This is a genomic window from Campylobacter sp. RM12647, assembly GCF_020138135.1.
GTDB lineage: Bacteria > Campylobacterota > Campylobacteria > Campylobacterales > Campylobacteraceae > Campylobacter_E.
In genome coordinates this window covers 1-57671 of the sequence record NZ_JACGAS010000006.1, presented here as the reverse complement: position 1 = coordinate 57671, position 57671 = coordinate 1, and the positions used below count along the sequence as shown (strand labels likewise).

The following is a 57671-nucleotide window of genomic DNA, read 5'->3' as shown; positions in this document are numbered from 1 at the left end:
GGCAAATTAGCTAATAACACTAGCTCATCATTAAATCAAGTAGAAGCTAATGTAAAATTATTAGTCCAACAAATTCACGATATTGGTATGAGTATAGATGAGCAAACTCAAGCAATTAATCTAATCAATACAACCATAAACGAAATTGATGAGCTAAGTAAAGAAAATGACAATATTGCAAATGATACAAATAAAGCTGCAAATAGCGTAGATAGTCTAGCTAGCAATATTTTAGATGATTTAAACAAAAAAGAATTTTAATTATCCTAATTTTTAGGATAATTAAAATAAGAATTTAAATTATAAATTCTTAATAATTTTCGGAGCTTTAAAGCAGTCTTTCTCCCAGTTTTTAATGCCATTAAATTTTTCTATATCTACTTTACAAGTGTGAGCTGTGTTGCTATTTGATACCGCTGAACTTGGGCTTGAGCTTGTTAGCACATTTACATTTCCATTTAGGCACCTTTTACCATCAATTTGCCACCAAGCACCTTGAAAAATCAAAATATTATTAGGATTAATATCACAAATTATTCTAGCCCCCACTAAAATCTCGCCCCTATCATTAAAAACTCTTACAATATCTCCTTGCTTAATACCCTTTTTAATAGCTAAATCTTTATGCAAATAAACAGGCTCTAAATCATTTTCACTATCTCTTATATCGCTATTATGTAGTTGTGAATGAAGTCTATAAGGACTATGTGCAGAAGTTAAAAATAAAGGATATTCGCTTAAAAGCTCATCTTTTTGCTCGTATTTTGCGATATTGTTTTTTATACTTAAATTAATATTTTTTATGTTTTTAAATCTTGTAAAAGGCTCTAACTCGCTTAAGCCCTGCACTTTTTCATAAGATTTTTCTAAAAACTCATCAAACTCACTTAAAATTATTCCTTTTTTAAAATATCTTTCTTTAATATCTAAATAAGCCAATTTTACTAAGTCTAATTCATCTAAATCACGGCAAAATTCATAAGATTTATTAAATCTTTTTGCTATTTCTTTGCATATTTCAAAATCACTTTTTGCGTTATAAAAAGGCTCTTTTATAGGTTTTAGTGCAAAAATTATTTCTTTATTCGTGCTTTGCTCTATATCATAACGCTCCCCTTCAATAGCAATAGGCAAAACAATATCACTCATCTTAGCTTGAGCCGTCCAAAAAGGCTCAAGTGTGATAATGCACTCAAGATTATTTAAAGCCTTTAAACTCTCATTGCTATTTGGCTGATGGGTAAGATATGAGCCACAAGCATTTATCATTAATTTTATATCAGGATAGATGATTTCTTCATCTTTATAAGTGCTTTTTGTATTAGGCCTTAATAAGCACTCGCTAAGCCTTGAGCTTGGGATATAATGATTTTTGCCTTTTATTTCGCCTAAAAGTGTATTTATATCACTTAATTTTTCTGTATTTTTTGCACTCTCACCCTTGCAACCACTGCTTAAATTAAACTCAATCCCTAAACCATCTTTGCCTATATGTCCGCACATAGCAGCTAAGCAAATTATTGCTAAGTAGTTAAATTCTCCGTTTAATTGTCTTTGAATTGACCTACCTAATAAAATATTACTAGGATTATTTTTAAGCTTTAAGGCTAGATTTTCTAAATCATTTTTGCTAATACCACAAATCTTACTAGCCCATTCTAAGTCCTTATTTACCCCGTCGTTTATACCTAGAAAATAGTCTTTAAATGTATCAAATCCTGTGGTTTTACTCTCTATAAATTCTTTATCATAAAGCTTGTTAGTATAAAGATAATTGCACATTCCAATAGCCATTGCCATATCAGAATTTGAATTAGGAGTTAGAGTTGTTGCATTCATCATTTTTGCACTCTCATTAGCTCTAATATCTATAAAAATTACTTCAATATCTTTATTTTCAGCCATTTGTTTTAGATATTTTTCGTGTTCGTGCATAGGAATATCGTGAGCAATTTTACTTGTAATAATAGGATTAGCTCCCCAAAACACCACTACTTTAGCGTGTTTGATTATTTCTTTATAATCAGTTGCTCTTTCATAAACACAAGATGAGCCAAAAACATAAGGCATACTAGCTATTGCAGAGCCGGTTGAATAATCTCCTAACTCAAAGACCCCGCCACCAAGAGCATTGATAAGTCTATGAATTAGCATTCTACCCCAGCCGATTTTACCTACCCCACCCCATTCGTAACTTTCAGCGTAAATACTGCTAGAGCCGTATTCTTCATAATATTTTTTAAGATTATTTGCAATTAATTCAAAGGCTTTATCCCAAGAAATCTCTATAAACTCATCATCTAATCTATCCTTAGAACCATCTAAAAATCCACGCCTAACGCAAGGATTTTTAATTCTTGAACTATGATTTATTCTGCTTGTATAATGATTAATCAAATCAGTCGGGGCTTCATCGTAAATAAAAGGCGTAATTTTATCATCTTCTAAATAAAACGCCCCTACTCTAGTGGCTATTAAATGTTTTTTCATAATTCTTCCTTTATAAATATTATTTTTAGTATATAATCATTTTTTAATTTTACAAAGGAGGGATTATGTTAGCAGCTTTAAAAAGTTTTTGCTTAAAGAAAAATACCGCAAGCAATACAGCTAAAGTATTACTAGCAAGTATTTTAATAGCATTTGCTGCTAATTTAAAAATAAGCATAGACATCATACCCTTTACTATGCAAACTATGGTGGTTTTAACTATATCTTATGCTTTAGGCTCAAGACTAGCTTTATTTAGTTTGATTTTATGGTTTTTAGAAGGTTTGTGTGGCTTTCCTGTATTTGCTAGCGGTGGTGGTTTGCACGCAATTTTAAGCCCTAGTGGTGGGTATATTTTTGGTTTGATTGCTATGGGTTATATTATGGGAAAAGCTAAAGACCATGATATAAACAATGTCTTTGCGTTAAGTTTATATGCTCTAGTAGCTACTGCGGTGCTTTATATTTGTGGCTTATTTATTTTAAGCTTTTATGTTCCTAAGGATAAAATACTTAGTATAGGGTTATATCCTTTCATAGTAACTGATATTGCAAAAGCATTTTGTGCTGCATTGCTTATAAATCCTGCTTATAAACTATTTAAAAACTTATAATTTATAAGTGCTTTTAGGTCAATAAATCATTTTGACTAAAAGCATTTTTTATTAAATTTCACATTTTTTTATATTTTTTTCAAAAAACTCTTGACAAACAAAATTTTCTTGGCTATTATTACGCTTTTACTTAACGATTACTACTTATTCCGGATTAGCTCAGCGGTAGAGTAGGCGGCTGTTAACCGCTTGGTCGTAGGTTCGAATCCTACATCCGGAGCCACTTTTTTATTTCCCTTAATTTTATTTTTAGCTCGTATCTAAAATAAAACAAATATTTTAAATATTAAATTCGCAATATAATTATTTGCAAAAATAGAATTTAAAATTAATGGCACAATATAAAAAATCACAACAAAACTATATTAAATATTAAGTATAAAACTTAGTGAAACTTCTAAATATTTTAACAAAACAAACATATAAAGCAAATAGTTAGAATATAACAAGCAATATTTTCAACTCACGCTACTATTCATAAAAATATATTTAAGTTTTTAAAAATTCTTAAATTATGATTTTGATAAAAATTATGTTGCAATGAGTAAGATAAGAAGCGGTATTTGTAATTTTATCTATTTTATGAAAGTAATACAAAAATTATTGCTATTTTTCTTTAAATATCTAAAAAACAAGTATTTGTAACAATAATTTTAAATCAAGATTGTTCTAAAGTAACATAATAAAACTCTCTTTATTTTAACTTCACTTAAAATATATTAAATTACCTATCACAATTAGATTGGTATTTTATTTCGTTATTAAAATCAATGCAAATTGCTAAATACTCTTTAGGCAAACTAAATTCTTCAAAGCACAAAGCAGTGGAAAATACCCCGCAACTAAGCGTGTTTTCTCCTATTACACTAACTTGAGAGTATTTAAAATCTTTTGTATTTATTATGTGATTTGCTCTTTCATATTGTGCTGAAGTTGTTAGCGATTGATTTAAGATTTGCCATTTTTTAATAGCTTCTTGTGGATTTTTAGGATTTTTAATATTTACAAATATTTCTTTATTAGTCTTTAAATCCCCTCCAAAATTAATCACATATTTGTATTTTTCACAAATTTTAGCACATTCATCAACTGCAAATTCTTTAATCACGCCACCTAAGTCAATTTTTGTATTTATATCTTCAAATTCTATAAATTTTTTAGATAAAAAATATGAATTTTTACCATATTTTGCATTATTTTTTAATTTTTTATTGATTAGTGTAATATCAAAAGCATAATTAGTAATTTCACTAAGACTTGAGAGTTTTTGCAAAATCATCATAGTTTGCTGGTCTAATTTTATACGATTTTTGTTTTTATTATTAATTTTAGATACCAACGAAGAATTATCAAAATAATTATATTTTAAATGTAGATTTTTACAAAGCTCAAAACATTTAATAGCTAAATTAGAAGCTTCATATTCGCTAGCTTCTAATTTAACAACACATTTTGTGCTAAAGCAAGAAAAAACAAATTCTTTCACTTACTAACTTTTATATTAAATGGAGTTGTTAAGGCTTCTTCACGAATTATTTTGCCGTTTTCACATAGCTTTAATATAACGCTAAATTCCCCACTTAAATCATTTTTTGGTAAAGCAAAAATTTTACCTTTTTCATCAACAAAATCTGCAAACTCATCAGGTAAAAGATAAACAATATTTATCCCATCAATATGTTGTGGAAAAATAATATCTGATTTTATTTTTTCTTTTCCACCACTATTTTTCATCTTAATTTTAATGTTTTCCATATTTGGTGCAATAAAACTAAAAATATTTGCTTTTAAATTCTCAAATTTATCATCTATACTAATGCTTTTGCCTTTTGATAAATCATAAATATCAATATTTCTACGATTATTAGAAACAATTAATGTATTATTGTCTTTAAATGTAGCGGCATAACTTACATTCCCACCCTTAATACTTCCTGCTAAATACGGCTTATTTTCAATATTAAAAATGCTAGTTTGCCCTAATCTATCTCCAAAAGTATAAGCCAAAGTTTTACCATCTGGACTAATAGCATAAGAACCAGAATATAAAGCAAAACCTGTATTTGAACATTCTGTTGTATGATTTAATACACTTACTTTACATAGCTTAGAATTATAATTATGTGGTGTTGTATAATAAATATTTTTTGCATCAGGACTTACTAAAAAAGGGCTTGTAGTAGCTTTTATAGGACGACCAAAATATTGTGTGTTAAAATCTGCGATTTTATTTAGTTTAGATTTTTTAATATCGTATTCATAAATGCCTTTATTTTCGCCTTTTAAAAGCACAAATAATCTATCAAGCCTAACATCAGCCTTTACTACATCTTTAATCTTAAAGCTTTTTATCAATTTTAAATTCTTATCAAAAATACTAAAAGTTTCTTTATCATCTAAAGCAATTACACCATCTTTGTATTTTCTAAACAAAAAATATTCACCCTTTAAAAAGGCTAATTCCTTTAAATCACCACTATTATCTAATTTTATTTTATGTAGTCCTGAATGGTGCAAATATGGTCTAGCATTTTTATTATCTCTTCCTAAATATTTTGGCATAGTATTTACAAAAGCAGTTTTATCATCTATAAATTCTACTTGCTCTACGAAAAGCTCACTTGCCCCACTCCACTCATCATCATCGTTATTATTATCTGTTTTGCTATCTTCTTTAACTTTTTCTTGTTTTTTTGCATCGTCGGTAGCTTCTGGATATTTCTTACCTAATTCAGAATGATCAGCATCCTTTATCGCATAAAAATCATTATAAACAATATTATCATTTTTTAAATCAAATAACACTATTGATGAATGATAGCTCCCTGCTGCTAGTAATTTATCATCTCTTACACTAATATCTCTAAAATATAAATCAGTTTTTGATTTTCCTTCAAAGTATCTTGCATAATGCCATTTAAAACTATCATCTGGATTTAAAGACTTAATAAGATTTGCTTGAATGCTAGTTTTATTAATACTATCATCATAAATATCAATCATTTCATTTGGTTTTATTACATAACTAGCATTTAAAGAACTTGCTAAAACACAAGCTAAAGTTGAGCTTAAGAATATTCTCTTCATTTAAACTTCCTTTCATAATTATTGATAAGTATTATAATAATTATTATTTAATATAAGTTTAAATATCATTCATTTTTTAGAATTTAAAATAAGCAAAAGCCTATTTTAAATTCCTTTTTTTCTACAAGTTTAAATAATACTCTATTTGTTCTTTTCCAAGAACTCTGATTAAATTCGTGCTACCTGTTTCTCCTACAGGATAACCTGCTGTAATAACATAATTTTTACTCTTATCCATAATGCCTTTTTTTACCCCTACTCTTACACAATTTTGTAAAAGTTCGTGCAAACTACCTGCCTTATCAACCACATAAGCTTCACTAAGACCCCAACAAATACTAAGGCTTTTTAATGTTTTATCGCAATGGCTCATTGTTATTATCTTTGTATCAGGTCTATATCTTGCCATTTTTTTAACACTTGCACCACTACTTGTAAGACAAATCAATGCATCTGCATTAATATCTTTTGCAAGTTGCACAGCTGATGCTGCGATGGTATCAGTCATATCTCTTTTATCGTGATTAAAATTGCAATATGGATAGATTTTCTCTACTTCGCTAATCGTTGCAGCCATAATGCTAACGGCATTTACAGGGTCAATTCCAACTGCACTTTCTTCGCTAAGCATAACAGCATCAGTTCCATCTAACACAGCATTTGCAACATCGCTTATCTCTGCTCTAGTTGCACTTTTGTTATTTGCTAAAGAAAATAACATTTGAGTTGCAGTAATTACTGGCTTACCTATTTCGTTAGCTTTTTTGATTATTGATTTTTGTATGCTTGGAACCTTATAAAAAGGAACTTCTATTCCTAAATCCCCACGAGCAACCATTATCCCATCGCTTACATTAAGAATTTCATCTATATTCTCAACAGCATCAAATTTTTCAATCTTTGCAAAAACAGCAGTTTTATTTCCGTTTTCGGCTAATATTTGCTTAGCATTTTTGATATCATAAGCGTTTTGAACAAAAGATATTGCCATGTAATCAACATCATTTTTAACACCCCACAATAAATCATCTTTATCTTTTTTAGTAATTACTTCTATATTGATTTTTGTATTAGGAAAATTTATACCTTTATTTGACGCCAATTTTCCATCGTTTTGAACTTGGCATTTTAAATAATCTTGATTTATATCTTCAACTATTACTTTAATAGAACCATCGCATAAATATATAGCTTCGCTAACTCTTACTGCACCTAGAATTTCATTATAATTTGTGCTTACTTCATAGTGATTTTGTGCTTTTTGATTAGCCTTTATTGTATGTCTATAAATATCTAATCTATCGCCTTTTTTTAATAAAAATGGCTCAGGTAATTCTAATACCCTAATCTTTGGCCCTGAAATATCTTGTAATACTCCGATATTTTCGCCTAATTCTTCAGCTATTTTTCTTACCTTATCTAAATTCGCTTTATGATATTCGTGAGAGCCGTGAGAAAAATTTAAACGAAATACATTAACACCTGCTTTTATCATTTCTCTTATACATTCTTCGCTATCGCTTGCAGGCCCTAAAGTTGCTATTATTTTTGTTTTTTTCATTTTATCCCCTTAGTTCTTTATTGAATAATTCTTCGTTAAATTCAAGTTTTAAATAATCAACCACCATTCTTAAATCTCTTAAAGCATTTCCCATACAACTAGTCGCACCTGGACTTGGGGTCATATTAAAGATTATTCCTTGATTTTGTGGCACTATACTAGCTTCGCCTAGCATTAATTTCTTTTCAGTTTTGTTTAGCACTTGTGGGCGAACTCCACCAAAACCTTTTGCGTAAGTTATATCATCAGTTGTAAGACTTGGGACGATTTTTCTAGCGTCTTTTACAAAAAGATTTTTATTAAGGTATGGCACTTCAAATAAGAAATTTCTTAAAATATAATTTCTAATAGTGCTATCTTTCATTAAATCAAGTAAGATTTTAATAGTAGTTCCATCAAGGCGTAAAGTTGTAAAAAATTCAGGCAAACTCTTAAGCCCGTGATAACGCTCAAGCTTAGGTAATACTAAAGCAGTCGGACCAAAACGAGTATTCATATCACATAAAATATCAGGGTCGCCGTGTAATGCTGCAAAAGGTAATTTTGGATTTTGAACCATATAAACTTTACCATTTAATAAATGCTTTTTAGTTAGATAAAAACTACCTGCAACAGGCAAACAGGCATAATCAAGACCATAACCCATCTTATGTGCTAAAAATAATGAATGAGCACCTGCATTTACCACTACGAAATTCGCACTAAATTCAGTCTTGTTAGCACTAATTAGATAAAAAACATCGCCTTTTTTATAAATATTTACAATTTCTTCATTAAAAAACATTTGATTTTCTTGATTAGCTTTCATTGCTTCTTCAGCTAAACTCTCGCTCATTTTGCCAAAATCAACCGTTGTATAACAATCCCCTGCTAATGCACCCATTGCAAATATTTCTTCAGGTCTATCACCACCACCTAAAGCTTCTACTACTTTTGGCTCTATTCTTTTTATTTCTGCTTTGTCAAACTTTCTAATATAAGGATAAATATCTTTAAATTCTTCATATCTTTTTTGCATAAAAGCACATTCTTCTTCACCAACAGCTAAAGCCATTTTTTGATGAGAAAACATAAACTTCTCTTCTGCTTTTACTAATTTTGCGTAATTTACAATCATATCAGCGTTAGGTTTTACTTTTGAAGCTTTTTCATAAGTATAATTTGTCTCTATATCTCCGCTATGAATTGTTTGAGAATTGCTAGTGCCTTTAGAATTGAGAGTGCTTAATGCGTGATATTTTTCTATTAATGCCACTTTTTTTACATTTGTATATTTGCTAAGCTCATAAAACAAAGCCGCTCCACTAATTCCACCACCAACTACTATAACATCAAAATGTTGTGCCATACTCCATCCTTTTTGTAATTTTTTTAATGATAATTTTATTTATTTATAAATTCAAGTCTTTAATTAATTTTTGCATTCCTTGGAATACTAAATTTTTTTCATTTATTGCATTTTTAAAAAACTGACTTAAAAAGCTTGCATCTCCACCAGTTAGATAAATTATCTCATCATTAGCAAAATCATTAATACTATTTACAACACTTGAAATTATCCCGTAGCTAATAGCGTCTTTTGTGGAATTTGGTAACGAATTTAAATCAATAGATGTATTTAATTCATAATCTAATCTACAAGAAATATTCTTATAAGCATTAAGATATGATTGAATACCTGGCAAAATAAATCCGCCTAAATGTTTACCACCACTCATTTTATCAATTGTAATTGCACTACCAGCATCTACAATAATGCCAGAATCAATGCAATAACAAGAAGCAATTCTATCAACACCCAGACCAACATAAGAAGTGTTAAGACTAAAATAAGGTTCAAGATTAATATAGTTATTAGGTAGTGTAGAAAAATTAGAATTTACACTTATATAAAATACTTTTTCTTTAAAAGAGTTTGGGATAAAGTCTTTTAACTCTATCCTTTTTGCATGTTCTTCTTTATAAACACAAGCTGTTGTGTTTCCAATATCAATTAAAGTCATTTCAATTCATAGCTTTTGTTATTATAAAATAAAATATTATCCTTAAAATAAGCACCTGAATCTATTTTAGAATCTAAATTATAAACAGCTAATTCATTTAATTTATCATCTAATTTTATCAAGTATCCATTATGCTCTAAAGCATAAATAAAGTTATTATAAACATAAACATCACTATAGTTTGCATATTTAAATTTAATTTTTGTAATTTCATTTAATAAATAATCAAATTTATAAATTACGCCTTCGTTTGATAAAATATAAATATAATTATCTTTTTCTAAAGCCTTTTTAATATTGATTAGTTTAGTATATGTTTTATTATCAATTATTGTAAATACCTTACTAGAACTTGCTGCGATTAATTTTTCACTATCAGCTTTTAAAAATACAACATTATTAAAAAATTCTTGAGTTCCTACATTTATACTTCTTATAAAAGTATTGGTATTGTTATTGATAACGATTAATTTGCCATCTAAGCTAGGAATTATTATCACATTGTTATTAAAACTAGGATTTGCTAATTTTTTCACCACTCCATTTGCTTGTCCGTAGTTTTCACTAAATAAATATTTTTGTTCTAACAAATCAAATATTATTATATTATTCAAAGCATCAACCATTACAGCCTTATTGCCTTCTGTTGCGATACTTACAATTTTTGCATCAAATTTCTTATCAAAAATTACTTCTTTATCTTTTAAGATTTTTAAAAATCCTAAATCATTAGATAAATATAAGATATTATCTTGTTTGTTAATGATTTCATAGCCTTTAAAATTCTTCAAGATATTCTCATTTTTCGTTTTAATTGTTGTAAGCTTTTGAGTATTTTCTGGCTTATAGTATTGTTTTGAACCTGAACAAGCCGCTAAAAATACTAAAGATAAAGCTATTAAAGAATATTTTTTCATTGGTTACCTTGATAATGTTTTAAATTATTAGCAATTCTTAAAAATACAGAATTTGCACTTATTGAATTAAGTTTTACTTCAGCTTCTTTAATTTTATTATCTTTTAACAACGCATAAGCTTCTTGTATTGTTTTTAAATCTGTTAAGAAAAAATCTGATTTAAATTCTCTAGCTTTATAAATTTCTAACAATAATTTATCCTCATTGCTAGGATTAAATTGTAATAATTCATCTAAATATTTTTCATCTAAAAGCACTGCTAAATATAAGTTAGGATTTAAAGATTTTAATTGATTTAATTTATCATTATTTTTAGTAATTAATAGCTCATTATATAAAGCATTTGCTTCTTCTTTTGTTTTTTGTTTTATAGAATCATTAATAGATGTTATAACAAAATAAGCAACAATTACGATTATCAAAAATATAAAAAGAAATTTGTATTTTCTAATAAATCTTTCAACTTTAATGCCAAATTCTTCTACGCTATATGAATTTTCTTTCAAATTAAATTCCTTAAAAATTAATAAAATTAAAGCTGAAATTGTAACAATTTTTCGTAAATCTTGATAAATTTAGTGCTATATTAAATTTTTATTATATAATCAGATGAAATTTTATTAAAGCAAGGTGAACTTATGGTAGTCAATGAAAAGCTATTAGAAAGATTAGAAAAATTATCATCAATTAGGTTAAATGATAATGTAAGAAAAGAACTAATTGCTGATTTTGATGATATTTTAAAATTCGTAGATAATTTAAATGAAATTGATACTAATAATTTAAAAATCAATAATTTAAATTATACTCCACTAAGAGAAGATATACCACAAAAATCAGAAGTTATTGAAGATATTTTAAAAAATGCACCATCTACAAATGGACATTTTTTCTCTGTACCTAAAATCATAGAATAAGGAAAATAAATGGAAGAAAATATTCAAACTCAAGATAGCGTTAATACCATTCAAATGAATGGAATTTTAACATTTATGAAAGAAAATGATGCGAGTGATTTGCACTTTATTCCTGGTAGAAAACCGCTTTTAAGAATTCACGGAACTTTGAATGATTTGGAATTTGCTGTTTTAAATTCTGAAATTATTAAAGCTTCTTGTTATAGCATTTTATCAGACGCACAAAAAGCAACCTTAGAAGAAGAAAGAGAACTAGACTTCGCTTATGCAGTTGAAGGAGTAGGGCGTTTTAGGGCAAACTATTACTATGTTGAAGAAGGAAAACTTGCAGCTGCATTTCGTCTAATTCCTGAAAATATCCCTAGTTTAGATGATTTAAAAGCACCACCAATTTTTAAAGAATTAATCAAAAAAGAAAAAGGACTAATTCTTGTAACAGGTCCAACAGGTTCTGGTAAATCAACAACTCTAGCAGCAATGTTAAACGAAATCAACGCAACAGAAAGTAAGCATATTTTAACCATAGAACACCCAGTTGAATTTATGCATAAAAACAAAAAATCAGTATTTTCTTACAGAAACGTTGATATAGATACTAAAAGCTTTCAAACAGCTTTAAAATATGCTTTAAGACAAGACCCTGATATTATCTTAATCGGTGAGATGAGAGATAGAGAAACAATAGCAGCAGCAATTACAGCAGCTGAAACAGGTCACTTAGTATTTGGAACCTTACATACAAACTCAGCTATGCAAACAATCAACCGTATCGTAGATAGCTTTAGTGGTGGAGAGCAAGACCAAATTAGAAATATGTTATCGTTTTCATTACAAGCAGTTATAGCACAAAGCTTAATACCTAAAAAAGGTGGTGGTCGTTTAGCAATTCACGAAATTATGATTAATAATATGGCTATTGCAAACCTTATTCGTGAAAACAAAAACCATCAAATATATTCACAAATGCAGTTAAATCAACAAGGCACAGGTATGAAAACCCAAACACAAAGCTTAGTTGAAGCGGTTCGCTCTGGTTTAATCACTCGTGAGCTTGCTTTAAGATATAGCACTCAATATAATGAGCTAGTGAATTTGATATGAATAGCGGCTTAATACTAGATTGTGTAATAATTGGCGTAACGCTAATTTTAGGTATTGGTGGAATTATTTCAGGACTTATTAAAGAAGGTTTTGGATTAGCTGGTATTTTAGTAGGCGTATATGTAAGCACTAGCAATTCAGAAAAAGTAGGGGCATTAATTAATCAATATGTTTATAAAAGCGATAATGAGCTTTTATTAAACCTATGTGGTTTTGTTATAACTTTAGTTATAGTTTGGGGAATTTTTCTTATTTTAGGAAGAATAATATCAAAACTAGTAGCCTTAAGCGGACTTGGAATAATTGATAAAATTATGGGATTTATATTTTGCGCTGGAAAAATATTTATAATTTTTTCTATAATTGCATCTTGTATAAATGCCTTACCTATAATAAATAGTAAAGTAAACCAATTTTTTGCAAATAGTATGATGTATCCTGTCTTAATTCAAACAGGTGGAGCAATCGCTAATATACAAGCGATTCAAAATACTATAAATACAAAAAAAGAAAATTTATTAAATAATGAATTAAAAGAAGAAAATTCAAAATAAAAGGAGAAAACATGGAAAATATGGAATACGATGTATTATTAGAAGAATTTAAAAAAATTCTAAAAACAAGTGGATTAAAATACACAAAACAAAGAGAAAGTTTATTAAAATTACTTTATAACAATGACGAACACTGCACTCCAGATGAACTTTATGAAGCATTAAAAGAAATGGATCCTAATCAAAACATAGGTATCGCAACAATTTATAGAACTTTAAATCTTTTAGAAGAATCAGGAATGGTAACTTCAATTTCTTTTGGAACTGCAGGTAAAAAATTTGAGCTTGCAAACAAGCCACACCACGACCATATGATTTGTAAATCTTGTAATAAAATTATAGAATTTCAAGATGATATAGTAGAGCAAAGACAATTAAAAATTGCAAAAGAACATGGTTTTAAACTATCAAGCCATTTAATGCAATTATATGGAACTTGCAAAGAATGTCAAAAAAAATAATTTAATATAAAGAAAGGTAAAAATATGTTTGAAAACCCACTAGAACAGCAAAAAATTAGTAAAGCTAACGAACTAAGGTCTTTAGGTATTAATCCTTATTCTCATTTTGTAACAAAACCGATGAGTATAAAAGAATTTAAAGATAAATATGATTTCATAAATGAACTTGAAGAAAAAAAAGCAGAAGAAATCTGTGAATTAATCGGTAGAATTAAATTTATGCGTGATGGTGGGAAAGCCGTTTTTGCGAACATTGAAGACTTTAGTGGCTCAATTCAGATTTATTTTAATAAAAGCACAATTGATGAAACTTGGTTTGATAATATTAAAAAACTCATAGAAGTAGGCGATATTATCAAAGTTCATGGTTATGCTTTCGTAACAAAAAAAGGCGAATTTAGTATTCATGTAGATAAATTAGATTTAGTTACTAAAAGTATTTGCGTATTACCTGAAAAATTTCACGGCTTAGTGGATATGGAAAGCCGCTATAGACAAAGATATCTTGATATGATTATGAATGCTGAAATTAGACAAGATTTTGTTAATAGAAGTAAGATTGTTTCATTTGTTAGAAGATATTTTGAAAATCTAGGATTTTTAGAAGTTGAAACTCCTATGATGCACGAAATTGCAGGCGGAGCTAACGCAAGACCATTCATTACCCATCATAATACTTTAGGTGTTGATAGATTTTTAAGAATTGCACCTGAACTTTACTTAAAACGCTTAATAGTTGGTGGTTTTGAAGCTGTATTTGAATTAAATCGTTGCTTTAGAAACGAAGGAATGGACCTTACTCACAATCCTGAGTTTAGCACGATTGAGTTTTATTGGGCTTATCATAATTATAAGGATTTAATGAATTTAACTGAAGATTTATTAAGCAAATTAATAGCTCACTTAGGACTTAGCACTACTATTACATACGATGATAAGCAAATAGATTTTAGCACTCCATTTGCAAAAATTCCATATAAAGATGCCTTAGTTCAAATAGGTGGTATTGATGCTGCTATAGTAAATGATAAAGCTGCAATTTTAAAGAAATTAAAGGCTGATGGATTTGAAGCAAATGAAAAATTAGATTTAGGACATTTACAAGCAGAATTATTTGATAATTATGTAGAAGACAAGCTTATAAATCCTACATTTATTACGGATTTTCCAGTATCAATTAGTCCATTAAGTAGAAGAAGTGATGAAAATCCTGAAATAGCTGAGAGATTTGAATTATTTATAGCTGGAAAAGAACTTGCAAATGGATTTAACGAATTAAATGACCCACTTGATCAATACGAAAGATTTTTGGCTCAAGTAGAAGCTAAAAAAGCTGGAAATGATGAAGCATGCGAAATGGATGAAGATTTCGTAAATGCGTTAGGGTTTGGTATGGCACCAACTGCAGGTGAGGGCATAGGAATTGATAGACTTGTTATGATGTTAACTAACAAAAAATCAATCAAAGATGTAATATTATTCCCTGCTATGCGTCCTAAAAAGGATTGATAATTTCAATTTGTGAATGATTACTAGCGAGAATTTATATATAAAAAAAGGGGTTAAGATGATATTTGATACAGAAATTAATGAAATTATAAAAGAAGAATTTAAAAGACAAAATGAGAATTTAGAAATGATTGCTAGTGAGAATTTCACTTTTCCTGAAGTTATGGTGGCTACAGGTAGTATTCTTACAAATAAATACGCAGAAGGCTATCCATCAAAAAGATATTATGGTGGTTGTGAAATCGTTGATAAAGCAGAAGTTTTAGCAATTGAGCGTTGTAAAAAATTATTTAATTGTAATTACGCAAACGTTCAACCCCATTCAGGCTCACAAGCAAATCAAGGTGCATACGCAGCATTATTAAATCCAGGAGATATTATTTTAGGAATGGATTTAAGTGCAGGTGGGCATTTAACTCACGGCTCAAAGGTAAATGCAAGTGGCAAAGTATATACTAGCTATAGCTACGGAGTAGATGAAAATGGTTATTTAAATTATGATGAAATTGAAAAAATTGCCCTAGAAGTAAAACCAAAATTAATAGTTTGTGGTGCTAGTGCTTATGCTAGAATAATTGATTTTGAAAGATTTCGTAAAATTGCTGATAAAGTAGGAGCATTTTTATTAGCTGATATTGCACATATTGCCGGTCTTGTAGTAGCTAATCTTCACCCAAGTCCATTTCCACACGCTCACATAGTAACTTCAACAACTCATAAAACTCTAAGAGGGCCAAGAGGTGGGATAATAATGACTAATGATGAAGAACTTGCAAAAAAAATAAATTCAGCAATCTTTCCTAACCTTCAAGGTGGTCCATTAATGCATATTATTGCAGCAAAAGCAGTTGGATTTAAATATAATCTTGATGAAAGTTGGAAAACATACGCTAATCAAGTTATAAAAAATTGCAAGGTATTAGCCGATGAATTGCTAAAAGAAGGATTTAAATTAGTAAGTGGTGGAACTGACAATCACTTATTGTTAATGGATTTTAGTGATTGTAAATTTAGTGGAAAAGATGCTCAAATAGCATTAGAAAAAGCAGGTATTACAGCTAATAAAAATAGCGTTCCTAACGAAAAGCGTTCTCCTTTTATTACAAGTGGATTAAGACTTGGCACTGCTGCACTTAGTGCTCGTGGTATGAAAGAAGAAGAAATGAAAATAATAGCACAGACAATAAGCCTAGTGCTAAAGAATTTAAATAACGATGAAATTATAAAAAAAGCAAAAGAAACTACGCTAAAATTAAGCGAAAATTTCCCATTATATAAGGACTTAAAATGTTAACAAGCAATGAATTAGCCTTAATTAAAATGATTAATTCACATTATTTTATAAAAAGAGATACTATAGTAAGCAAAATTGAGCATAAAGGTAGAACTTTTTTTAATAAGTATGAAAGAGTTAATGAGTTTTTATCTCCAAGCTTAATAAGAGAACATTCAGAAGGTAAAATAACAATAGCTCACAATTTAATAAACGCACAAGATAAAGTAGAAAATATAGTATTTGACTACAATGGTTTTAATACTGAAAAATTTTGGCATAGAGCTCAATTATTATTAAGAGAAGAAGGTTTCATTAATTTCACAGCTTATAAAAGCAAAACGCCAGGTCATCTTCATTTATATATTCACAAAGGTCATACTGCATTTGCCGAAGGTTGTGGATTAGCTAATAAACTAAGTGCAATGTTGGCTCAAAAAATGCCCGTTGAATGGAGAGTATTTCCAACACTTGATATGCCTAAGGAATACAATATTTTAGCATTACCTTATGAAATTTATCAAAAAGAGCGTGGGGCATCTTGGTCAAAACATATGTAAAGGATTGAAAATGCAAGAACACAATAAATTTGAAGATTTAGTTTTAGAAAGTAACAACAAAAAGAATAAACAAAAACAAATGTTATTTAAGATAATTATAGGCATAATAGTTTTTCTAATTGCCTTGATTATATATAAATTAATAAGCAATGGAGATAGTCAAAAAAGCCCATTACCACCGATAGAACCTAATGCTACATTTGAACAAAAAGCTCAAGATAATGAAGTTTTTGAGAATTTAAAAAGTGAAAATGATGGTTTTAGTGATGATTTTACATCTTTAGAAGAAAGATTAAAAAAAGAAAATAATATAGTAGAACCAGAACCTAAAAAATCTCAAGAAGTTCAAAATGTTGTAAAAGAATTAGCAAAAGCAAATCAACAACCTACGCCAGCACTTGAAACTCCTAAAGAAGAAGTAAAACCTGCTGTAGTTGAAGAGAAAAAGCCTGTGGTTGTAGAAGAGAAAAAACAAGCTACTCAAACAACAAAACAAGAAAACTCAGTATTTGATACATTAAATATTAAAAAACCAGTTGCTCAACAAGAAAAACCAGTAAATAAAGCACCTACTACAAGTGATAATGGAAGCTATATTCAAGTATATGCAGGTAAAAATATTGACCTAAAATCACACGAAATTAAAAAACTAGATACGCTAGGATTACAATATAAAGTAGTTACTGATAATAAAGGTATGAGTAGAGTAATTGTAGGACCTTATTCAAATTCTGATAAAGCAAATGCCTTAAAATTTGTAAGAGATAATGTGAAAAAAGACGCATTTTATTATCATGCAAAATAATATTTACGGAGTGATAGGAAATCCTATCGCTCACTCAAAATCTCCTATAATTCATAACCTATGGTATGAAAGATTAAATATAAATGCTAATTATGAGAAAATTTTAGTAGAAAATCCAAATGATTTAAAAAACACAATTTTAAAATATAAAGGTGTTAATGTAACTTTACCTTATAAAGAAGAAGTTGCAATACTAGCAAATTATAAAGATGAAGGCGTTATAAACACAAAAGCAGCAAATACTATAATAAATGATAATGGAATTTTAAAAGCTTATAATACTGATATATTTGGATTTTATGAACCTATAAAAAATTACAAAATAAACAATGCCTTAATAATAGGAGCTGGTGGGGCTGCTAGGGCTGTTTATTATTCTTTAGCAAAAAATAATATAAAAACTAAAGTAATTAATAGAAGTAAAAAAGATGATTTTTTATGCGAAGTTCATACGACATTAGATGAATTTGAATTTGATTTAATTATAAACTCAACAAGCGCAAGTTTAAAAAATCTACTACCTTTAGAAGAAAATCTTTTAGAAAAACTAGCAAAAAATACAAAAATTGCTTATGATTTAGCATATAATCACGATATATTTTTAGATTTTTGTAAGTTAAAAAATCCAAATATTATTACTCAAGATGGACTTGATATGCTTATTTTTCAAGCAGCCCTTGCTTTTGAATACTTTTGTGGAATTTATCCTAACGAAGATTTAATAAATGAAGCAAGAGAACTTATTAAATAAGAGCATAAAAGGACTAAAGTCATATATTTTTGGCTATGAAAACGAACAAAAAGCTAAAAAATACTTAGAAAAAAATAATTTTAAAATAATTAAAACAAATTATAAAACCAAATTTGGAGAAATTGACATAATCGCTTTAAAAGATAAAACCTTGCATTTTATTGAAGTAAAGTCAAGCAAAAATTATGAAAGCGAATATTATTTAACACCAAAAAAATTAGAAAGAATTATAAAATCTATTTATATTTTTAATCAACATTATGAAGATTACAATAATTTAAATTATTGCATAGATTTAATAGCAATAAACGATAATAATATTAATTATATAGAAAATATAACATAGAAAAAATGATAATTTGAGATTTAAATTCTCAAATTAATCCTAAAAATTTCTTGATAGAATATTTTAAATCTTCATCATCTAAATTATTCATAGCCCACAACAAATATCCATTATCAACAGCTCTAACCTCATCAAAACTTTTGCCCTTGTATTTTCCAAAGCTAAATTTAGTGCTAATTAATGGGGCTTTTGTAATTTCATGCAATTCTTCATAGTTTTTATGCTTTAATAACTCATCTAATAATAATTTCATAACCAAAACATCGCCTATCGCATCATGAGCTTTTATAATTATTCCTAATTTTTGCGCTTCTTCTTGCTCAATTTTATAAAGCCCTAAAAAATATCTTAAATATTGCAATCTGTGATGATTAAAGTCAGGAAATATAGCCTTAGCGCACTTATAAGTATCAATTAATTTAAAATTATTTTGAAAGCCTTCTTTTTCTAACATTCCTAAATCAAACTTAATATTATGAGCTATTAAGTAATTTTCGTTTGAATTAAGTTCATTTAACATTTTTGAGAATTTCGTTTCACTAAATTTTGGCTTATTAATAAGCATTTCAGGGGTTATGTTATGAACTTCCATAGCTTCAAAAGAAATCTTTACTTCACTACTGCATAATTCATCAAATACTAAAACTTTTCTCTCTTGTATATTGTCAAAAATATTTTCAGCATATTCTATTTCATTAATTTCATATTTTTCACTATCAATTACCAAAGCACCTACTTGAATAATCCTATCTAATTCTGTATTTCCTGTAGTTTCTGTATCAAATAAAACATATTTCATAATTATCCTTAAAAGTTTTTTTAATTCTAACAAGTAAGTTTAAAAAGTAGGTTGAATAAAAGGGATTATTAAAATCCCTTGTAGCGTTTTAAATTCTCATCAATTTTGATTTTTTCTCCGTTTTCATCAACATTTACATAAGTTAAAAGTGCACTTGTAACAGGCACACAAACTCCATATAATTTAGGAGTGCAGCGTTCAGCGATAACTTCTACTTGAACTTGTATTGATGTGCTTCCAACTTTTACAATATCAGCATAAAAGCTCACAATATCTCCAACATAAACAGGTTTTTTAAAGGTCATTTGTTCAACTGCAATAGTAACTACTCTACCATTTGCTATTTCTTTAGCTGCAACTGCACCAGCTAAATCTATTTGACTCATTATCCAACCACCAAAAATATTGCCTGCAGGATTTGTATCTTTTGGCATAGCAACTAATCTAAGCCTTGCTTCTTTTAATTCTTTCATATATTCTCCTTATAAAAAAATGTAAATATTAAACATAAAAGATTAAAATTGTCGTTTTTAAATTGAAAATTTTCATCAAAATTACAATTTTTTACAAAAATTTTAAAAAAATTGAAAAAATTTTTATAATTTAAGAAAACTTTAAGAATTTTCACATATAATAACGGCTTTTACATCACAAGAAAAAACTTCTTGAAGGCCCATTCGTCTAGCGGTTAGGACATCGCCCTTTCACGGCGGTAACACGAGTTCGAGTCTCGTATGGGTCACCAATCCTCCTTTATGTTTATTTAATTTAATGAAAAAAATCCTTTTTTACCTTACCCCTGTGAGATAATAACTCAAAATAAAAAAGGATTTTTTTATGATTAAAGACGCGATATCTGGACTTCAGATTTTATTCGTAGCCTTTGGTGCAATGGTATTAGTTCCTTTACTTACCGGACTAAATCCTGCAATGGCTCTTTTAGGTGCTGGGTGCGGAACGATTATTTTTCAAATCATTACGAAATTTAAAGTTCCTATCTATCTTGGCTCATCATTTGCATTCATAACCCCTATAATTTATTCTATGAAAGAATGGGGAATTAATTCAACTATGTTTGCTTTGTTTTGCACAGGATTTGTTTATTTTATCTTTGCTGCAATTATCAAAACAAAAGGTGAAAGTTTTATTAGCAAACTTTTTCCCGCAGTTGTAATTGGCCCTGTAATCATCGTAATAGGTCTTAGCGTTGCTGTAAGTGCGGCTGGAATGGCTATGGGTATGAGTGGCTCAACTCAAGTAATTGATAAAGATATAGCTTTAATGCTTTCTACTTTTTCATTCTTAGTTACTATTGTAATTGCTATTTTTGGCTCAAAAATGTTTAAATTAGTTCCTATTTTAATAGGTGCTATTTGTGGATATATTTTAGCCTTTATTTTAGGCTATGTTGATACTAGTGCAATTAAAGCTGCACCTTGGTTTGCAATCCCACATTTTGAAACACCTAGCATTAATTTTAGTGCAGCAATTTTTATGATACCTGTTGCAATTGCTCCTGTAATTGAGCATATTGGTGCGGTTATGGCAATAGGTGCAGTAACTAAAAAAGATTACACAAAAGACCCAGGTCTTCATAGAACTTTAAGTGGAGATGGTGTTGGAGTTTGTGTTGCAGGTTTAATAGGTGGTCCTCCAGTTACAACTTATTCAGAAGTTACAGGTGCAATAATGATTACAAAAAACGCACAAGTTAAAATTATGACTTGGGCTGCAATATTTGCAATATTACTTGCATTTGTGGGTAAATTTAATGCCATTTTACAATCAATTCCATTGCCTGTAATGGGTGGAGTTATGATACTTTTATTTGGAACAATTGCTAGTCTTGGAATTAAAACCTTAGTTGATGCTAAAATAGATTTAACTAATAATAAAAACCTAGTAATTATTAGCTCTACTTTGATTGTAGGTGTTGGTGGGCTTAGTGCTAGTTTTGGAAGCGTTTCGTTTTCAGGAGTTGGACTTAGTGCCTTACTTGCAATTATTCTAAATCTAATCTTACCTAATAAACAAGATTAATTATTAATTCAAATTCTTTTTAGAATTTGAATTATTATTTTTTAATTTTTTCTTAAATTCTAAAATTTGTTACGAAACTTAACACTTTTTAAAAAAATTATCCATTTTCAATTATTTCAAATTGTAACTTTGTTAAAATCTAACATTTTTTTATGGAGGTTAAAAATGGATTTATTTTTATCACTTACAGGCTTTATTGGGCTTGGATTTATTGTATGGCTACTCTTAAAAGATAAAACCACTCCTGCGATAGCATTTATTTTAGTTAGCTTTGTAGTTGCTGCAATGCTTATGATAATGGATTATTGTGGGTTAGAAGTCGGAAAAGCTTTAGGAGTTAAAGGAGATGTTTTAAACTTTAAAGCAATGAAAGGTTTTATAAAAGATGGTGTAAACACCGTTAGCGATACAGCAGCTTTATTTGTATTTTCTATTCTTTTTTTTAGTGTGCTTAGCGCTAGTGGATTTTTTAATAAAATTATTAATTTCTTACTTAGCAAAGTTACACCAAATGTATTTGTAATCACAATTCTTACTTCACTTATGGCAATGTTTGTTCATCTTGATGGTAGTGGAGCAGCTACATTTTTAATAGTTATTCCGGCTATGCTTCCAATTTATGAAAGACTTGGAATGAGAAAATCATCACTTTTATTAATTTGTGCTAGTGCAATGGGTGTTATGAATGTTCTTCCTTGGGGAGGTCCAACTCTAAGAGCTGCAACGGTTATTAAAGCTGACGCGAATGATTTATGGCATCAATTAATCCCTATGCAAGTTTTAGGTCTTGTTTTAGCACTAGCTTTAGCTATTTTTATCGGTTATCAAGAAAAAAGGCGTGGTGCTGGTGGTAATCTTGAAGGAATTAAACTTGAAATTGAAAAAAGCGAATTTCAAAACGATAAATTTTTCTTAGTAAATGTATTTTTACTAATAGCTGTTATTGCTGCTTTAGTAATTAATGTATTACCTTCTTATGTTTGCTTTATGATAGGTTTTGCAATTGCGTTGCCACTAAATTATCCTAATTTAAAAATAGCTAAAAAAGTTTTAGATAAAGCAAGTGGTGGAGCAATAATGATGTATATTACTTTAATTGGTGCAGGAATTTTAATCGGTGTATTTGATAAAAGTGGAATTATGAATAAAATGGGAGCTTCAATTCTAACTCTTGTGCCTAATGAATATGGTAATTTAATTCCTTTAGTAGTAGGCTTACTTGCTGTTCCTATGGCATTAATCTTTTGCACGGATTCTTATTTTTATGGCGTTATGCCTGTGGTTTTAAGCGTTACAAATGCTTTTGGAATTGACCCAATGAACCTTGCTATTATTATGGTTTTAGCTAGAAATTGTGCTACATTTATAAGCCCTGTTGTTCCTGCTACATTGCTTGGATGTGGTCTTGCTGATGTATCTATAAAAGACCATATTAAACGCTCATTCTTTTATATTTGGGCAATTAGTATTATTTGCTTAATTTTTGGATATATTGCAGGAATAATCCCACACTTATTTTAATATCTCTCCTAAGAGAGATATTAGATATTTGCTAGTATATTTTGAGCTTTCTTAATTACTGGCAAATCTATCATATTGCCTTTATAATTAAATACAATATCATCAGTATTTTTTGCCAATTCTACTATTTCTTTAGCCCATAGAATTTGTTCTTTAGTAGGACTAAATACTTGATTGATTATTGGAATTTGATTTGGATGAATGCTTAAAGACCCGCCAAAACCCATAGAAGATACAAATTCTAATTCAGATTTTAAACCAATTTCATCTTTAATATCAGGATATACTCCATTAATTGGTGGTAATAATTTATATTTTGCACTTTTTATCACTATTTGATTTCTTATGTGATTTAATAAATTTTCTCTTCCACTGCCTTCTTTTAATCCTAATTCTAAAGAAATATCTAAAGCACCAAAACTTAATAATTTAATTAATTTTGAACTTGCAATATCATCTAAATTATCAACGCCCAAAGCACTTTCAATAATTGGAATTATTATTAAATCTTTAAAATCTTTAAATAATTCAAATTCTTTTGAACTCTCACTCTTAGGCAATACAATTGCATATAATTTTTTCATTTTATTTAATTCATCTAATAATTTCATATCATCATTAAAATATTCACTCTTAGTATCATTAATTCTTATAAAAAAATTAGCATCTGTATTATTTGCAAATTCTAAAATATTAGCCCTGCCTTTATCTTTTTGATTAGGGCTAATTGAATCTTCTAAATCAATAATAATATAATCAGCTCCACTATTTAAAGCCTTATTAAATCTATCATTTTTAATTGATGGAACAAACAAAAAACTCTTAGTTTTCATCTCTTACCTTTATTATGTTTTTTGATTGTAGTTGAGAAATCTCATCTTTAAATCCAAATTCTTTTAAGATTTTATGAGTATGTTCTCCTAACGCTGGGATTTTATCCATTCTAGGCTCATAATTATTATTTGTAGCCGGTGGCAATAATGCTGGGATTTTACCTACTTCAGTATCAACTTCTCTCCATCTATTTCTACTTTTTAATTGAGAGTGATTCCACACATCTTTTAATTCATTTACATTACCATTTGCAATTTTTGCTTTTTCTAATCTATCCACAACATCTTTTGCCGTTAGATTTTTAAATTTATTTTCTATTATTTCTTTAATCTTTTGTGCGTTTTTTGTTCTTAATGTGTTATTTTTAAATTCTTCATCATTAATTAAGCTTTCATCTTCTAATACAATCTTACAAAAATTACTCCATTCTCTTTCATTTTGAAGACCAAACATAACAACATTACCATCACCAGCCTTATAAGGACCATAAGGGGTAATACTAGCGTGAAAAGCACCTTTTTTAATAGGCGGATTAGCACCCTTATAAGTATAATATATTGGATACCCCATCCATTCAGCCATACATTCTAACATTGATATTTCTATTCTTGAGCCTTTATTTGTTTTTTCAAGATATAAAAGTGCTTGTAAAATCCCACTATAAGCATACATTCCAGCAGATATATCAGCTATACTAATTGGCACTTTTACACACTCATCACCATTTCCTGTTATAGATACTAAGCCACTTTCTGATTGAATTAATAAATCATAAGCTTTTTTGTGTTCGTATTCTCCACCTTCTCCATAGCCAGAAATATCACAAACAATCATTTTTGGATTATATTTAATTAAATTTTCATAATCTAATCCTAATCTTTTTGCAGCCCCAAATGCTAGATTTTGAACGAAAATATCCACCTTAGGTAAAATTGATTTTATTATTTTCATACCTTCTTCGGTTTTTAAATCAATAGCTAAACTCTCCTTGCTTCTATTAGTCCATACAAAATGACTTGCAAGTCCATCTACTCTAGTATCATATCCTCTTGCCAAATCCCCTACATCAGGGCGTTCTATCTTAATAACTCTAGCACCTAAATCAGCTAATTGTCTAGTGCAAAATGGTGCTGCTATTGCTTGTTCTATACTTAATACTAATTTTCCTTCTAATGGCAACATTTTTTCTCCTTTATTTATAATTTATAATACCTTGATGAGCTATAAAGCCATCTTTATTTATCCACACATTTGCTTCGTTTTCACTAATTATTTTTGACTCGACGCAAAAACTACTAGGAGTGCAAACTGCGTGTAATCCTCTATAACTATATTTTGTGATTTTTTTATCTTTATGATTTTTTGCAAAACAACTAATCATCTTAGTAGCTAATAAAGGTCCGTGAATTACTAAGCCGCTATATCCTTCAACCATAGTAGCGTAAGGATAATCATAATGAATTTTATGCCCATTAAAAGTAAGTGCTGAATATCTAAATAATAAAGTAGAATCAGGGCAAAAACTTTCAGAAAAATCAGCTTCGCTTACAGGTTTATTGCTAGTTAATTTTGGCGGAGTTGGCTCTTTATAAACTATATCTTGTTCTTCAATAATTTTTAAATCTTCATCTTGATAATATTTATGCTCTAAAGTAACAAAAATTAATTTTCCTGTATTTCCAATTTTTTCTTGAATATCTTTTATAGTAGTAATTTTAGTAGCGATTTTGCCTATAATCAACGCTGAATTAAAAGTAAATCTACCACCAGCCCACATACGATTAACATTTCCAAAACTAGGTAAAAAACTATCATCACTTCCGCCTAATTTAGGGTGTCCGTCTTTGCCTAATTTATCTTTACTTAAAGCTTTATTAAAAAAGCACCATTGCCATAAATAAGGTAATTCATCACCTAATTTTAAATCTTTATAATCAAGTGTTGCGACTATTTTTTCAACTTGAGTAAGACTTATTTCTTCTTTTATAATTTCTTGTTTGCCTATATAATTTTTAAATTCCATAATTTTCCCTTTCATAAATTAATTAATAACACCTAAAAACAATAACAAAAACCCAAATAACACAAGCAAAATAGGTAATATTAATAACCTAATAAATAAATATTTTCTTTCTTGCTCATCTTGTGTCCCTGCTAAAACCAATGCTCCACCTGATGAAAAACTTGAATACCCCGTAAATGTTGCAAATGTTGCGATAATAGAAAATGCCAAAGATGGCTCTAATACGCTAAGACTTGGAACAATAGGAAAAAATGTCGGCATTACAACGCCCATACTAGAAGCAAACGCACTCATTGAAGAAGATAAAACGCCTAATAAATAATATATCCAGCTACTATCATTGCCACCTTGAGCACTTAAAAAATTGCTTATTATTTGCATAGCACCAGTAGATTTTCCAAGTGCTATTAGCATAGTTAATGCACCAATCATAAAAATTAAATTCCAAGGTATATTTTTAAAAGCTTGTGTTTCATCTCCTATCTTAAATACAATAGCTAAAATAATTCCTAAGAATGAAACAAAAGTAGGATTAAAAAATATAGTCATTTTACTCATCAATAAATTTTCAGGTTGAAAAGATAAATAAATTGATGGAACCATAACCAAAGAAAATACAAATGTAACTATTAAAATCGTTTTAATTTGTATAGAATTTAGTTTTTCAGGTTTATCAATATTTGATGAATATACAACCTTATACCCCTTTAATAACACATATCCTAAAATAAAAATTAAAGTATGTGCTATAAACATATTTTTTCCAAGATTTAATTGCATAATTGCTGATTGTTCAGGTGTAAAACCTAAATTCTCAATTAGATTATAAGTAACCCTACCACCTAAAGTAAAAGGATTAAATCCCCCAGCACAAGAACCTGAATAAATTATAATAGCAGCTAAAATTTTATTCATTTTAATCTTATTAGCTATGTATAAAACTAATGGGCTCATAAAGGCAAATCCAGCATAATGCCCTGGTCCAATACCGACAAAAATTACAACAACAATATATAAAACTATAGGAATACTCCAAGGATAGTTTCTTACCCCATAAACTGCTTTTGAAGCTAGATTATTTAAAGTTCCATTATTTATGACAAAGCCATAAAAATAAGTAATAGAAACTAAGATAAAAAATAAATCAAGCCCCCATAATTTTACAATTTCACTAGGTTTTAAGCCATAAATATAAGCAGCAATAAAGCATAAAACAATTGCAAAAATACCAATATTTGCTTTAAATAAATAGCCTAAAACTATTGACAATAATAAAAAAAATAAAATGATTAAGTTAATTTGTTCAATCATAAATCCTCCTTGCTTAAATACTATAAGAAAAGAAAATCATTAAGATTAATATAAGAATAAAATATAATAAAAATAAAAATCATTGTTACAATTTTACACAATTAATAATAATTTTTATCCTTTAATATATTTTCTTAAAAAATTATAATTATTTTATTAATTTGATATTTTGATTTTTTATTTAATTGAAAGAATTTATTTAAAAGAATTTAAAACTAACTCGTTTTAAATTCTTAAAAGGTTATTTTTTTAATTCGTTAGCTTTATCGCAACCAATTGCTAAGCCAAAAGAACAAGCTAATTGATAGTAATAACCTGCTGCTTGAATGTTTTGAGAAGTTGAAGTGCCTTGTAATAAAACATTTGCAATATTTAAACAAGAGCTTGCATTTTTGTTAGTAATGCAGTTAGTTTGCTCGTCTTTTAAGCTAGGATTTAAAGCAGTTTGTAATGCAAGATTCATTAAATTGCTTTTTACAACTTCATTTTCTTGACTAACACAAGCACTAAAAATAAATAAAGAACTTGTAATTAAAATTAATTTTTTCATATAATCTCCTTAAAAAATCGCTAATTATATGCAAAATAACATAAATTTATATTAATTTTGTATGATAAATAAAATTTATTTTAAAGGCTTTTAAATGACATTTTCAGAAATTATTTTAAACTTACAAAAGTATTGGTGCGAGCAAGGTTGTGCTTTAATTCAGCCTTATGATTTTCCTGCAGGTGCAGGGACTTTTCATCCACAAACATTCTTAAAATCACTTGGAACAAAACCACATAATGTTTGTTATGTTGCTCCATCTCGCCGTCCAACTGATGGAAGATACGGAGAAAATCCAAATCGTTTAGGTGCTTACTATCAATTTCAAGTATTAATGAAACCAAGTCCAGCGAATATTCAAGATTTATATTTAAATAGCTTAAAAGTTTTAGGAATTGATTTAAATAAACACGATGTAAGATTTATAGAAGATAACTGGGAAAGCCCATCTTTAGGAGCTTGGGGGCTTGGCTGGGAAGTATGGCTTGATGGAATGGAAGTTACTCAATTTACTTATTTTCAACAAGTTGGTGGATTTTCTTGTGATTTAATTAGTGCAGAGATTACTTACGGACTTGAACGCTTGGCAATGTATATTCAAGATATTGATAATGTTTATGATATTAATTGGGGCGGTGGGCTAACTTATGCTGATGTTCATAAGCAAGGTGAGTTTGAATACTCTAAGTTTAATTTTGAATTAGCAAATGCTTCAAGACTTAAAGAAATGTTTGATATTTCATATAATGAAGCAAGAAGTGTGCTTGATAGTGGTTACTCACTACCTGCGTATGATTATTGTCTAATGTGCGCGCATTTATTTAATACCCTTGATGCTAGGGGTGCAATTAGCGTTACTCAAAGACAAGATTTTATGCTAAAAATAAGAGAACTTAGCAAAGATTGTGCTAGTGTGTATTTAAAAAGCCAAGAGAATTTAAAATAAATTATAATTTGCTTATTTTGGTTTATATTGATTTTTCAATATAAACCAAGTAAAAATATTAAAATCAAATTCCATAAACTAAAAAATTGAATATTTAATTTTGTTACTTTTAGTAACAAATAAATGGTTAAAACAAAAGCAAACTCATCTTTTTCAATCTAAAATATTAAAATAAAATCACTATTTAAAATTAGGAGTTTAAAGGTGATTAGTAAGGTTTTAATAGCAAATAGGGGAGAAATTGCTGTTCGTATCATAAGAGCTTGTAGGGATTTACATATTCAAAGTGTAGCTATCTATACAAAGCCTGATGAAAATTGTCTGCATGTAAAAATCGCAAGTGAAGCAAAATGTATAGGTGAAGATGCCATTAAAGGCTATTTAGACGCAAAAATAATAATCCAAACTGCAAAAGAATGTGGTGCTGATGCAATCCATCCTGGATATGGATTTTTAAGTGAAAATTATGAATTCGCAAAAATGGTAGAAGATGCAGGATTAATTTTCGTTGGACCAAAATCTCAAGTTATTAAAAATATGGGAAATAAAAATATAGCAAGAGAATTAATGCAAAAAAACGGCATTCCAGTAGTTCCAGGAACAAAAGTATTAAATGAATGCAAAGAAGAAGAAATAAAAGAATTTGCCAAAAAAATTGGCTATCCTGTAATATTAAAAGCTAGTGGAGGTGGCGGTGGTCGTGGGATTAAAGAAGTCTGGAATGAAGATGAATTAATACCTGCATTTAATACTTGCAAAAGAGAAGCTAAAGCATATTTTAATAATGATGATGTCTTTATGGAAAAACTCATAGAAAATCCACGCCACATAGAATTTCAAATATTAGGCGATAATTATGGCAATATAATTCATTTATGCGAAAGAGATTGTTCTATTCAAAGACGCCATCAAAAAATAATAGAAATCGCACCTTGTCCATCAATAAGCGAGCATTTAAGAAAAAGTATGGGAGCTACTGCAGTAGCAGCCGCAAAAGCGGCTGGATATACTAATGCAGGAACGGTTGAGTTTTTATTAGATGATTACAATAGATTTTATTTTATGGAGATGAATACTAGAATACAAGTTGAACACGGCGTTACAGAAGAGATAACAGGGGTTGATTTAATAGTAAGGCAATTAAGATATGCAGCAGGACAAATTCAAGAATTAGAACAAAGTGATATTAAATCAAATGGTTTTGCTATTGAAGCTAGAATTACTGCAGAAGATGCTAATAAGAATTTCATACCAACACCAGGAATGGTTACAGAATATTATCCTGCTTTAGGACCTTCAGTTAGGGTTGATAGCCATCTTTATAAAGGTTATAAAATCCCGCCATTTTACGATTCTTTAGTCGCAAAATTAGTTGTAAAAGCGTCTAGTTATGATTTAGCGGTAAATAAATTAGAAAGAGCTTTAGAAGAATTTACAATAGAAGGCGTAAAAACAACAATTTCATTTTTAAAAACTATTGCAAAAAGTAAAGAATTTAGAAAAGGTATTTTTGATACGAGTTATATAAAAACAAATTTAGAAAAAATTCTAAGCAATATTGATGATAAAAATAAAAAAGATAAAGATGAAATAATCGCTTCAATTTGTGCGGCATTAAAAGATAAATTAAATTAAAGGAGAGAAAAATGGCTAAAAAATATATAGATATTATGGATACAAGTTTTCGTGATGGCTTTCAATCAGTTTATGGAGCTAGAGTTTTAATGAATGATTTTTTCCCAGCATTACAAGCTGCAAAAGAAGCTGGGATAAGGCATTTTGAATTTGGTGGCGGGGCAAGATTTCAAAGCCTTTATTTTTATACAAACGAAGACGCATTTACTATGATGGATAAATTCCGTGAAATTGTAGGAGATGGTATTAATCTTCAAACCCTTGCTCGTGGAGTAAATACCGTTACACTTGATACTGGTAGTCGTGAAATAATAGATTTACACGCAAAATTATTCGCAAAACACGGAACTACTACGATTAGAAATTTTGACGCTTTAAATGATGTTGAGAATTTAAAATATAGTGGCGAAAGAATAGTGCATTATGGTTTAAAACACGAAATTGTAATAACTATGATGGATTTACCAATAGGTTGCAAAGGCGCTCACGATACTAAGTTTTATGAAAAAACCTTAAAAGAAATTTTAAAAGCTAATATCCCATTTCATAGCATTTGTTTTAAAGACGCATCAGGGACAAGTAATCCACAAAAAGTATATGAAACAATAAAAATGGCTAGAAAACTTTTACCTGCAAATACTCACATTAGACTTCATACTCACGAAAGTGCAGGTGTTAGTGTAGCTTGTTATTTAGCAGCACTTGAAGCTGGTGTTGATGGAATTGACCTTGCAGCAGCTCCTGTTAGTGGTGGAACAAGTCAGCCTGATATTCTTACAATGTTACACGCTGTAAAAGGTAAAAATTATGATTTAGGTGGGCTTGAAGTTGAAAAAATCTTAAAATATGAAGAAGTATTTAAAGATTGTATGAAAGATTATTTTATGCCACCTGAAGCTATACAAGTTAGTCCATTAATACCGATTTCACCTATGCCAGGTGGAGCATTAACAGCGAATACTCAAATGATGAGAGATAATAATGTATTAGATAAATTCCCTGATACTATAAAAGCGATGAGCGAAGTGGTAAAAAAAGGTGGCTTTGGAACTAGTGTAACTCCTGTTAGTCAATTTTATTTCCAACAAGCATTTAATAATGTAATGTTTGGCGAATGGAAAAAAATCGCAGAAGGCTATGGCAAAATGGTTTTAGGCTATTTTGGAAAAACCCCTGTAGCACCAGATCCAAAAATAGTAAAACTTGCAAGTGAGCAATTAAATCTAAAACCAACAAAAGAAAAAGCAATAGATTTAGCCGACCTTGATGAGACAAAATCACTTAAATACATTGAAAAAATACTTAAAAAAGAAGGTATTTTAGTAACTGATGAAAATCTATTCATAGTTGCAGCTTGTAAAGAAAAAGGATTAGCATTTTTAAAAGGTGAAGCAAAAGTCAATGTTAGAAAAATTTCTCAAAATACTAAATCAAATTCTAACAATCTTTATTCAGTGCAAGTCAATGATAAAACCTATGATGTAGAAATTGAAAAAGATAAAATTTTAGTAAATGGCAATAGCTACGAAGTAAAAGTAAAAGAAAAAGAAAATACTTCAAAAATTATTGAAAAACAAGAAATTTCACAATCAATAGCTAATGATAAAAGCATTTTAGCCTCAATGTCAGGAAATGTGTTTAAAGTACTTGTAAAAGCAGGAGATAAAGTAAAAGCAGGGCAAGAATTATTCATTCTTGAAGCTATGAAAATGGAAGTTCCAATTGAAGCAACGAGTGATGGAATAATAGATAAAATACTTGTAAAACAAGGAGATAATGTAGAAGCTATGCAAATTTTAGCTAGTTTAAAATAAATTTTAGAATCTGTTTTTACAGATTCTAACATATCTTTAAGTTAATATTTTAAGTATTTTTTATATAAAAACTATGAGTTAATGCAACCGCCATTGCGTCGGTTATATCAAGTGGTTTTATTTCTTTATTGATTTTTAAAAGCTTTTTAACCATAAAAGCTACTTGTTCTTTCTCTGCTTTTGCTTTGCCTGTGATTGTTTTTTTAACTTGTAAAGCTGTATATTCACTAAAATTCCCATAAGTTTGTAAGATTTTAAGTAGCATTGCTCCACGAAATTGTGCGAGTTTTAAAACACTTTGCGGATTATAAGCAAAAAATATATTTTCAACCGCCACACTAGCATTTGGAACTTTTTTAAAAATCATTTCTAAAGCTTCGTTTAATTCTAAAATATTATCTATTAATTCTTTACTCTTAAATCTTATTAAACCTGCTTCTAAAAGAGTATTTGTGCTACCATTTTTTTCTAAAAGGCAATATCCACAAAATCTAGTTCCTGGGTCAAATCCTAAAATTTTCATATGTGAAATCCTTGTGAAATTTAAAATTATTTTTTTATGAAATACTTATTATTACGATAAATTTCTTAATGAAATAGAATTTCACATAAACTGATTTTTATAGAATTTCACGAAAATTTATAAGAATTTTAAAAATTACAATAAAAATTCATAAAAAAATTTCACTAAATTAAAGAATTTTTTTAAAGAGCTTGTGAAATTTATGATGAAATATTGTAAATTGTTTGTATATTTTTGGTATATTTTTTCACTATTAAAAGCATTGATATATAGGTGTTTTAAATATTTTTAAACAAATATTACTAGATTTTCACATCATCAAAGGTAATAACAAAAAAGAGGAATAAATGTTAAATAAAATTCTAGAAGAATTAAAAGTATTAATTGGAGAAAATCAATATAAAAATTATTTTGAAATTTTACAAATTAATGAAAGCAAAAATAATGAAATAATTCTAAATGCACCTAATCAATTCATAGCTAAACATATTCAAACAAAATACCAAAGCATATTAGAAAAAATAGCAGAAAAAACAAATAGTAAAAAATATAAAATTACAATTCAAGTAAATAATGAAAAAATAAACAAACCACAAGAAACTCAACCAATAGTAGCTAAAAAACAAATTTCAATATTAAATCAAAGTCTTACTTTTGATAATTTCATAGTAGGACAAAGTAATGAGTTTGCTTATAGAATTTGTAAAGCAATAACAGATGAAAATAAATTTGGAAAAGACTTTAATCCAATTTTTATATATTCAAATACAGGTTTAGGAAAAACTCACTTATTACAAGCTAGTGGACATGAATGTTTAGAACTTGGAAAAAAAGTAATATATAAAACTTCAAAAGGTTTTATGAAAGACTATCAAAATGCAATATTAGCAAATAAATTTGATAGTTTTAATAGTGAATATAAAGATTGTGATTTATTATTAATTGATGATATTCAGTTCTTAGGCACTACTGATAAAATACAAGAAGAATTCTTTCATATCTTTAATGATATAGTAGAAAGAAATGGTCAAATAATAATGACTTCAGATGTAGCTCCTATAAATTTAAATGGAATTGAAGATAGATTAAAATCAAGATTTAACAAAGGAGTTCTTGCAAATATTAGTGTCCCTGATATAGAAACTAAAAAAGCAATTATTAAGAAAAAAAGCCTTGTATATGATATAGAATTAAATGATGAAATGATTAATACTATTGCTAATTATATAGGTGAAAATGTAAGGGATTTAGAAGGAATTATAAATTATATTTACGCTTTTCAAAGTATAAGAAAACAAAAAATAACCTTAGATGATTTAAAAAATCAAATAAAAGAATACATTAAAGAAAATCAATCAAATATTGAAATTGAAGATATTTTTGATATAGTAAGTTCAGAATTAAATGTAAAAATAAGCGAAATAAAATCAAGTTCTAAAAAACAAGAAATAGTAAAAGCTAAAAGAATAGTTATATTTTTAACTAAAGAATTAATTTCAAATTCAGTAAGTCAAATAGCAACTCATTTTCAAATGAAAGACCATAGTGCTATTTCAAAACATATTAAAAAAATAAATGAAATGATATGTCTTGATGATGATTTTAGAAGCCTAGTAGAACATTTAAAAAATAAAATAATAAACTCAAAAAATAAAGATTATTAAATATAATAAAGCGAAAAAGGAAGAATATGGAAATACAAATAGACAAAAAGAGATTAGAAAATATAGCTTTAATAGTTAGCAATTATGTTGAGAAAAAAGATAATACAAGTTTAAATTCTAATATTTTATTATTAGCTTATAACAATGAATTAATTTTAAGAGCAAGTGATAGTGAAATAGGAATTGAATATAAAATCCAAGAATGTAATATCATAAATGAAGGGCAAATTTTTATCAATGCTAAAAAATTAATTGATATTTTAAAAAGCCTTGATAATAGCGATATTAAAATCAAAAAATTAGAAAAATCTATCAAAATTACTCAAAATAAAACTAATTTTTCATTGCCAATAAATAGTGAAAATAATTTTTCTTTCTTAGAAGATGAAAATAGCAAAACACCTATTTTAATAAGTGCAAAAGAACTAAATATCGGCTTTAAAATGATTTTACCTGCTGTTGATAATAATGGTATTTCTTTTCAATTTAATTGCTGTTATATAGATATTTTAAAAGATAGCATTGTTTTTGTAGGAAGCGATTCTAAAAGAATTCACAAATATTCATTCATAGCTCAAAATGAATACGAACAAAGATTAATAATTACAAAAAAATCAGCTCAAGAACTACAAAAATTATTAAATGAAGAAGTAAGGGTTTATAAAACAAATAATTATTTAATCATTGAAAATGATAATTTTAAATTCTTTACAAAATTAGCAACTATTGATTTTTTAAGATATGTTGAAGTAATGCCACATAAATTACCTACAAATGAAATTATCATTAAAAACGAAGACTTTTTAAATGAAATAAAAAAACTAAGTGCAGTTTGCACAAAATGTCAAATAGAATTTGAAACCGGTAAAATCACATTTAAAAATAATGCTTTAAGTGATGATTTTAACGAAACAAATGCTACAAGTGAATTAGAAACAAATATTACTATAGAAGATAAATTTGAAATAAATCTTACAAACAAACATATGATGGATTTTTTACATTTAAATGAAAATGAATATTTCACATTTAAATTCTATTCATCAGCAGCTCCTGTTGTGTTAGAAAGTAAAAATTTCTTATCACTAATATCAGCAAATAAAAACTAAGGATAAATAATGCAAGAAAATTATGCAGAAAGTAAAATTAAAGTATTAAAAGGACTAGAAGCAGTTAGAAAACGCCCTGGAATGTATATTGGCGATACTAACTTTAATGGTCTTCATCATATGGTTTATGAAGTAGTTGATAACTCTATTGATGAAGCTATGGCTGGCTTTTGTAATACTATTGATATTGAAATTACCAAAGAAGGTTCTTGTATAGTTACTGATAATGGTCGTGGAATTCCTGTTGGAATTCACCCAACTGAAAATATCTCAACTCTAACCGTTGTTTTAACCGTTCTTCACGCTGGTGGAAAATTTGATAAAGATACTTATAAGGTTAGTGGTGGTTTACACGGCGTTGGTGTATCGGTTGTAAATGCACTTTCATCTAAATTAATTGCAACCGTTAAAAGAGATGGAAATACTCATAGACAAGAATTTTCTAAAGGTATTCCAACAAGTGAGCTAGAAATAATTAAAACAACTAATCGCACAGGAACTAGCATAGAGTTTTTCCCTGACCCTGAGATATTTGAAGTAGTTGAATTTGATTATGATACTTTAGCTAAGAGATTTCGTGAATTAGCATATCTAAATCCACAAATTACTATTAATTTTAAAGACCAAAGAAATGGTAAAAGCGAAACTTATCATTATGATGGTGGTATTTCTCAATTTGTAACTGATTTAAATAAAAAAGAAGCTGTTACAAATGTAATTGCATTTAATGATGAAGCAGAAGATGTAGTTGTAGATATTGCACTAATGTATAATGATACTTATAGTGAGACTTTATTTTCATTCGTAAATAACATTAAAACTGCAGATGGTGGAACTCACGAAGCAGGCTTTAGAATGGGGCTTACAAAAGTAATTACAAGTTATATTGAAGCAAATGCAGCTGCTAGAGAAAAAGATATAAAAATAACAGGCGAAGATACTAAAGAAGGACTTATTGCAATAGTTAGTGTAAAAGTTCCTGAACCACAATTTGAAGGACAAACTAAAGGTAAATTAGGTAGTTCTTATGTTCGTGGTATAGTAAATAAAATTACAAACGATGCTTTAACTAAATTCTTTGAAGAAAATCCAAACGATGCTCGTGCTATTATGAATAAAGCTTTAATGGCTGCAAGAGGTCGTGAAGCAGCAAAAAAAGCAAGAGAATTAACTCGTAAAAAAGAAAGCATAAGTGTAGGGACTTTACCTGGAAAATTAGCTGATTGTTCTTCAAAAGACCCTGAAATTAGAGAAATATATTTAGTAGAGGGTGATAGTGCGGGTGGTTCTGCTAAACAAGGAAGAAATAGGGAATTTCAAGCGATTTTACCTTTAAAAGGAAAAATCTTAAATGTTGAAAAATCACACCTTGATAAAATCTTAAAATCTGATGAAATTAAAAATATGATTACGGCATTTGGTTGTGGAATAGGTGATGATTTTGATATAGAAAAATTAAGATACCATAAAATTATCATTATGACAGATGCTGATGTTGATGGTTCTCATATTCAAACTCTAATTCTTACATTTTTCTTTAGATTTATGCAAGAATTAATTAGAAATGGACATGTATATTTAGCTCAACCACCATTATATCGTTATAAAAAAGGTCAAAGAAAAGAAATATATTTAAAAGATGAAAAAGCTTTAAATGATTATTTGATTGAAACTGGAGTTGAGAATTTAGAATTTAGTGGAATTGGGACAAATGATTTAAAAGACTTCTTAAAAGTTGTAGCAGCTTATAGAAGTATTTTAAATGAGCTTAAAAAACGCTTTAATGTGATTGAATTAATTAGACATTATGTTGAAAATCCTGATATTTTAGCTCTTAATATGCAAGAGATTTTTAAAGTATCAAAAGAATTTTTAGAAGCAAAAGGATTTAATATATTAAATCATTATCTTAGTGAAGATGAGATTAAAATCTATGTTCAAACTCAAAATGGTTTAGAAGAAATAGTTGTAAATAATGATTTATTTTATAGTCCATATTTTGAAGAAGCTTCTTATATTTATAAAAAAATTGAAGAAAGAAATATTTTTAATGATAAAGATTTCTTAGAAGTTCTTGATGAAGTTGAAAAAAATGCTAAAAAAGGAACTTATATTCAGCGTTATAAAGGTCTTGGTGAGATGAACCCAGAACAATTATGGGAAACTACAATGGACCCTGAAAATCGCCGTTTAATTCAAATTAGTGTTGATGATTTTGATAGGGCTAGTGGAGTGTTTAATTTATTTATGGGAGATGAAGTTGAGCCTCGCCGTGAATATATTCAAGCACACGCTAAAGATGTAAAACACTTAGATATATGACAATTAGTAAAAAAATTGAAAGAAAAAATAGGCAAGATGCAGCTATTAAGCTCATTATGCCTTTATTGTTATTAGTTTTTGCTTTTGTATATTTGCAAGAATTTAACGAAATAGTTTTTAAACCATTAGATATATTAGTAATTTTATGTTTTATATTTTTGTATTTTTATTATTTTGTTTTTGTAATTTATAAATCAGTAAAGCATAATGTAATTGATGAAAAAACTGGGACTTTATTACAAAGTGAATTTACAAAATATCTAAATAATGATGATTTTATAGTGTTTTTTACAATTTCTAATATAAACGAAATTAAATTAATGCTAGGGTTTAATAAAAGTGATAGATTATTGAAAAAATTAATTGATAAATTCTATGCGTGGGATGAAAATCTAATAATAGGTAGGATTACTACTGCTGATTTTATGATTTTAAGTAGTTCAAAGCATAAAACCTTGCAACACGAAATTAAAAAAATATTTTTAGAAATTAAAAGAGAAAGAATAGATGGAGTTGATTTTAAGTGCTATTATTCTATTATAAAATCAAGTATTAATTTTAATAAACTTTATTTAGAAGCACAAAATAGATTAAAAGATGATGTAGATGTAGCTACTGAAAATATCATTACTAATAGTGTTGTAAGCTCTATAAATAAGAGTGATTTTTTCTTAAAAATTCAAAGGCTAGAAGGCGAAGAAGAAATATATTATTTAAATTATAGGATTAATTCAGATTATCCAGAGAAAATATCTCAAGCAAAATTAGAAGAAATAATTATTAAAAATAATTTAGAATTTAATTATTATAAAAATCTTTTAGAACTTTTAGCGAAAGAATATCATTTTGATAATAGGATTATTATTAAAATATCTCCTGATTTTTTAAGGAATTTAAATTTCTTATTTTATTTAGGAGAATATTTTATTAAGCACCCTAATACAAATGGGAAAATTATTTTTGAATTTTTTGAAAATGATGTTTATTATGATATGCCAAGATTTGAAGAAATAATAAAAGAATATAGAGAAATTAATATCAATTTTGCCCTAAATCGTATAGGTTCGCCTAGTTCTTTAGAATATTTAAAACGATTAGAATTTGAATTTGGTATTTTTGATATTGAGTTTAATAAAAATGTAAAAAATGAAAAATATTTTATAATTTATGAAAATTTATTTAATTTATGTAAAAGCCTAAATATCAAAACTATTATGAGATTTATTGATAATAAAAATCTACTTGATTTAACAAAAGATATTAAATTTGATTATTATCAAGGCTTTTTATTTTATAAGGACAAAAATCTTAAGGAGATGAAATGAAAGAAAAATTAAAATACGGACAAAAAGAAATAAAAAAAATTAAAGGTAAAAAATTAGAGCGTTGGGAAAATAAGCAAAAAAATGATTATGTTATTAAAATAACCCTACCTGAATTTGCTTGTCTTTGCCCAAGAAGTGGTTATCCTGATTTTGCAACATTATATTTAGAATATATACCTAATAAATGGGTAGTTGAACTTAAAGCAATTAAACTTTATGTTAATTCATTTTATAACAAAAACATAAGCCACGAAGATAGTATAAATAAGATTTATAATACTCTTAAAAAGCGTTTAAAACCAAAATATATTAAATTAGTTGGAGATTTTAATCCTCGTGGTAATGTTCATACGGTGATTGAGTGCTGCTCTGATACGGAAATTAAAAAAGAAAAGAAAAAAGATAAAAAGGATAAATAATGATTAGCCCAGAGCTTGTTTTACATATTTTTAAGGCTGCTTCAATTTCAAGATGGAATGATTTTCCTAGAATTTGTAATTTAGTTGAACTTGATAAACAAGCTCATAAGGCTATTATTGCTTATTTTTTAGCAAAAAGTGAAAAAGACATTGATATGAGATTTTTACTTGATGCTATTGTTGTTGAGTTTATTTCTCGTGTAATAGTTACTGATATTCGTCCTGATGTATTAAATGAAATCAAAAAAACAAAACAAAAAGAATTAGATGAATGGATACAAAAACAATTTAGTTTAATCAATAAAAACGATGATTTTTTAAAAATTTTTAATGATTATTATAATGATAAAACTCACGAAAAAGAAAAATTTATTTTAAAAGCAGCAGGGTATTTATCAACTAGATATGAGTTTTCATTCATATATCCAAATGTTAGTAATTATGAAGAAATTAAAGCTAAGTTAGATGAAGAATTAGAAGATTATTTAGAAATTTTAGCAGTTCAAAAAATATCATTAAATCAAAAATTAGCTAAGGTAATTGATTTAAGTGGTCGTTTAAGATTTCAAAAGCGTTGGGCTCAAACTCCTAGAATTCCTGAAACAAGTGTTTTAGGACATATGTTAGTAGTAGCTGTTTTAAGCTATTTTTATTGTCTTAAAATAAAAGCTTGTGATACTAGATTTATTAGCAACTTCTTTTGTGCGATTTTTCACGATTTACCAGAAAGTCTTACAAGAGATATTATTACCCCTGTTAAATACGGAATTGATGGACTTAGTGAGATAATAAGTGATTATGAGCTTAAATTAATTGATGAAAAGATTTTACCTTTTGTGCCTAATAATATAAGAGCTGAATTTGCTTATCTTTTAGGAATTTATAATGAAGATGGTAAGATTAAAAAAGATGAATTTAAAAATAGAATAAATAAAGAAAATGTAAAAATTATTCAAAATCCTAACGATTATAATGAAGATTGTTTTAATACAATTGATGGAAAAATGCTTAAAGCTTGTGATAAAACTGGAGCTTTTTTAGAAGCAATCATTTCTAATTATTACGGCGTTAAATCTAAGGATTTAAAAAATGGTTATTTAAAGATTTTAAATGATTTTAAAGAAAATCCTAAAATTGGTGAAGTAAATTTTTATGAAATGTTAAAAGAATTTGAAGAGTTTTTTACAAACCCAAGCCAAGAGACTTGCGGCACACACTCATAAAAAGTGCTCTGCTATGTTCCCATCCTGAAGCTCTGCTTTTTACAAACATTGCACAAGGCTTGACTTGAGAAAACGCATTTTAAGATAAAATGACTTAATAGAGGGTAAATGAAATTAGATTTAATTTATATTTTTTTAGCGAATTTAAGAATTACTTTTATAGGAGTTAATAATTCTTTTGATTTAAGAGCTAAATTAATTTCTTGTATTGCAGGAGTTGTTAAAGATGAAAGACAAGATTTAAAGCGAAAAATAGAACAACTCTCAAAAGAAATCTATAAAAAAGAAATCAAAAGAAGAATATTTTTAGCGACCATTTATCAATATATAAAATATATTAAACAAGATACAATGGGAGTTGATAATATACTTAAAGGAATTAAAAAATTAACTAAACAAAATCCAAAACTAAAGCGAAAAATTAATTTCGTTCAACTTGATAGATTAGTATTGAAAAAATCAATTAAAGAAGGCGAAGAAGAAATTGAAGATTTCGCACAAATTAGGGTTTTAGAATTTTTAAAAAACGAAGTTATTTGATTGGTTATTAAAATTATATACAATAAAAAAAACTGATAGGAAAAAGTATGGCTAAATTTATATTTGTAACAGGTGGAGTTTTAAGCTCACTTGGTAAAGGAATTGCAGCAGCTAGCATTGCAAGTTTATTAAAACAAAGTGGATTAAAGGTAAGTATTTTAAAGGCTGACCCTTATATAAATATTGACCCAGGAACTATGAGCCCACTTGAGCATGGAGAAGTTTTTGTTACAAAAGATGGTGCAGAAACTGACCTTGATTTAGGACATTATGAAAGATTTTTAGATGAAGATTTAACTCATCTTAATAACTTTACTACAGGAAAAGTATATCAAAGCGTAATTGAAAAAGAACGCCGTGGAGAATATCTAGGTAAAACTATTCAAGTAATTCCACACATTGTAGGCGAAATTGCTAGTAGAATGGAAGCAGCAGCTTTAAATCAAGATGTTTTAGTAGTAGAAATTGGTGGAACGGTTGGAGATATTGAAGGCTTACCATTCCTTGAAGCAATTCGTTCTTTAGGACTTAAATACGGAAAAAATAATGTATTTTACGCACATTTAACTCTTGTTCCTTTTATAAAAGTAGCAGGAGAATTAAAAACTAAACCAACCCAACATTCAGTTGGAGAATTAAGAAGAATAGGTATTAGTCCTGATATGATAATAGCTCGTAGTGAAATTCCACTAGGCGATGAAATAAAAGAAAAAATTGCAAAGAGTTGCGGTGTAGAAATTGATTGTGTAATAGAAAGTATTGATGCAAAAAGCATATATCAAATTCCACTTAAATTTTTAGAGCAAAATATACTTTTACCTATTGCAAAACATTTAAATCTAAAGCTAAAAACTCCTAATTTAAAAGAGTATGAAGCATTAACAGAAAAAATAATTAATCCAAGCAAAAAAGTTAAAATTGCTTTCGTAGGAAAATATATAGATTTAAAAGAAAGTTATAAATCTTTAACAGAAGCACTAATTCACGCAGGTGCAAATCTTGATACAAAAGTAGAGATTAATTGGATAGATAGCGAAGAATTAAAAGATGAAAATGATTTAGCTGGAAATGATGGAATACTTGTAGCTGGTGGATTTGGACAGCGTGGTGTTGAAGGTAAAATCAAGGCTATTAAATACGCTCGTGAAAATAATATCCCATTTTTAGGAATTTGTCTTGGAATGCAGCTTAGTTTAATTGAATTTGCTAGAAATGTTATAAAACTTGATGATGCTAACTCAACTGAATTTGATGAGAATACTAAAAATCCTATTGTTTATTTAATTGATGAATTTATTAATCAATCAGGTTCAAAAGAAATCAGAACAATAAAAACTCCATTAGGTGGGACTTTAAGACTTGGCGAATATGTTTGCAATATAAAAGAAGGCACACTTTTAAGTAAGTTATATAATTCTAAAGTAGCTTATGAAAGACATCGCCATCGCTATGAAGCTAACTCAAAATATCGTGATTTATACGAGCAAAATGGACTTATTATTAGTGGAGAATCAAATGGACTTATTGAAGCTATTGAAAATACAAATAATGATTTCTTCGTAGCCGTTCAATATCATCCTGAATTTACTTCAAGGCTAACTAAAGCAAATCCTGTCATCTTAGGCTTTATTAGACAATGCTTACACTAAATAAAACTAAAATTAAGCAGGTTTTAGAAGATAGATTTAAAAACGATTTTCATAAAAGCCTTAGCACTATTCCAAAACCTCATACCTTTAAGGATATGAATAAAGCAGCAATTAGAATAGCTAAGGCAATAAAAAATAAAGAAAAAATAGCAGTAGTAGGAGATTATGATGTAGATGGCATAGTATCTTCTACTATTATGAGTGAATTTTTTGCTAATTTAGGTGTAGAAATAATTGTTAAAATTCCAAATCGTTTTAGCGATGGATACGGAATTAGCGAAGATATAGTGAGTAATTTAGACGCTAGTTTAATAATCACGGTTGATAATGGAATAGTAGCTTATGAAGCTGCAAATAAATGTAAAGAATTAGGTATAGATTTAATAATAAGCGATCATCACACCCCAGGAGATACTTTACCAAATGCTTATGCTGTAATTAATCCAAAAAGAGATGATTGTGAGTTTTCTAAGCATATTAATTGTGAGATTTGCGGGGCGCAAGTAGCTTGGTGGCTATGTGGGGCTATTAAAAAAGAATTAGATATAGAATACAATATGGCTAGTTTTTTAGATTTATTGTGTATTGCAATTGTTGCTGATATGATGAATTTAAATGATTTAAATCATATATTAGTTCGCTATGGCTTAAAAGAGTTAAATAAATTAAATCGTCCTGCTTTTGTAGTTTTAAAAGAAAAATATAAAAAGAAATTCTTTGATTATGAGAGTATTCCATTTTTAATAGCACCATTATTAAATGCTAGTGGAAGAATGGATGATGCTAGTATTTCTTATAAATTTTTAAGAGCAAAAAGCCTTAATGAAGCTAAGAATTTATTAGAAATAATAGAAAAATTAAACCAAGATAGAAAAGAACAAGAAAAGCAAAGTTTTTTAGAAAGCATAGAATTTGCAAACGAAAATGATAAAGTAATCATAGCTTATTCTAAGAATTGGCATAAGGGTATTTTAGGCATAGTTGCAGGTCGTTTAGCTAAACAATTTAATAAACCTAGTTTTGTTTTTAATATTGAAGATGACTTAGCAAAAGGAAGTGCTAGAAGCGTAGCAGAGCTTGATATTTTAGAGCTTTTATCAAATGTTAGCGATATTTTGACTAATTACGGCGGACATAAAGGAGCTGCTGGACTTGCTTTAAAGGTTGAACATTTAAAAGAATTTAAAACAAGGCTAAATAATTTAGAATTTAATTATAATGATATTGATTTTTGCGATACTACTAATACTTTAGGCGAGTTAGAATTTAGCGAAATTGATATGGAATTATTAGATATTTTAAGTGATTTTGAGCCTTTTGGGCAAGGTAATGAAAAGCCATTTTTTATAAGTAAAGGCGTAATTATTAAAAATCTAGTTTTATTAAACGAAAAGCACTTAAAATGCACTTTTACTCAAAATAATTTAACTTTTGAAGCGATTTGTTTTAATTGTGATTTTATCCCATTTGAAAATGAATGTGTCAATATTCATTATAGTTTGCAAAAAAATTATTTCAAACCTAGCCCTACAATTCAGCTAAATATTTCTAATATTTATATTTAATATTTTAAAATAACTTAATTTTATTTAATATTAATTTATGTAATACAAATTTATGTAAAAAATAAAGGTTTTTTAATGAAAAATATTTTTAAATTAAGTATAGTTCTTACAACTATTTTATATTCATATGATGCTACAAATATTGTTGGTGACTTAACAAAAAATATAGACATAAAACAAACAGGAATATCTAGTATTAAAGCCAATAAAATAGATGATAGTATTTATTCAACTTTTGTAATTAATGGCACATTAACTACAAATAGTATAGAAAATAAAAATCTAATATTTGATTATAAAAATACACAAATTGATAATAAAGATTATTTAATATTAGTATCTGGCGGTAATTTTACAGATAATGGTTCTATTTTTATTTCTCAAGGCAATAGTGTATTTAGTAATAATATAGAAGCTATTAAAATAAAAAATAATGGAATAGTTACTCTAATTAATTCTAGTGTTTATGCTGGTAATGCTGATAGAACAGATTTTCAATTTGCTTCTGCTATTTTAATAGATAAGGGGACATTAAATTTAAATAATTCTTTAGTAGAAGGAGGTTATCAGCGTGGTAGAAGTTATCAAGCTATTAATGCTCGTAGTTTTGGAACTGATAAAACCTATTTAAATATAAGTGGTTCAATCATAAAAGCAGGAGATAATGATATAAAATCAACAGCTATTATGGCTAATCAATCAAGCACTATTGTAATAGATGATACTAAAAATAATAAAGGCTCTAATATAACAGGGTATATAAATACTGATGGGGATTTTACTATTAAGGGTATTTATAAAAATAATTCAAATTTCATTGCAAAATCAAGCAATACTATGAATGCTACAAATAATACTTTTGATACTATTATCAATTCAAGCACTAAAACAAATCTCGGAAAAAATGCAAATATTGACAAAGCTTATATTGGTGGTGGTCTTGATTTAAATAAAAGTTCAACTTCTACTGGAACATTTATAATTACAAATAGTTATATTAAAGGCGATATTGTAAATTCTGATGATATTAGACTTATAAAAACTCTAAAACCTACTATCAATTCTAAAATAAGCTTAGATAATGTTTATTTAGATGGGGCTTTAAATAATTATTCAGGAGAAATAAAAAGCTCTAATTCAGTATTTAATAAAATTGTAAAAAGTGAATATGTAAGCAAAATTGATGATACTAATTCAATTTTTAAAGGTGGTTTTAGTGCTGATGAAATAATTTTAAATAAAAGCACTTTAGAAGGATTTAAATTACCATCTATAAGTGATGCTAAATATAGTGCTAAAAATTTTAATTTAACTAATACAAAAGCAGGTAAAGATATAAATACTAAAGGATATTTAGAATTAATGGGGGGGGGTGTTTTAAAGGCTACAAATTCAGCTCTTAATTTTGATATTAAAAGTAATAATTCTATTAATATTGATTTAACTAGGAGTTCTTTAGTAGGTAGTTTTAAAGATTTAGCAGGAAATAAAATATCAGCAAATAAAATAAGCTTAAATAATTCTACAAGTTTAGGAGCATTTAGTACAAATGAACTAATTGCAAATAATTCTACATTCTTCTTAGGTGGCACAAATACTACTTATAATGGAGCAATAATTTCTAAAATTAGCACAAGTGGGGCTAATAATAATTTTGGAATTATTGGAGTAGTTAGCAAAGATACTAAAGGGAATTTAGTAGCAAATAATTTAAGTGTTAATTTACCTTTAGCTATTTTAAAGGGTGCTAATAATGATTTTGCTACAAATCTTAAATTCTATTCAGGAATTAGCGAATATGCTTTAGCGAATTCTTATTTAAAGAGTGAAAAGGTAGGAGATTATCAAGTATATGTTTTAGCTAAGGATAATAAGCAAAGTTTTAATGATTTAACTTATAAAAATAATTCTAAATTAGATATAAATAAAATAAATGAAATAGTGACTAATAGTGATAAAATAAAAGATTTAGTAGATTTTAATGATAATTTATTAGCAAGTAACGAAGCAAAAGAGTTAATTAATCAAAATACAGATAAAAGTCTAGAAAATAAAGGCACAATGATAAAAGATTTTGATAATAAAAGCATTCCTTGGATAGATTTAAAACCTGCAAATCCTATTAAACCAACAACCCCACCAAATATTGAAGATACTAAACCAAGTGAGCCAGAAATAAAACCTGATATTAAGCCAGAAGTTACACCAGAAACTCCTATAAATCCTAATGAAAATATTAAACCTAATCCTAACGAAGAAGCAAAACCTGAAATCAAACCAAGCATTCCTTGGATAGATTTAAAACCTGCAAATCCTATTAAACCAAGTGAGCCTAAGACTGATGAAGAAAAATTTGAAATAGCATTAGAAGAACAAAAAGAAGCTATAAAATTAATGGTAACAGGTAAAAATGAAAAAGCTTTAGAATCAGCTAAATTAATGACTTCGCAATTTTATTTTTCTCAAGTGTTTGAATATAATAATCTTAATAAGCGTTTAGGAGAATTAAGAAGTTTTACTAATAACAATGCAGGAATTTGGATTCGTGGATATATAAATAAAGGTAGTATCAAAAATACTTCTATAAAAGCCAATGAAATACAATTAGGTGCTGACAAAATTATAAATAATAATGATTTTGATACTTATGCAGGAATTATGCTAAATATCGGTAAAACAACTACTGATAATACTACTAATTCAAAAATTAATAATTATGGTTTTGGAGTGTATGTTAGTAATGTTTATAATAATGGATTTTTCTTAGATGCTACTCTTAAAACAAATCATTATAAAAGCGAGTTTAAAAACGATACATTTTTAGGCAATTCTACTAGTAAAGGAACAGGTATAATAGCAAGTGCTGAATTAGGTTATAGATTTGGTGATGAATTTTATTTAGAGCCTAGCGTAGAATTGATTGCAAATTATATCCCAAAGACTGATATTAAAGGTGAAAAAGTAATTCAATTTGGCAATTTATCTCAAGTATCAAATGTCAATATTACATCTTCTTCAAAAGTTTTAATGGTATCAAAAGCAGCAGTTTATACTGGAGTAGATATTAATAATACAACATTAAGAGCTGGAATTGGTGGAATATTTGATTTAACTAATAATCCTGATTTTTTAGTTAGTGATGGGATTAGTTCTTTTGCTTTTAGTGGAGCGAAGAAAGATAAAAGAGGTTTTGCAAGTATAGGACTTAATAAAAATATTAGTAAAAAATTAGGATTAAATATAGAAGCTGAAAAGACTTTTAGTGGGAATTTAAATATTGATTATAATATTAATGCAAGTATTAGATTTGAGTTTTAAACATTGAATTTTCTTATTTTAAATTCTAATTTATAGGATTTAAAATAAGGTTTTCAAATATTATTATCTTTTAAGTAATTTTATAAAAATAAATATACTCACAAACTTAGTATAAATAATAAATTTATTAAAGAATTTAATATGACTTTGGTTATTCAAATATAGTTTTATTTCTTCCTGTTTGTTTAGCTTTATAAAGTCTATTATCAGCAGTTTCAAACGCTCCAAATTTAGAGTTTGTAACCAAACTAACACCTATACTAATAGTTAGTTTTATTTCGTGATTTTTAGCTTTAAAAGTATGATTTTGCACTTCGTTTCTAAGGTTTTCAAGTAAGCTAACACATTTATAAAAATCATATTCTTTAAAAATTAAAACAAATTCTTCTCCCCCATAACGATAAGCTTTTGAATATTGTTTCAAAATACTTGCAAGACTTCTTAAAATAATATCTCCTACATCATGCCCGTAAGTATCATTAATCTTTTTAAAAAAATCTATATCAACTACAGCAATTACATCTTTATTTTTTACTTCAGTAGTGTCATAAGCTCTTCTGTTATAAACATTAGTTAGTGAATCATAAAACGCTAGTTTATATCCTTGATAACCAATAGCAGCTAAGAATATAAATGAGCCTAATTCAAAATAACTTAAATTATAAAATTGAAGGCTATTGTAGAATATAAATTGAAAATAGGCTGCAATATATGCACCTTGCAAGAAACATTCAAAATTTTTAATTTTTCTAAGAATTACAACATAAATCATTAAAACTAAAAATAAGCAAAAAGAAAAATCTGAATAAACATAAGTAAGATTTATAAAGTTTAAATTATGCAAATATGATATGAATTGGTAATCTTTAATAAATATACCAATTAAGATATAAAACAATACTACTAAATAAGCAGGAATTAATCTTTTTGTAGAAAGATAATCTTTTTTAAGCGTTAATAATATTGCAAATACAATCGGTGAAAATAGTGAAATATATGCGTGGGCTTGTTGAAAATCCATAAAAATAAATAATATCCTACTAGCTAAAAATAACAATGTTATAAAAGTGATATTTAGTTTTTTAAAATATATTGAACCTAAAAATACTAAAAGTTCAAAACCAAGTGTTGCCGCAGGAAGTGGATAGATTAATTCTAATAGAAGTGATTGCTTCATAATTTACCTTTATATTTAGTTACTGATTATACTAATATATCGGTAATTAAATTTATATTTTAATATATTTTTAAAGTTTAACCCTATTTATAAAATAGGGTTTGTGAATTTATAAAGAAAGTTCTTTTAAAAATTCATCTTTTAAATAAATTTTCATATCTTCAAAATTAATAATAATTTGATTTTTAAAATCCTTTGATAAGAATACAAAGCCATTACTACTAATGTAGAATTTGTCTAATTCTATATTTTTATCAAGATTTTTTGAATTAAAATACACCTTAAAAGTATCAAAATCTTTTATAATATCTTTTAATAAATATTCCTTTTTTGTGTTTTCGTTATATGTTTTTATTTCTATTTTTGAATTGGTTTTATTATCTATATTTTGTGAAGTTTGTTTCATATAAGATATGATATTGTTGATTTGAAAATAACTTGAGTAATTAGAATTTGATTTGTAGTTTTTAAAATCATCTTCCATTGATTTTTTGATTTCATTTAAAGCTTTTATATGTTGTTTATTGATTGCATCAAAACTTTTAAAAAAATCATCAAACGGGTCATAGAATTTATTTTCTAAAGCATCAATTCTTTGTTTTAGAATTTCATTTTCTTGTTTTAATTTTTCAATTTCACTGATTGAACTAGCATTTAATGCACCTATACAAAATAAAGAAATTAATATCTTTTTCATATTTTCTCCTTCAATAAAATTTATAAAATATTTTATATTTATATTTATAACAAAGTTTTAGAATAAAATTTTTGTTTAATGAATTTATTTTGTATGTAAATAATTTTAATTTTATTATAAGTTTAATGTTCCACGTGAAACATTAAAATAATCTAATGATAAAAAGTTTCACGTGAAACATTATTTTTTCTTTTCATTGATTATGATAAAAATCATTCCAATAATTCCACCAATGCAAACAACACCCATAAATAAATATTGAAATATATCTAATCCATTCATTTAATTGCTCCTAAAAATTCATTTTCTATATCATCATTATAAAAATCATAATCTTGATTTTTATAAGTAAATTTTAATCTTGCAGAATGAAGACAAAGCCTACTTGCGCCACAAAGTTCTTTTATATTTGATATTTTCTTATCTAAAATATCTCTTGCTTGTTTGTTAGTAAGTCCATACAAATTATCCCCTGCGATTTTATTTCCTACATAATGCAAATGCACTCTTAATTGATGTTGTCTTCCTGTTAGTGGAATTGCTTTTAAAAGTGTATATTTAGGATAATTTTTGATAACTATAAATTCAGATTGTGAAATCTTGCCATCTACACAAACTTGCATTTTATTTTTTAAATCATCATCATTTTTAAGTCTTGCACTAACACAAAAATCATTTTTAATATTACCACATACTAATGCTAAATATTCTTTGTGTATTTTTTGTTTTGCAAAAAGTTCTTTTAATTCTTTATTGGCAGTTTTTGTTTTAGCTACCATTATAAGACCACTTGTAGCAGCGTCAAGCCTATGAGCTACACTTGCATTTTCTCCATATTTTTGCCAAATTTCATCATTTAAAGAATACTCACAATTTCTTCCATTAGGATGTGATAAAACTCCACTTGGTTTATTAAAAATTGCAAAATATTCATTTTCAAAAATTGGTTTTAAATTATTACTAACGCATTCATAAATTAGTAAATAATATTCTCCACAAATAATAGAATTCTTTTTACATATTTCAATATCAGTTAAATTTATTTCTTCTATATTTAAAGTATTTTCTAGCTTTTTACTAACATTATTTTTAAAAATAATAACACGATTTTTATCACAAAATCTTTGTGCTTTTTTTAAATCGTAGTTTAAATTTTGCATAACTAATTGATAAGCTTTTTTATTTTCTGTAGTAAAAAATTTTTTATATAAATATCCCACTCTTTTTAACCTTTATTATATATCTACTTATTATAATACATTCTTTTTTAAAATTCACAAAGGAAAAATAATCAATCATGAAGGTAGTAAAAAGAACAGGTAGAGTAGAAGAATTAGACATATCTAAGATTAAAAAATATACAACTTTAGCAACCGAAGGGCTTGATAATGTAAGCCAAAGTGAGCTAGAAGTTGATGCTAAAATACAATTTAGAGATATGATAACTTCTGAAGAAATACAAAACACTTTAATAAAAACAGCAGTTGATAAAATAGATATAGATAGACCTAATTGGACTTTTGTAGCTGCGAGATTATTTTTATATGATTTATATCACAAAGTTAATCCACAAAAAGAATATGTGCATTTAAGAGAATATTTTGAGCGTGGAGAAAAAGCAGGAAGATTATTTTTAGGTCTTAAAGAAAAATATGACTTAGATGATTTAAATTCTTATATCAAACCTGAAAGAGATTTACAATTTACTTACTTAGGTATTAAAACCCTTTATGATAGATATTTAATTAAAGATAGCAAAGGTAATCCTATTGAATTACCACAACATATGTTTATGGCAATAGCTATGTTTTTAGCTCAAAACGAATTAAATAGGCAAGAATGGGCTAAGAAATTCTATGATTTAATAAGCAAGTTTGAAGTTATGTGTGCAACTCCAACTTTAAGTAACGCAAGAACAACAAGACACCAATTAAGCTCGTGTTATATCGGCTCAACCCCTGATAATATAGAAGGTATTTTTGATTCTTATAAAGAAATGGCTTTATTATCTAAATTTGGCGGTGGAATAGGCTGGGATTGGAGTAAGGTTCGTGCTATGGGTGGTAGTATAGACGGACATAAAAATGCAGCTGGTGGAATTATTCCATTTTTAAAAATCACAAATGACATTGCTGTAGCGGTTGATCAATTAGGCACAAGAAAAGGTGCAATATCTGTTTATATTGAGCCTTGGCATATGGATGTTTGCGATTTTATTGACCTTAGAAAAAATAGCGGAGAAGAAAGAAGAAGAGCTCACGAATTATTTCCTGCTTTATGGATAAATGATTTATTTATGAAAAGAATTGCTGAAAATGGAAAATGGACTTTATTCGACCCATTTGATACTCCACAACTTTGTGATTTATACGGAAAAGAATTTGAATTAGAGTATGAAAGACTTGAAAAAGATGAAAATATAGTAAAAGAAGTAATGGATGCAAAAGAGCTTTGGAAAAAGATTTTAACAAATTATTTTGAAAGTGGAATGCCGTTTTTATGCTTTAAAGATAATGCTAATAAAGCTAATCCAAATTCTCATTCAGGTCTTATTAGAAGTTCTAATTTATGCACAGAAATTTTTCAAAATACAGACCCAAATCATTATAAAATAAAAGCTACTTTTGAAGATGGTAGTATAAAGATTTATGAAGAAAATGATATTTTAACTCTTGATAATTCACAAGTAAAAACTGCAAAAAAATTAAGTAGCCTTGATACTTTAAATGGTAAAAAAGTTTATATAGTAGAAAAAGAATATGATGAAGGAAGAACCGCAGTTTGTAATCTAGCTAGTATAAATTTAAGTAAAATTAATAGTATAGAAGATATTAAAAGAGTAGTTCCAATAGCAATTAGAATGCTTGATAATGTAATAGAACTTAATTTTTATCCACACGCAAAAGTAAAAAACACTAACCTTAAATCTCGTGCAATAGGTTTAGGTGTTATGGGTGAAGCACAAATGTTAGCAGAAAAGGGAATAATGTTTGGGACTAACGACCACTTTGAATTAATTGATAAAATTATGGAAAATATATCTTATGAAGCTATAAGTGCAAGTAGTGATTTAGCAGTTGAAAAAGGTGTATATCCTGAATATGAAGGAAGTAATTGGAGTAAGGGAATTTTCCCTATTGATGTTGCTAACGATAATGCAAAAATGCTAACACTAGGAGATAATTTATTTAATCAATCAAATTGTGATTGGAATGATTTAAGAAAGAAAGTTAGCAAACAAGGTATAAGAAATGGCTATTTAATGGCAATAGCTCCAACTTCTAGCATATCAATTTTAGTTGGAACTACTCAAACAATTGAACCTGTGTATAAAAGAAAATGGTTTGAACAAAACTTAAGTGGAATGATACCTAATGTTGTACCAAATCTAAGTCTTGATACCTGGCAATATTATGTTACAGCTTATGAGCTTGACCAAAGAGATTTAGTTCGTGCTGCTGCAATTCGCCAAAAATGGATAGACCAAGGACAAAGCTTAAATATATTTGTTAGTCTTGACAAAGCAAGTGGTGGGTATTTAAATAGTATTTATACATTAGCTCACTCACTAGGACTTAAATCTTGTTATTATCTAAGAAGTGAAAGTCCAGCAAGCGAACATCTAGATAATAAACCTGTTGATAGAAGCATTGAATGCGAAGGTTGTCAATGAAAATAAGTGTTTGCATTATCGCTAAAAATGAAGAAAAAAATTTAAAGCGTTGTTTAAATGCTTTAGCAGAATTTGATGAAATTGTGTTAGTAGATAATGAAAGCACTGATAACAGCGTTAGTATTGCAAAAGAATTTAAAAATGTAAAAGTTTTTAGCTCACCTTTTATAGGATTTGGCAAATTAAAACAATTTGCTGTAAATTTAGCTAGTAATGACTGGGTCTTTTGTATTGATGCTGATGAAGTAATAGATTTTAATAGTTTAGAGCTTTTAAAAAATCTTGATTTTAGCGATATTACAAAAATCTATGCAATAAATAGAAAAAATTATTATAAAAATGAATGGATAAAAACTTGTGGGTTTTATCCTGATTATATAGTTAGGATTTTTAATAAAACTCATACTAATTATGATGACGCTAATGTTCATGAAAATATTATCATTAAAAATAATTCACAATTAATAAAAACCAATATCCATCTTCACCATTTTGCTTTCAATTCAATTTATGATTTAATAACAAAATTACAAAGATATACAGAAATTTATGCACAAAATAATAAAAATAAAAAAACTAGCACTTTTAAAGCTATAAGCCACGGATTTTTTACATTTTTTAAATTCTATTTTTTAAAATTAGGAATAAAAGATGGTTTTAATGGATTTATAATAAGTTTATGCAATGCTTTAGGTTCTTTTTTTAAATATGCAAAATTAAAAGATGCAAAAATTCCAACTTGTTCTTTAATAATCACAACTTACAACGATAAAGTAGCACTAACAAGATGCCTTGAATATGTCTTTAAAATGACTACATTACCAGATGAAATAATTATAGCTGATGATGGTGGAGATAACTGGGATATAATTGAAAAGTTTAGTAAATATCCTGTTATATTAAAACATGCGTATCAAGAAGATTTAGGATTTAGATTAGCAAGATCTCGTAATAATGCTATAAAAATATCAAGTGGAGATTTTTTGGTTATTATTGATTCAGATATGCTTGTAGATAATGATTTTATAAAAAATTATAAAAATAATGCTGAAAAAGGGGTATTTTTACAAGGTAGTAGAATTTGTTTAAAGGAAAATATTTCAAAAGATATTAGAGAAGATAATATAGAATTAAATATAAGAACATTTAAAGCAAACAAAATTAATGTTCTATCAAAAATAATTAAGTACTTCTCAAAAATTGATAAAAGTATTTGTAAAAAATTAAAATCAATAGCACAAAAAACACCGAATGATAAAAAAATATACATAAAAGGTATTCGTGGTTGCAATATGGGTTTTTACAAAGAAGATGCTATTTCAATTAATGGATTTAATAATGATTTTGAAGGTTGGGGAAGAGAAGATAGTGAATTTGTAATAAGGTTCTTAAATAAGGGCTATAAATTAAAAAGACTAAAACATCAAGCAATAGCATATCATATATATCATAAAGAAAATGAAAGAAATTTAGAACAGAACCATAAAATTTATTTAAATACTTTATTAAATGATAAAAGTTATTGTGAAAACGGGTTAGAACAAATTTAGATTATTATAAAATATGTTCCACGTGAAACAAAATTAATTAAAATTTTTAAGTGTTATTAACTTAAGATAAAATACTATTTTTATTTAAGGAGTATAAAATGAAAAAAGTATTAATTTCAAGTATTTTGGCACTTAGTTTAAATTCTGCTGGGTTTTTAATGATAGATAAAGATAAAACCGCATATTTTACAATTAACGACCATAAAGATAAAGTTGAGTTTGTTAGTGGTATGAATATAATGCAAGATAATGTATGTTTTGCATGTAACGATACGATAACAAATAATATAGATTATGAGGCTTCAAAATCAATTGGGGTTAAATATGATAGTATTAGTATCGGCACAAGTGATGGTAATTTTAAGATTAGATATTTATCTGGAAATAATAAAGAAGAACTTAATTTAAATGAATTTTTTGCTCAAAGCTTAACTCATTTTGGAACTTTAGAAATATTAGAAGATGTAATATTTGCTAAGAATGATTTAACGAGTATAAGTTTTAGTTTAGTAGAAGACAATAAAGGTGCCCATCCTTTACATTTTAAAAAATATGCAATTTTAGATAAAACAGGTAAAATTATTTCATCAAACGAAGCTTTTAAAGATACAGATAAGTTAAAAGAAAAAATCACTAAAAAAATAAGAGATTTTCAAAATACAACTAAACATCCAGAAAAAGATAATAAATTTTTTAGTCCTTTAGAATTAAATAATTTTTATTTTGATAATTTAGGAATAGTATTTTCATATAGTCCTTATGAATTATTTTCATACGCTAGTGGATATATAAAAGTTCGTTTAACATATAAAGAAATAGAACCATTTTTAAAAGAAGAATTTAAAAAACTATTACAAGATAATAAAGTATTGTAAAAATTTATGATTTAATTTTTTCCGAGTTTACAATAAAAATTCGGAAAAAATTATTATTCAACAATATTAATTATGAGCAAGTTTTATAAAATTTTTATTAATTTTTTGAGATTTAATACTTTTTGCTTATATCAACAAATAGATTTTATACAAAATACTATTTTATTGATTATTAATTTTATTAGTGATTTTGTTTCATACTAAGTATTATTAATAATTTTCTAATTTTTGCTTTTTTAGATATATTTTTGTATATATCTTATCATAATGAGTAAAAATTTATATTAGTATATTTTAAAATAAATTTAGTATTTTATAGTTTATAATTTTTATTTTTATCTTTTTAAAAAAGACAAAAAATATGAAAAAATTTATTTTTTCTTGACAAATAAACTTATATTAAATACACTTGCGAACCTATTTTAGTTTTTGTGATACTTATCACATGTTCTTTAATGGGTTGGCTTAAATGCCAACGAGTTCTTTTAAAAGGAAAAATTATGGAAAGAATTAGGTTAAAGTTAAAAGCTTATGACCATAGGGTTCTAGATCGTACAGTTGCGGCAATTGTTGAAGCCGTTAAGAGAACTGGTGCTGAAATTAGAGGTCCAGTGCCAATGCCTACAAAAATAAAGCGTTATACCGTTTTAAGATCTCCGCACATCAATAAAGATTCAAGAGAACAATTTGAAATGAGAATTCACGCTCGTATGATTGATATTTTGGCTGCTACTACTGACACCGTTGATAGCTTAACAAAGCTTGATTTGGCACCAGAAGTTAATGTTGAAGTTCGTGCAATGGGCAAGTAAGGATAGAGTATGGAATATATTGTTGAAAAAATCGGAATGAGTAGAACAATTAACACATCTAGCACTCCTGTAACATTACTTAAGTTAGTAAAAACAAAAGTTTGCGAACTTAAAGATGGTAAAGCTATCGTTGCTTACGCACAAGGTAAACATCAAAACAAGTGCATAGCAGGTCAGCAAAAAAAATACAGCCTAAGTGCAGAGTTTAACAAATTTGCTAGTTTAGAAGTAGCAAATAAAGAAGCAGGTGACATTGACACTACACCTTTAGCTGAAGCAAAAGTTTTAAAAGTAAGCTTTAATTCAAAAGGTAGAGGTTTTGCAGGTGTTATTAAAAGACACGGATTTGCAGGTGGTCCAGCAAGTCATGGTAGCCGTTTTCACAGACGCTCAGGTTCTATAGGTAACCGCGAGTGGCCAGGTCGTGTTCAAAAAGGACGCAAAATGGCGGGTCATTTTGGTAATGAATTAGTTACTGTTAAAAATGAAGTTGTTTCATTTGACGCTGAAAATGGTGTTTTAGTATTAAAAGGTAGCGTTGCAGGTTATAATGGTGCAATGGGTAAAGTAAGGATTGTAAAATGAAAGTATGCGTATTAAACGATAAATTTGAAAAAGCTAGCGAGCTTGATTTACCAGCAAGATACGCTGAAGTAAATCCTCATAACCTTTATTTATATGTAAAATCATATCAAGCTAGCATGAGAGCAAATACAGCTCATACTAAAGGTAGAAGCGATGTTAGCGGTGGTGGTAAAAAACCATGGAGACAAAAAGGTCGTGGCGGTGCTCGTGCAGGTTCAACTAG

Annotated in this window: 51 protein-coding genes, 2 tRNA genes, 1 other RNA gene and 2 pseudogenes (1 of these 56 running past the window's edge); 36 read left to right on the top strand and 20 right to left on the bottom strand. The window is 27.5% G+C overall.

The window, feature by feature from the left end; translation table 11 throughout:
- A protein-coding gene (locus AVBRAN12647_RS09710) for a methyl-accepting chemotaxis protein (RefSeq protein ID WP_442862270.1) crosses the window boundary here: on the top strand, positions 1–261 show its end. 813 nt of this gene lie to the left of the window's left edge; the window shows 261 of its 1074 coding nt (coding positions 814–1074); its start codon lies beyond the left edge, outside the window; its stop codon occupies positions 259–261.
- Positions 262–300: 39 nt separating this feature from the next.
- Here the strand turns inward: AVBRAN12647_RS09710 and AVBRAN12647_RS03750 are convergent, their stop codons facing one another.
- Complete coding sequence (locus AVBRAN12647_RS03750) at positions 301–2490, bottom strand: molybdopterin-dependent oxidoreductase (protein WP_336614723.1); 2190 nt, start codon at positions 2488–2490, stop codon at positions 301–303.
- Positions 2491–2555: 65 nt separating this feature from the next.
- Here AVBRAN12647_RS03750 and AVBRAN12647_RS03745 point away from each other — a divergent pair, with 65 nt between their 5' ends.
- A complete protein-coding gene (locus AVBRAN12647_RS03745) occupies positions 2556–3104 on the top strand; it encodes a biotin transporter BioY (protein ID WP_214116243.1) in 549 nt (182 codons plus the stop codon).
- A 148-nt stretch (positions 3105–3252) separates the two neighbouring features.
- Positions 3253–3327, top strand: a tRNA-Asn gene (locus AVBRAN12647_RS03740).
- 501 nt (positions 3328–3828) lie between these two features.
- On the opposite strand, the gene AVBRAN12647_RS03735 is transcribed toward AVBRAN12647_RS03740, so the two are convergent.
- From AVBRAN12647_RS03735 to AVBRAN12647_RS03705, 7 genes are all read right to left on the bottom strand, one after another.
- On the bottom strand, positions 3829–4590 hold the full coding sequence (locus tag AVBRAN12647_RS03735) for an FAD:protein FMN transferase (protein WP_336614722.1): 762 nt from the start codon (positions 4588–4590) through the stop codon (positions 3829–3831).
- The gene (locus AVBRAN12647_RS03730) at positions 4587–6191 is read right to left on the bottom strand and encodes a hypothetical protein (protein WP_336614721.1); all 1605 of its coding nucleotides are present in this window, start codon (positions 6189–6191) and stop codon (positions 4587–4589) included. The genes AVBRAN12647_RS03735 and AVBRAN12647_RS03730 overlap by 4 nt, the downstream gene beginning before the upstream one ends.
- Positions 6192–6312: 121 nt before the next feature.
- Positions 6313–7752 carry a pyruvate kinase gene (gene pyk, locus AVBRAN12647_RS03725; RefSeq protein WP_214116229.1) on the bottom strand — a complete coding sequence of 480 codons (1440 nt, stop codon included), beginning with the start codon at positions 7750–7752 and terminating at the stop codon, positions 6313–6315.
- 1 nt (position 7753) lies between these two features.
- Entirely contained in the window at positions 7754–9100 is a 1347-nt protein-coding gene (locus AVBRAN12647_RS03720) for an FAD-dependent oxidoreductase (RefSeq protein ID WP_214150335.1), read from the bottom strand.
- Positions 9101–9143: 43 nt separating this feature from the next.
- Positions 9144–9755, bottom strand: a complete 612-nt coding sequence (locus tag AVBRAN12647_RS03715; RefSeq protein ID WP_214116219.1) for a type III pantothenate kinase — start codon at positions 9753–9755, stop codon at positions 9144–9146.
- Positions 9752–10672 (bottom strand): hypothetical protein, encoded by a 921-nt coding sequence (locus AVBRAN12647_RS03710; RefSeq protein WP_214116217.1) that lies wholly within the window; start codon positions 10670–10672, stop codon positions 9752–9754. Before AVBRAN12647_RS03710 ends, AVBRAN12647_RS03715 begins: the two co-directional genes overlap by 4 nt.
- Positions 10669–11178: a hypothetical protein gene (locus AVBRAN12647_RS03705; protein WP_214116215.1), complete on the bottom strand. Its 510-nt coding sequence runs from the start codon at positions 11176–11178 to the stop codon at positions 10669–10671. The genes AVBRAN12647_RS03710 and AVBRAN12647_RS03705 overlap by 4 nt, the downstream gene beginning before the upstream one ends.
- 132 nt (positions 11179–11310) lie before the next feature.
- On the opposite strand from AVBRAN12647_RS03705, the gene gatC reads away from it, so the two are divergent.
- The 10 genes from gatC to AVBRAN12647_RS03655 are packed head-to-tail and all read left to right on the top strand — an operon-like array spanning position 11311 to position 18949.
- Positions 11311–11589 (top strand): Asp-tRNA(Asn)/Glu-tRNA(Gln) amidotransferase subunit GatC, encoded by a 279-nt coding sequence (gene gatC / locus AVBRAN12647_RS03700; protein WP_214116213.1) that lies wholly within the window; start codon positions 11311–11313, stop codon positions 11587–11589.
- A gap of 54 nt (positions 11590–11643) precedes the next feature.
- Positions 11644–12690 (top strand): type IV pilus twitching motility protein PilT, encoded by a 1047-nt coding sequence (locus AVBRAN12647_RS03695; protein ID WP_275592004.1) that lies wholly within the window; start codon positions 11644–11646, stop codon positions 12688–12690.
- Positions 12687–13244: a CvpA family protein gene (locus AVBRAN12647_RS03690; RefSeq protein ID WP_214116211.1), complete on the top strand. Its 558-nt coding sequence runs from the start codon at positions 12687–12689 to the stop codon at positions 13242–13244. The genes AVBRAN12647_RS03695 and AVBRAN12647_RS03690 overlap by 4 nt, the downstream gene beginning before the upstream one ends.
- Before the next feature lie 11 nt (positions 13245–13255).
- Positions 13256–13705 (top strand): Fur family transcriptional regulator, encoded by a 450-nt coding sequence (locus AVBRAN12647_RS03685; RefSeq protein WP_214116209.1) that lies wholly within the window; start codon positions 13256–13258, stop codon positions 13703–13705.
- 24 nt (positions 13706–13729) lie between these two features.
- Positions 13730–15214, top strand: coding sequence for a lysine--tRNA ligase (gene lysS, locus AVBRAN12647_RS03680; RefSeq protein ID WP_336614720.1), 1485 nt, complete (start codon positions 13730–13732; stop codon positions 15212–15214).
- Between the two features lie 58 nt (positions 15215–15272).
- The gene (glyA, locus tag AVBRAN12647_RS03675; protein WP_336614719.1) at positions 15273–16508 is read left to right on the top strand and encodes a serine hydroxymethyltransferase; all 1236 of its coding nucleotides are present in this window, start codon (positions 15273–15275) and stop codon (positions 16506–16508) included.
- A complete protein-coding gene (locus tag AVBRAN12647_RS03670; protein ID WP_214116202.1) occupies positions 16502–17047 on the top strand; it encodes a DUF1882 domain-containing protein in 546 nt (181 codons plus the stop codon). Before glyA ends, AVBRAN12647_RS03670 begins: the two co-directional genes overlap by 7 nt.
- 10 nt (positions 17048–17057) lie before the next feature.
- Positions 17058–17852 (top strand): SPOR domain-containing protein, encoded by a 795-nt coding sequence (locus AVBRAN12647_RS03665; RefSeq protein WP_336614718.1) that lies wholly within the window; start codon positions 17058–17060, stop codon positions 17850–17852.
- A complete protein-coding gene (locus AVBRAN12647_RS03660) occupies positions 17842–18603 on the top strand; it encodes a shikimate dehydrogenase (protein ID WP_336614717.1) in 762 nt (253 codons plus the stop codon). Before AVBRAN12647_RS03665 ends, AVBRAN12647_RS03660 begins: the two co-directional genes overlap by 11 nt.
- On the top strand, positions 18578–18949 hold the full coding sequence (locus tag AVBRAN12647_RS03655; RefSeq protein WP_214119971.1) for a YraN family protein: 372 nt from the start codon (positions 18578–18580) through the stop codon (positions 18947–18949). Before AVBRAN12647_RS03660 ends, AVBRAN12647_RS03655 begins: the two co-directional genes overlap by 26 nt.
- Positions 18950–18977: 28 nt before the next feature.
- On the opposite strand, the gene AVBRAN12647_RS03650 is transcribed toward AVBRAN12647_RS03655, so the two are convergent.
- Both AVBRAN12647_RS03650 and AVBRAN12647_RS03645 read right to left on the bottom strand, forming a co-directional pair.
- Entirely contained in the window at positions 18978–19751 is a 774-nt protein-coding gene (locus AVBRAN12647_RS03650) for an exonuclease domain-containing protein (protein WP_214149949.1), read from the bottom strand.
- 65 nt (positions 19752–19816) lie between these two features.
- Complete coding sequence (locus tag AVBRAN12647_RS03645) at positions 19817–20221, bottom strand: acyl-CoA thioesterase (RefSeq protein WP_214116195.1); 405 nt, start codon at positions 20219–20221, stop codon at positions 19817–19819.
- 197 nt (positions 20222–20418) lie between these two features.
- Here AVBRAN12647_RS03645 and AVBRAN12647_RS03640 point away from each other — a divergent pair.
- The 3 genes from AVBRAN12647_RS03640 (at position 20419) to AVBRAN12647_RS03630 (ending at position 23309) form a co-directional block, all read left to right on the top strand.
- Positions 20419–20493, top strand: a tRNA-Glu gene (locus tag AVBRAN12647_RS03640).
- Between the two features lie 92 nt (positions 20494–20585).
- Positions 20586–21788, top strand: a complete 1203-nt coding sequence (locus AVBRAN12647_RS03635; protein WP_214116193.1) for a uracil-xanthine permease family protein — start codon at positions 20586–20588, stop codon at positions 21786–21788.
- 165 nt (positions 21789–21953) lie between these two features.
- A complete protein-coding gene (locus AVBRAN12647_RS03630; RefSeq protein WP_214149941.1) occupies positions 21954–23309 on the top strand; it encodes a CitMHS family transporter in 1356 nt (451 codons plus the stop codon).
- 20 nt (positions 23310–23329) lie between these two features.
- On the opposite strand, the gene AVBRAN12647_RS03625 is transcribed toward AVBRAN12647_RS03630, so the two are convergent.
- The 5 genes from AVBRAN12647_RS03625 to AVBRAN12647_RS03605 all read right to left on the bottom strand — a co-directional run bounded on the left by AVBRAN12647_RS03625 (position 23330) and on the right by AVBRAN12647_RS03605 (position 28027).
- Entirely contained in the window at positions 23330–24142 is an 813-nt protein-coding gene (locus tag AVBRAN12647_RS03625) for an HpcH/HpaI aldolase/citrate lyase family protein (protein ID WP_214116190.1), read from the bottom strand.
- On the bottom strand, positions 24132–25325 hold the full coding sequence (locus AVBRAN12647_RS03620; RefSeq protein ID WP_214119967.1) for a CaiB/BaiF CoA transferase family protein: 1194 nt from the start codon (positions 25323–25325) through the stop codon (positions 24132–24134). Before AVBRAN12647_RS03620 ends, AVBRAN12647_RS03625 begins: the two co-directional genes overlap by 11 nt.
- 10 nt (positions 25326–25335) lie before the next feature.
- A complete protein-coding gene (locus AVBRAN12647_RS03615; protein ID WP_336607015.1) occupies positions 25336–26166 on the bottom strand; it encodes a hypothetical protein in 831 nt (276 codons plus the stop codon).
- Between the two features lie 18 nt (positions 26167–26184).
- Complete coding sequence (locus AVBRAN12647_RS03610) at positions 26185–27474, bottom strand: SLC13 family permease (protein ID WP_214116450.1); 1290 nt, start codon at positions 27472–27474, stop codon at positions 26185–26187.
- A gap of 244 nt (positions 27475–27718) precedes the next feature.
- Complete coding sequence (locus tag AVBRAN12647_RS03605) at positions 27719–28027, bottom strand: SEL1-like repeat protein (RefSeq protein ID WP_336608622.1); 309 nt, start codon at positions 28025–28027, stop codon at positions 27719–27721.
- A gap of 94 nt (positions 28028–28121) precedes the next feature.
- Here AVBRAN12647_RS03605 and glyQ point away from each other — a divergent pair, with 94 nt between their 5' ends.
- From glyQ to AVBRAN12647_RS09705, 4 genes and pseudogenes are all read left to right on the top strand, one after another.
- Complete coding sequence (glyQ, locus tag AVBRAN12647_RS03600; protein WP_214116180.1) at positions 28122–28973, top strand: glycine--tRNA ligase subunit alpha; 852 nt, start codon at positions 28122–28124, stop codon at positions 28971–28973.
- 204 nt (positions 28974–29177) lie between these two features.
- Positions 29178–30608 (top strand): acetyl-CoA carboxylase subunit A, encoded by a 1431-nt coding sequence (locus AVBRAN12647_RS03595; RefSeq protein ID WP_214119965.1) that lies wholly within the window; start codon positions 29178–29180, stop codon positions 30606–30608.
- Positions 30609–30619: 11 nt separating this feature from the next.
- Positions 30620–32102, top strand: a pseudogene (locus AVBRAN12647_RS03590) (biotin attachment protein); the annotation flags it as partial.
- Positions 32103–32230: 128 nt separating this feature from the next.
- Positions 32231–32422: an acetyl-CoA carboxylase biotin carboxyl carrier protein subunit gene (locus AVBRAN12647_RS09705; protein ID WP_442862219.1), complete on the top strand. Its 192-nt coding sequence runs from the start codon at positions 32231–32233 to the stop codon at positions 32420–32422.
- A gap of 49 nt (positions 32423–32471) precedes the next feature.
- Here AVBRAN12647_RS09705 and ruvC read toward each other — a convergent pair whose 3' ends face one another.
- Positions 32472–32945 (bottom strand): crossover junction endodeoxyribonuclease RuvC, encoded by a 474-nt coding sequence (gene ruvC, locus AVBRAN12647_RS03585; protein ID WP_214116175.1) that lies wholly within the window; start codon positions 32943–32945, stop codon positions 32472–32474.
- 347 nt (positions 32946–33292) lie between these two features.
- Between ruvC and dnaA the strand changes: the two genes are divergently transcribed.
- From dnaA to AVBRAN12647_RS03555, 6 genes and pseudogenes are all read left to right on the top strand, one after another.
- Positions 33293–34609: a chromosomal replication initiator protein DnaA gene (gene dnaA / locus AVBRAN12647_RS03580; RefSeq protein WP_214116173.1), complete on the top strand. Its 1317-nt coding sequence runs from the start codon at positions 33293–33295 to the stop codon at positions 34607–34609.
- A gap of 26 nt (positions 34610–34635) precedes the next feature.
- Complete coding sequence (dnaN, locus tag AVBRAN12647_RS03575; RefSeq protein WP_214116171.1) at positions 34636–35718, top strand: DNA polymerase III subunit beta; 1083 nt, start codon at positions 34636–34638, stop codon at positions 35716–35718.
- Between the two features lie 9 nt (positions 35719–35727).
- Entirely contained in the window at positions 35728–38040 is a 2313-nt protein-coding gene (gene gyrB, locus AVBRAN12647_RS03570) for a DNA topoisomerase (ATP-hydrolyzing) subunit B (protein ID WP_214116169.1), read from the top strand.
- Positions 38037–39365, top strand: coding sequence for an EAL domain-containing protein (locus tag AVBRAN12647_RS03565; RefSeq protein ID WP_239803231.1), 1329 nt, complete (start codon positions 38037–38039; stop codon positions 39363–39365). The genes gyrB and AVBRAN12647_RS03565 overlap by 4 nt, the downstream gene beginning before the upstream one ends.
- Positions 39362–39784, top strand: coding sequence for a preQ(1) synthase (gene queF, locus AVBRAN12647_RS03560; protein ID WP_214119961.1), 423 nt, complete (start codon positions 39362–39364; stop codon positions 39782–39784). Before AVBRAN12647_RS03565 ends, queF begins: the two co-directional genes overlap by 4 nt.
- Positions 39784–40974 (top strand): annotated as a pseudogene (locus AVBRAN12647_RS03555) (HD domain-containing protein); the annotation flags it as partial. The gene queF and the pseudogene AVBRAN12647_RS03555, both read left to right, overlap by 1 nt.
- On the opposite strand, the gene ffs reads toward AVBRAN12647_RS03555, so the two are convergent.
- An RNA gene (gene ffs / locus AVBRAN12647_RS09700) (signal recognition particle sRNA small type) lies at positions 40975–41072 on the bottom strand.
- A 43-nt stretch (positions 41073–41115) separates the two neighbouring features.
- Between ffs and AVBRAN12647_RS03550 the strand changes: the two genes are divergently transcribed.
- The 4 genes from AVBRAN12647_RS03550 to AVBRAN12647_RS03535 all read left to right on the top strand — a co-directional run bounded on the left by AVBRAN12647_RS03550 (position 41116) and on the right by AVBRAN12647_RS03535 (position 48079).
- Complete coding sequence (locus tag AVBRAN12647_RS03550; RefSeq protein WP_214116160.1) at positions 41116–41547, top strand: hypothetical protein; 432 nt, start codon at positions 41116–41118, stop codon at positions 41545–41547.
- Between the two features lie 47 nt (positions 41548–41594).
- Positions 41595–43196, top strand: coding sequence for a CTP synthase (locus AVBRAN12647_RS03545; RefSeq protein ID WP_214116158.1), 1602 nt, complete (start codon positions 41595–41597; stop codon positions 43194–43196).
- Complete coding sequence (gene recJ, locus AVBRAN12647_RS03540) at positions 43184–44761, top strand: single-stranded-DNA-specific exonuclease RecJ (protein ID WP_336614716.1); 1578 nt, start codon at positions 43184–43186, stop codon at positions 44759–44761. Before AVBRAN12647_RS03545 ends, recJ begins: the two co-directional genes overlap by 13 nt.
- A 75-nt stretch (positions 44762–44836) precedes the next feature.
- Positions 44837–48079 carry an autotransporter outer membrane beta-barrel domain-containing protein gene (locus tag AVBRAN12647_RS03535; protein ID WP_336614715.1) on the top strand — a complete coding sequence of 1081 codons (3243 nt, stop codon included), beginning with the start codon at positions 44837–44839 and terminating at the stop codon, positions 48077–48079.
- A 151-nt stretch (positions 48080–48230) separates the two neighbouring features.
- Here the strand turns inward: AVBRAN12647_RS03535 and AVBRAN12647_RS03530 are convergent, their stop codons facing one another.
- From AVBRAN12647_RS03530 to AVBRAN12647_RS03520, 3 genes are all read right to left on the bottom strand, one after another.
- Positions 48231–49256, bottom strand: coding sequence for a GGDEF domain-containing protein (locus AVBRAN12647_RS03530; protein WP_214120610.1), 1026 nt, complete (start codon positions 49254–49256; stop codon positions 48231–48233).
- Positions 49257–49365: 109 nt separating this feature from the next.
- The gene (locus tag AVBRAN12647_RS03525) at positions 49366–49953 is read right to left on the bottom strand and encodes a hypothetical protein (RefSeq protein WP_214116145.1); all 588 of its coding nucleotides are present in this window, start codon (positions 49951–49953) and stop codon (positions 49366–49368) included.
- Between the two features lie 278 nt (positions 49954–50231).
- Positions 50232–51113 (bottom strand): RluA family pseudouridine synthase, encoded by an 882-nt coding sequence (locus AVBRAN12647_RS03520; protein ID WP_214120570.1) that lies wholly within the window; start codon positions 51111–51113, stop codon positions 50232–50234.
- 137 nt (positions 51114–51250) lie between these two features.
- Between AVBRAN12647_RS03520 and AVBRAN12647_RS03515 the strand changes: the two genes are divergently transcribed.
- The 6 genes from AVBRAN12647_RS03515 to rplD form a co-directional block, all read left to right on the top strand.
- Positions 51251–53626, top strand: a complete 2376-nt coding sequence (locus tag AVBRAN12647_RS03515; protein WP_336614713.1) for a ribonucleoside-diphosphate reductase subunit alpha — start codon at positions 51251–51253, stop codon at positions 53624–53626.
- Positions 53623–55176 (top strand): glycosyltransferase family 2 protein, encoded by a 1554-nt coding sequence (locus AVBRAN12647_RS03510; protein ID WP_442862252.1) that lies wholly within the window; start codon positions 53623–53625, stop codon positions 55174–55176. Before AVBRAN12647_RS03515 ends, AVBRAN12647_RS03510 begins: the two co-directional genes overlap by 4 nt.
- Before the next feature lie 98 nt (positions 55177–55274).
- The gene (locus AVBRAN12647_RS03505; RefSeq protein WP_336614712.1) at positions 55275–56051 is read left to right on the top strand and encodes an RsiV family protein; all 777 of its coding nucleotides are present in this window, start codon (positions 55275–55277) and stop codon (positions 56049–56051) included.
- 500 nt (positions 56052–56551) lie between these two features.
- Positions 56552–56863: a 30S ribosomal protein S10 gene (gene rpsJ / locus AVBRAN12647_RS03500; protein WP_214116107.1), complete on the top strand. Its 312-nt coding sequence runs from the start codon at positions 56552–56554 to the stop codon at positions 56861–56863.
- 9 nt (positions 56864–56872) lie between these two features.
- Positions 56873–57448, top strand: coding sequence for a 50S ribosomal protein L3 (rplC, locus tag AVBRAN12647_RS03495; protein ID WP_214116105.1), 576 nt, complete (start codon positions 56873–56875; stop codon positions 57446–57448).
- Positions 57445–57671 (top strand): 50S ribosomal protein L4 (gene rplD / locus AVBRAN12647_RS03490; protein WP_336614711.1); only part of this gene is annotated, 227 nt, incomplete at its 3' end. The genes rplC and rplD, both read left to right, overlap by 4 nt.

Bases quoted from the DNA above. Each gene is read 5' to 3' on its own strand.
- pyk (WP_214116229.1), bottom strand. From the start codon at position 7,752: ATGAAAAAAACAAAAATAATAGCAACTTTAGGGCCTGCAAGCGATAGC.
- ruvC (WP_214116175.1), bottom strand. From the start codon at position 32,945: ATGAAAATTTTAGGATTTGACCCAGGAACTAGATTTTGTGGATATTGC.
- glyQ (WP_214116180.1), top strand. From the start codon at position 28,122: ATGACATTTTCAGAAATTATTTTAAACTTACAAAAGTATTGGTGCGAG.
- AVBRAN12647_RS03665 (WP_336614718.1), top strand. From the start codon at position 17,058: ATGCAAGAACACAATAAATTTGAAGATTTAGTTTTAGAAAGTAACAAC.
- AVBRAN12647_RS03730 (WP_336614721.1), bottom strand. From the start codon at position 6,191: ATGAAGAGAATATTCTTAAGCTCAACTTTAGCTTGTGTTTTAGCAAGT.
- AVBRAN12647_RS03505 (WP_336614712.1), top strand. From the start codon at position 55,275: ATGAAAAAAGTATTAATTTCAAGTATTTTGGCACTTAGTTTAAATTCT.
- AVBRAN12647_RS03525 (WP_214116145.1), bottom strand. From the start codon at position 49,953: ATGAAAAAGATATTAATTTCTTTATTTTGTATAGGTGCATTAAATGCT.
- AVBRAN12647_RS03695 (WP_275592004.1), top strand. From the start codon at position 11,644: ATGAATGGAATTTTAACATTTATGAAAGAAAATGATGCGAGTGATTTG.
- rpsJ (WP_214116107.1), top strand. From the start codon at position 56,552: ATGGAAAGAATTAGGTTAAAGTTAAAAGCTTATGACCATAGGGTTCTA.
- gyrB (WP_214116169.1), top strand. From the start codon at position 35,728: ATGCAAGAAAATTATGCAGAAAGTAAAATTAAAGTATTAAAAGGACTA.
- AVBRAN12647_RS03745 (WP_214116243.1), top strand. From the start codon at position 2,556: ATGTTAGCAGCTTTAAAAAGTTTTTGCTTAAAGAAAAATACCGCAAGC.
- AVBRAN12647_RS03615 (WP_336607015.1), bottom strand. From the start codon at position 26,166: ATGGAATTTAAAAATTATATAGGCAAACAAGAAATTATAAAAGAAGAA.
- glyA (WP_336614719.1), top strand. From the start codon at position 15,273: ATGATATTTGATACAGAAATTAATGAAATTATAAAAGAAGAATTTAAA.
- AVBRAN12647_RS03605 (WP_336608622.1), bottom strand. From the start codon at position 28,027: ATGAAAAAATTAATTTTAATTACAAGTTCTTTATTTATTTTTAGTGCT.
- lysS (WP_336614720.1), top strand. From the start codon at position 13,730: ATGTTTGAAAACCCACTAGAACAGCAAAAAATTAGTAAAGCTAACGAA.
- AVBRAN12647_RS03510 (WP_442862252.1), top strand. From the start codon at position 53,623: ATGAAAATAAGTGTTTGCATTATCGCTAAAAATGAAGAAAAAAATTTA.
- dnaA (WP_214116173.1), top strand. From the start codon at position 33,293: ATGTTAAATAAAATTCTAGAAGAATTAAAAGTATTAATTGGAGAAAAT.
- AVBRAN12647_RS03685 (WP_214116209.1), top strand. From the start codon at position 13,256: ATGGAAAATATGGAATACGATGTATTATTAGAAGAATTTAAAAAAATT.
- AVBRAN12647_RS03545 (WP_214116158.1), top strand. From the start codon at position 41,595: ATGGCTAAATTTATATTTGTAACAGGTGGAGTTTTAAGCTCACTTGGT.
- rplC (WP_214116105.1), top strand. From the start codon at position 56,873: ATGGAATATATTGTTGAAAAAATCGGAATGAGTAGAACAATTAACACA.
- AVBRAN12647_RS03670 (WP_214116202.1), top strand. From the start codon at position 16,502: ATGTTAACAAGCAATGAATTAGCCTTAATTAAAATGATTAATTCACAT.
- AVBRAN12647_RS03520 (WP_214120570.1), bottom strand. From the start codon at position 51,113: ATGCAAAATTTAAACTACGATTTAAAAAAAGCACAAAGATTTTGTGAT.
- AVBRAN12647_RS03750 (WP_336614723.1), bottom strand. From the start codon at position 2,490: ATGAAAAAACATTTAATAGCCACTAGAGTAGGGGCGTTTTATTTAGAA.
- AVBRAN12647_RS03515 (WP_336614713.1), top strand. From the start codon at position 51,251: ATGAAGGTAGTAAAAAGAACAGGTAGAGTAGAAGAATTAGACATATCT.
- AVBRAN12647_RS03720 (WP_214150335.1), bottom strand. From the start codon at position 9,100: ATGGCACAACATTTTGATGTTATAGTAGTTGGTGGTGGAATTAGTGGA.
- AVBRAN12647_RS03690 (WP_214116211.1), top strand. From the start codon at position 12,687: ATGAATAGCGGCTTAATACTAGATTGTGTAATAATTGGCGTAACGCTA.
- AVBRAN12647_RS03630 (WP_214149941.1), top strand. From the start codon at position 21,954: ATGGATTTATTTTTATCACTTACAGGCTTTATTGGGCTTGGATTTATT.
- dnaN (WP_214116171.1), top strand. From the start codon at position 34,636: ATGGAAATACAAATAGACAAAAAGAGATTAGAAAATATAGCTTTAATA.
- AVBRAN12647_RS03550 (WP_214116160.1), top strand. From the start codon at position 41,116: ATGAAATTAGATTTAATTTATATTTTTTTAGCGAATTTAAGAATTACT.
- AVBRAN12647_RS03655 (WP_214119971.1), top strand. From the start codon at position 18,578: ATGAAGCAAGAGAACTTATTAAATAAGAGCATAAAAGGACTAAAGTCA.
- AVBRAN12647_RS03645 (WP_214116195.1), bottom strand. From the start codon at position 20,221: ATGAAAGAATTAAAAGAAGCAAGGCTTAGATTAGTTGCTATGCCAAAA.
- queF (WP_214119961.1), top strand. From the start codon at position 39,362: ATGAAAGAAAAATTAAAATACGGACAAAAAGAAATAAAAAAAATTAAA.
- AVBRAN12647_RS09705 (WP_442862219.1), top strand. From the start codon at position 32,231: ATGTCAGGAAATGTGTTTAAAGTACTTGTAAAAGCAGGAGATAAAGTA.
- AVBRAN12647_RS03660 (WP_336614717.1), top strand. From the start codon at position 17,842: ATGCAAAATAATATTTACGGAGTGATAGGAAATCCTATCGCTCACTCA.
- AVBRAN12647_RS03715 (WP_214116219.1), bottom strand. From the start codon at position 9,755: ATGACTTTAATTGATATTGGAAACACAACAGCTTGTGTTTATAAAGAA.
- AVBRAN12647_RS03625 (WP_214116190.1), bottom strand. From the start codon at position 24,142: ATGAAAACTAAGAGTTTTTTGTTTGTTCCATCAATTAAAAATGATAGA.
- AVBRAN12647_RS03710 (WP_214116217.1), bottom strand. From the start codon at position 10,672: ATGAAAAAATATTCTTTAATAGCTTTATCTTTAGTATTTTTAGCGGCT.
- AVBRAN12647_RS03530 (WP_214120610.1), bottom strand. From the start codon at position 49,256: ATGAAGCAATCACTTCTATTAGAATTAATCTATCCACTTCCTGCGGCA.
- recJ (WP_336614716.1), top strand. From the start codon at position 43,184: ATGCTTACACTAAATAAAACTAAAATTAAGCAGGTTTTAGAAGATAGA.
- AVBRAN12647_RS03635 (WP_214116193.1), top strand. From the start codon at position 20,586: ATGATTAAAGACGCGATATCTGGACTTCAGATTTTATTCGTAGCCTTT.
- AVBRAN12647_RS03620 (WP_214119967.1), bottom strand. From the start codon at position 25,325: ATGTTGCCATTAGAAGGAAAATTAGTATTAAGTATAGAACAAGCAATA.
- gatC (WP_214116213.1), top strand. From the start codon at position 11,311: ATGGTAGTCAATGAAAAGCTATTAGAAAGATTAGAAAAATTATCATCA.
- AVBRAN12647_RS03535 (WP_336614715.1), top strand. From the start codon at position 44,837: ATGAAAAATATTTTTAAATTAAGTATAGTTCTTACAACTATTTTATAT.
- AVBRAN12647_RS03565 (WP_239803231.1), top strand. From the start codon at position 38,037: ATGACAATTAGTAAAAAAATTGAAAGAAAAAATAGGCAAGATGCAGCT.